Origin of the sequence: Pseudoalteromonas sp. G4 (genome assembly GCF_028875915.1) — a bacterium.
Taxonomy (GTDB): Bacteria; Pseudomonadota; Gammaproteobacteria; order Enterobacterales; family Alteromonadaceae; genus Pseudoalteromonas.
The window spans coordinates 1-57,671 of the sequence record NZ_JAPEHW010000002.1 but is presented as its reverse complement, the minus strand read 5'-3'; the positions used below and the strand labels follow the sequence as shown (position 1 = coordinate 57,671).

48 protein-coding genes (1 of these 48 running past the window's edge) are annotated in these 57,671 nt (G+C 38.4%); 10 read left to right on the top strand and 38 right to left on the bottom strand.

Annotated elements, in window-relative coordinates:
• A protein-coding gene (locus ON073_RS01365; protein WP_274760068.1) for a hypothetical protein crosses the window boundary here: on the bottom strand, positions 1-41 show its 5' end (the start). Its footprint begins 217 nt before the window's first position; the window shows 41 of its 258 coding nt (coding positions 1-41); it begins with the start codon at positions 39-41; the stop codon falls past the left edge of the window.
• A gap of 386 nt (positions 42-427) precedes the next feature.
• Between ON073_RS01365 and ON073_RS01360 the strand changes: the two genes are divergently transcribed.
• The 4 genes from ON073_RS01360 (at position 428) to ON073_RS01345 (ending at position 4,969) form a co-directional block, all read left to right on the top strand.
• On the top strand, positions 428-1,543 hold the full coding sequence (locus ON073_RS01360; protein ID WP_274760067.1) for an MltA domain-containing protein: 1,116 nt from the start codon (positions 428-430) through the stop codon (positions 1,541-1,543).
• Entirely contained in the window at positions 1,540-2,181 is a 642-nt protein-coding gene (locus ON073_RS01355; RefSeq protein ID WP_274760066.1) for an LOG family protein, read from the top strand. The genes ON073_RS01360 and ON073_RS01355 overlap by 4 nt, the downstream gene beginning before the upstream one ends.
• Positions 2,182-2,198: 17 nt before the next feature.
• Positions 2,199-3,962 (top strand): bifunctional isocitrate dehydrogenase kinase/phosphatase, encoded by a 1,764-nt coding sequence (aceK, locus tag ON073_RS01350; protein ID WP_274760065.1) that lies wholly within the window; start codon positions 2,199-2,201, stop codon positions 3,960-3,962.
• A 65-nt stretch (positions 3,963-4,027) separates the two neighbouring features.
• Complete coding sequence (locus ON073_RS01345) at positions 4,028-4,969, top strand: LysR family transcriptional regulator (RefSeq protein WP_274760064.1); 942 nt, start codon at positions 4,028-4,030, stop codon at positions 4,967-4,969.
• Positions 4,970-5,068: 99 nt separating this feature from the next.
• Here ON073_RS01345 and ON073_RS01340 read toward each other — a convergent pair whose 3' ends face one another.
• Positions 5,069-5,401: a hypothetical protein gene (locus ON073_RS01340; protein WP_274760063.1), complete on the bottom strand. Its 333-nt coding sequence runs from the start codon at positions 5,399-5,401 to the stop codon at positions 5,069-5,071.
• Between the two features lie 75 nt (positions 5,402-5,476).
• A complete protein-coding gene (locus tag ON073_RS01335; RefSeq protein ID WP_274760062.1) occupies positions 5,477-5,752 on the bottom strand; it encodes a hypothetical protein in 276 nt (91 codons plus the stop codon).
• Between the two features lie 119 nt (positions 5,753-5,871).
• Between ON073_RS01335 and ON073_RS01330 the strand changes: the two genes are divergently transcribed.
• Positions 5,872-7,182: an O-antigen ligase family protein gene (locus ON073_RS01330; protein WP_274760061.1), complete on the top strand. Its 1,311-nt coding sequence runs from the start codon at positions 5,872-5,874 to the stop codon at positions 7,180-7,182.
• A gap of 9 nt (positions 7,183-7,191) precedes the next feature.
• Here ON073_RS01330 and ON073_RS01325 read toward each other — a convergent pair whose 3' ends face one another.
• From ON073_RS01325 to glk, 24 genes are all read right to left on the bottom strand, one after another.
• A complete protein-coding gene (locus ON073_RS01325; protein ID WP_274760060.1) occupies positions 7,192-7,878 on the bottom strand; it encodes a VpsP family polysaccharide biosynthesis protein in 687 nt (228 codons plus the stop codon).
• Entirely contained in the window at positions 7,875-8,600 is a 726-nt protein-coding gene (locus ON073_RS01320) for a tyrosine-protein phosphatase (protein WP_274760059.1), read from the bottom strand. The genes ON073_RS01325 and ON073_RS01320 overlap by 4 nt, the downstream gene beginning before the upstream one ends.
• A complete protein-coding gene (locus ON073_RS01315) occupies positions 8,601-10,796 on the bottom strand; it encodes a GumC family protein (RefSeq protein WP_274760058.1) in 2,196 nt (731 codons plus the stop codon).
• Positions 10,797-10,805: 9 nt separating this feature from the next.
• Positions 10,806-11,330 (bottom strand): polysaccharide biosynthesis/export family protein, encoded by a 525-nt coding sequence (locus tag ON073_RS01310; protein ID WP_274760057.1) that lies wholly within the window; start codon positions 11,328-11,330, stop codon positions 10,806-10,808.
• 9 nt (positions 11,331-11,339) lie between these two features.
• Positions 11,340-12,527 (bottom strand): outer membrane beta-barrel protein, encoded by a 1,188-nt coding sequence (locus tag ON073_RS01305; protein ID WP_274760056.1) that lies wholly within the window; start codon positions 12,525-12,527, stop codon positions 11,340-11,342.
• 16 nt (positions 12,528-12,543) lie between these two features.
• The gene (locus tag ON073_RS01300; RefSeq protein WP_274760055.1) at positions 12,544-13,944 is read right to left on the bottom strand and encodes an undecaprenyl-phosphate glucose phosphotransferase; all 1,401 of its coding nucleotides are present in this window, start codon (positions 13,942-13,944) and stop codon (positions 12,544-12,546) included.
• A gap of 243 nt (positions 13,945-14,187) precedes the next feature.
• Complete coding sequence (locus ON073_RS01295) at positions 14,188-15,603, bottom strand: phosphomannomutase (RefSeq protein ID WP_274760176.1); 1,416 nt, start codon at positions 15,601-15,603, stop codon at positions 14,188-14,190.
• 5 nt (positions 15,604-15,608) lie between these two features.
• Entirely contained in the window at positions 15,609-17,024 is a 1,416-nt protein-coding gene (locus ON073_RS01290) for a mannose-1-phosphate guanylyltransferase/mannose-6-phosphate isomerase (RefSeq protein ID WP_274760054.1), read from the bottom strand.
• Positions 17,025-18,352: 1,328 nt separating this feature from the next.
• A complete protein-coding gene (locus ON073_RS01285; protein WP_274760053.1) occupies positions 18,353-19,222 on the bottom strand; it encodes a glycosyltransferase family 2 protein in 870 nt (289 codons plus the stop codon).
• Between the two features lie 6 nt (positions 19,223-19,228).
• Positions 19,229-19,963, bottom strand: a complete 735-nt coding sequence (locus ON073_RS01280; protein ID WP_274760052.1) for a WecB/TagA/CpsF family glycosyltransferase — start codon at positions 19,961-19,963, stop codon at positions 19,229-19,231.
• 5 nt (positions 19,964-19,968) lie between these two features.
• Positions 19,969-21,138 (bottom strand): glycosyltransferase family 2 protein, encoded by a 1,170-nt coding sequence (locus ON073_RS01275; RefSeq protein ID WP_274760051.1) that lies wholly within the window; start codon positions 21,136-21,138, stop codon positions 19,969-19,971.
• A complete protein-coding gene (locus tag ON073_RS01270; RefSeq protein ID WP_274760050.1) occupies positions 21,128-22,330 on the bottom strand; it encodes a glycosyltransferase family 4 protein in 1,203 nt (400 codons plus the stop codon). Before ON073_RS01270 ends, ON073_RS01275 begins: the two co-directional genes overlap by 11 nt.
• Positions 22,327-23,541 (bottom strand): O-antigen ligase family protein, encoded by a 1,215-nt coding sequence (locus ON073_RS01265; protein WP_274760049.1) that lies wholly within the window; start codon positions 23,539-23,541, stop codon positions 22,327-22,329. Before ON073_RS01265 ends, ON073_RS01270 begins: the two co-directional genes overlap by 4 nt.
• On the bottom strand, positions 23,531-24,796 hold the full coding sequence (locus ON073_RS01260) for an oligosaccharide flippase family protein (protein WP_274760048.1): 1,266 nt from the start codon (positions 24,794-24,796) through the stop codon (positions 23,531-23,533). Before ON073_RS01260 ends, ON073_RS01265 begins: the two co-directional genes overlap by 11 nt.
• A gap of 178 nt (positions 24,797-24,974) precedes the next feature.
• On the bottom strand, positions 24,975-26,105 hold the full coding sequence (gene wecB, locus ON073_RS01255) for a non-hydrolyzing UDP-N-acetylglucosamine 2-epimerase (protein WP_274760047.1): 1,131 nt from the start codon (positions 26,103-26,105) through the stop codon (positions 24,975-24,977).
• A 35-nt stretch (positions 26,106-26,140) separates the two neighbouring features.
• Positions 26,141-27,058 carry a UTP--glucose-1-phosphate uridylyltransferase GalU gene (galU, locus tag ON073_RS01250; protein ID WP_274760046.1) on the bottom strand — a complete coding sequence of 306 codons (918 nt, stop codon included), beginning with the start codon at positions 27,056-27,058 and terminating at the stop codon, positions 26,141-26,143.
• Positions 27,059-27,561: 503 nt separating this feature from the next.
• Entirely contained in the window at positions 27,562-28,059 is a 498-nt protein-coding gene (locus tag ON073_RS01245; protein ID WP_274760045.1) for a hypothetical protein, read from the bottom strand.
• 49 nt (positions 28,060-28,108) lie between these two features.
• Entirely contained in the window at positions 28,109-30,100 is a 1,992-nt protein-coding gene (locus ON073_RS01240; RefSeq protein ID WP_274760044.1) for a bifunctional diguanylate cyclase/phosphodiesterase, read from the bottom strand.
• Positions 30,084-30,692, bottom strand: a complete 609-nt coding sequence (locus ON073_RS01235) for a transglutaminase-like cysteine peptidase (RefSeq protein WP_446728499.1) — start codon at positions 30,690-30,692, stop codon at positions 30,084-30,086. The genes ON073_RS01240 and ON073_RS01235 overlap by 17 nt, the downstream gene beginning before the upstream one ends.
• A 354-nt stretch (positions 30,693-31,046) precedes the next feature.
• Entirely contained in the window at positions 31,047-32,051 is a 1,005-nt protein-coding gene (gap, locus tag ON073_RS01230; protein ID WP_274760042.1) for a type I glyceraldehyde-3-phosphate dehydrogenase, read from the bottom strand.
• A gap of 1 nt (position 32,052) precedes the next feature.
• Positions 32,053-32,682: a bifunctional 4-hydroxy-2-oxoglutarate aldolase/2-dehydro-3-deoxy-phosphogluconate aldolase gene (locus ON073_RS01225; RefSeq protein ID WP_274760041.1), complete on the bottom strand. Its 630-nt coding sequence runs from the start codon at positions 32,680-32,682 to the stop codon at positions 32,053-32,055.
• Between the two features lie 12 nt (positions 32,683-32,694).
• A complete protein-coding gene (gene edd / locus ON073_RS01220) occupies positions 32,695-34,557 on the bottom strand; it encodes a phosphogluconate dehydratase (RefSeq protein WP_274760040.1) in 1,863 nt (620 codons plus the stop codon).
• A 358-nt stretch (positions 34,558-34,915) separates the two neighbouring features.
• Positions 34,916-35,932 carry a LacI family DNA-binding transcriptional regulator gene (locus ON073_RS01215; RefSeq protein ID WP_274760039.1) on the bottom strand — a complete coding sequence of 339 codons (1,017 nt, stop codon included), beginning with the start codon at positions 35,930-35,932 and terminating at the stop codon, positions 34,916-34,918.
• Between the two features lie 15 nt (positions 35,933-35,947).
• Positions 35,948-36,913 carry a glucokinase gene (gene glk, locus ON073_RS01210; protein WP_274760038.1) on the bottom strand — a complete coding sequence of 322 codons (966 nt, stop codon included), beginning with the start codon at positions 36,911-36,913 and terminating at the stop codon, positions 35,948-35,950.
• Positions 36,914-37,163: 250 nt separating this feature from the next.
• Here glk and ON073_RS01205 point away from each other — a divergent pair, with 250 nt between their 5' ends.
• A complete protein-coding gene (locus ON073_RS01205) occupies positions 37,164-38,183 on the top strand; it encodes a LacI family DNA-binding transcriptional regulator (RefSeq protein ID WP_274760037.1) in 1,020 nt (339 codons plus the stop codon).
• Between the two features lie 23 nt (positions 38,184-38,206).
• Here the strand turns inward: ON073_RS01205 and ON073_RS01200 are convergent, their stop codons facing one another.
• From ON073_RS01200 to ON073_RS01180, 5 genes are read right to left on the bottom strand one after another with little or no spacing between them, the layout of a single operon-like run.
• Positions 38,207-40,636: a glycoside hydrolase family 15 protein gene (locus ON073_RS01200; protein ID WP_274760036.1), complete on the bottom strand. Its 2,430-nt coding sequence runs from the start codon at positions 40,634-40,636 to the stop codon at positions 38,207-38,209.
• Positions 40,637-42,130, bottom strand: coding sequence for an MFS transporter (locus tag ON073_RS01195; protein ID WP_274760035.1), 1,494 nt, complete (start codon positions 42,128-42,130; stop codon positions 40,637-40,639).
• Between the two features lie 4 nt (positions 42,131-42,134).
• Positions 42,135-43,937, bottom strand: a complete 1,803-nt coding sequence (locus ON073_RS01190; RefSeq protein WP_446728494.1) for an alpha-amylase family glycosyl hydrolase — start codon at positions 43,935-43,937, stop codon at positions 42,135-42,137.
• Entirely contained in the window at positions 43,938-45,434 is a 1,497-nt protein-coding gene (locus ON073_RS01185; protein WP_274760034.1) for a tryptophan halogenase family protein, read from the bottom strand.
• A gap of 57 nt (positions 45,435-45,491) precedes the next feature.
• Positions 45,492-48,287, bottom strand: a complete 2,796-nt coding sequence (locus tag ON073_RS01180) for a TonB-dependent receptor (RefSeq protein ID WP_274760033.1) — start codon at positions 48,285-48,287, stop codon at positions 45,492-45,494.
• Between the two features lie 645 nt (positions 48,288-48,932).
• Here ON073_RS01180 and ON073_RS01175 point away from each other — a divergent pair.
• Complete coding sequence (locus ON073_RS01175; RefSeq protein WP_274760032.1) at positions 48,933-50,534, top strand: alpha-glucosidase; 1,602 nt, start codon at positions 48,933-48,935, stop codon at positions 50,532-50,534.
• A gap of 112 nt (positions 50,535-50,646) precedes the next feature.
• Here ON073_RS01175 and ON073_RS01170 read toward each other — a convergent pair whose 3' ends face one another.
• The 5 genes from ON073_RS01170 to ON073_RS01150 all read right to left on the bottom strand — a co-directional run bounded on the left by ON073_RS01170 (position 50,647) and on the right by ON073_RS01150 (position 55,239).
• Complete coding sequence (locus tag ON073_RS01170; RefSeq protein WP_274760031.1) at positions 50,647-51,267, bottom strand: SDR family oxidoreductase; 621 nt, start codon at positions 51,265-51,267, stop codon at positions 50,647-50,649.
• Positions 51,245-51,688, bottom strand: a complete 444-nt coding sequence (locus ON073_RS01165; RefSeq protein ID WP_274760030.1) for an adenylyltransferase/cytidyltransferase family protein — start codon at positions 51,686-51,688, stop codon at positions 51,245-51,247. Before ON073_RS01165 ends, ON073_RS01170 begins: the two co-directional genes overlap by 23 nt.
• A 22-nt stretch (positions 51,689-51,710) precedes the next feature.
• Positions 51,711-52,781: a CDP-glycerol glycerophosphotransferase family protein gene (locus ON073_RS01160; protein WP_274760029.1), complete on the bottom strand. Its 1,071-nt coding sequence runs from the start codon at positions 52,779-52,781 to the stop codon at positions 51,711-51,713.
• Positions 52,782-52,850: 69 nt separating this feature from the next.
• On the bottom strand, positions 52,851-53,909 hold the full coding sequence (locus ON073_RS01155) for a CDP-glycerol glycerophosphotransferase family protein (RefSeq protein WP_274760028.1): 1,059 nt from the start codon (positions 53,907-53,909) through the stop codon (positions 52,851-52,853).
• Between the two features lie 40 nt (positions 53,910-53,949).
• Positions 53,950-55,239, bottom strand: a complete 1,290-nt coding sequence (locus tag ON073_RS01150; RefSeq protein WP_274760027.1) for an NCS2 family permease — start codon at positions 55,237-55,239, stop codon at positions 53,950-53,952.
• A 143-nt stretch (positions 55,240-55,382) separates the two neighbouring features.
• Here ON073_RS01150 and ON073_RS01145 point away from each other — a divergent pair, with 143 nt between their 5' ends.
• From ON073_RS01145 to ON073_RS01135, 3 genes are all read left to right on the top strand, one after another.
• Positions 55,383-55,853: a tetratricopeptide repeat protein gene (locus ON073_RS01145; RefSeq protein ID WP_274760026.1), complete on the top strand. Its 471-nt coding sequence runs from the start codon at positions 55,383-55,385 to the stop codon at positions 55,851-55,853.
• 83 nt (positions 55,854-55,936) lie between these two features.
• Entirely contained in the window at positions 55,937-56,374 is a 438-nt protein-coding gene (locus ON073_RS01140) for a SulA-like leucine-rich domain-containing protein (RefSeq protein WP_274760025.1), read from the top strand.
• Between the two features lie 63 nt (positions 56,375-56,437).
• Positions 56,438-56,860, top strand: a complete 423-nt coding sequence (locus ON073_RS01135; protein ID WP_274760024.1) for a YchJ family protein — start codon at positions 56,438-56,440, stop codon at positions 56,858-56,860.
• A 136-nt stretch (positions 56,861-56,996) separates the two neighbouring features.
• Here the strand turns inward: ON073_RS01135 and ON073_RS01130 are convergent, their stop codons facing one another.
• Positions 56,997-57,506, bottom strand: coding sequence for a VC2046/SO_2500 family protein (locus ON073_RS01130; RefSeq protein WP_274760023.1), 510 nt, complete (start codon positions 57,504-57,506; stop codon positions 56,997-56,999).
• Positions 57,507-57,671 lie beyond the last annotated feature (165 nt).

The following is a 57,671-nucleotide window of genomic DNA, read 5'->3' as shown; positions in this document are numbered from 1 at the left end:
TTTAGCGATGATAAACATATTCGATTAATTTTTTGAGGCATATTTTTGTCCATTAACTGTATATTGGAAAATAATACCTTTATTGATATGAGCACAAACTGAACAAAAAACACTCAAAATTTGCTATATGACGATCATCTAACCATTCATTACGGTTAAAGCATTTTTATTTAAGCAATTTTGTTAAGTAATGAGCTGATATAGCGCGAGATACATGAAAGATAACAATACGGATTTCTTATGTGGTTACGTTGCAACGATAAATACAAACGAAATTAGCATAACTCTTGGCCCACTAGATTGAGCGGCTATACATGTAAATTGGTATTCTATGTTACTAATGCATTGCTAACAGCTTCAAGCGCTAGCATTCCCCTTATAAATCAGTAAACTGATTTATATCTTCGGCTTAATTACTTAAATCTTAATGAAGTACTCTTTTACACTTTTTTTATTCTTACAGTTATTTATTTCGCATCAGCTTTTCGCTAACAACTTTTCAATCACTAAACAGACACCCAGCAACGATTTCAAAATCAATACAAATACCCATGATTTATGTAAAGTTGCCAATAGCACCTTAGACTATCTTTCGAAAGGCAAGCAATACGACCCTGCTGTTATCCATGCCAACAAATTATCAGAGTACGGTATTTCAGAAACGGATATATCACGCACTCTTAAATCGCTTTGTGAATTTGCCAAAACAGATGAAAAAAACGGCACAAACACGTTAACAAATATTCAATTTTTAAAAACACATTATGATTTTTACCGAATTACTTCGGATACATCACATGCAAAAAAACTCAGTGATAAAAAACCACTATTAAAAAACCTCACGAGCGATAAAGTACTTATGACAAAGTACTATGTGCATTTAGCTAGTGGCAGTGATGTAAAAACACAACATCATGAGTTCCCACTTTACGCTTTACCTTATGATGAAATTGATTTGTCACTTGAAGAGGCAGATTTAAAAAAACAACAGCTCACACGTTTTAAATACGGTAAACAGCAAATATTAACCGGAGCGTTAGATCATCAAAAACTTGCAAAGCCACTAATTTACCTTACCCGAGAAGACTTAGAATCAGCGTTATTACAAGGGACGATTGTTGTAGAAGTAAATGGCAAGCAACGCGTTTTTAACGTTCACCGCAATAACGGTATTGCCTATGATCGTACAATAAAGCCGTATGAGCAAAATCGTTATTGGTACTTTAAGCAAGTTAATGGCATTTTAGGCTATGGCAAAGATGCCAATCATAAAATTGAAGTATTGCCTGAAGTGACATTTGCTGGCGATATCTACCAACTTGGGCTTGGCTCTTTAGTATTTGCCAAGTTTGATTTTAAAAAGCACAGTGAATATCGTATGGCCGTTATGGCTGATACGGGTGGCGCATTTGAAAATAACTTGTATCAATTAGACTATTTAGCGGGAAGTTATCCCGGCATAAAAGCCTATTACGATGCAAATCGTCATATGCCAGACTACATTGATGCTTGGTTTATGGTTTTAAAAGGAGATACAAAATGATTGATGATCTTAAAGGCGATGAATCATGGCGTATGTTTCGTATTATCAGCGAGTTTGCCGATGGTTTTGATAAACTATCAGACACCGGCCCTGCTATTTCAATATTTGGATCGGCGCGCTTAGATGAAAATGACACGTACTATCAAGCAACCGTAGATATTGCAAAGCGCTTTGTTGAAGAAGGCTTTGCCGTTATTTCTGGCGGTGGCCCTGGCATTATGGAAGCTGCAAATCGCGGTGCAACCAAAGGGAAAAGCATTGGCCTTAATATAGAGTTGCCCCACGAGCAGATCCCCAATCCATATCAAAACGAACAACTGGACTTTAGGTACTTTTTTACCCGTAAGGTAATGTTTTTAAAATACTCTATGGGCTACATTTGTATGCCAGGTGGCTTTGGTACGCTTGATGAAACATTCGAATCACTCACCCTTTTACAAACTGGCCGAATTTCTAAAATGCCTGTTGTGCTATTTGGTAGCGAGTTTTGGCAAGGTCTTGTTGATTGGATGCAGCAACAACTTGTTAAAAAAGGATTGATTGACCAAAGTGATTTTTCGTTGTTCACTGTGACTGATGATATTGAAGAAGCGGTGTCAATTATCACCCATCATGCAAAAAAACATCAACCACAATAACTAAAAGGTGTAAATGTATGCAGTTGAGCCAAGTTATCGCCAACTTGATTTTAAAAGGGTTTAGCCATCACTATTCACTGTTTCAAGGCTTAACATCGCAAGCTCAAGTGCATTTCGCCAATGCCGATTGGCAATCCATGCAACGTATCAGTGCTGAACGTATTAGCTATTACGATAAACGCGTTAATGAGTGTATTGAAAAACTTAAACGTCGCATAGATGCATCGCACTTTGACGCTGAACTATGGCTAGCCATTAAAGCTGACTACACCGACTTATTGAGCTTTCACCCGCAGGCAGAACTTGCTGAAACCTTTTTTAACTCGGTATTTTGCCGCCTTTATCATCGAAAATATTTTAATAACGATTTTATCTTTGTTGAAAGTACCTTAACTGAACCACTTGTACCGGTAGAAGAAGAATACAAAAGCTTTTTCCCAGTGGTTGATGGCCTACTGCCGACCATTAAACAAATATTTGCTCAGTTTGATTTAAAAGCCCCTTTTATCGATCTGGAATCCGACATTAAAAATATTGTTAAAGCCTTTGTTAAACAAGCGCCTAATGTAAATTCACGCAATCATCAGATGCGCTTTGATATTTTAAAAGCGCCTTTTTATCGAAATAAAGCTGCTTATATTGTGGGGCGAATTGTCAGTAAAAACGGAGTACAGCCTTTTATTATTCCAATTTTGCATAATAAAAATAAAGGCCTATTTATTGATGCGGTACTGACAAACTCAGTGCAAATGCGTGTGGTATTTGGTTTTGCCCGTGCCTATTTTATGGTGAATACCCGTTCTCCCTCAGGTGTGGTGAGCTTTTTAAATCAGTTAATGCCCAATAGAACACCGGCTGAGCTTTACAATGCAATTGGCTTTCATAAACAAGGTAAAAGCGAATTTTACCGTGAATTTTTAAATCACTTAGCATCGTGTAAAGAAGACTTTGAAGTAGCAGCAGGCACACCAGGTATGGTGATGGAGGTGTTCACCCACCCTACTTTTCCGTATGTATTTAAAGTTATTCGCGATAAATTTGGCGACGGAAAACCGTTTGGCAGACGCACTGTTTTAGAGCGCTATCAGCTCGTAAAGCAACACGATAAAGTGGGACGTATGGCCGATACCATCGAGTTTTCTGATGTGGCCTTTCCTATTTCGCGTTTTCCTGAAGCTCTATTAAACCGCCTTAAAAAATCAATTGCCGGATCACTCGAATTTGATGGTGACTTACTGATCATTAAACACCTTTATATTGAAAGACGGATACTCGAATTTGATGGTGACTTACTGATCATTAAACACCTTTATATTGAAAGACGGATGACGCCACTTAATTTGTTTTTGCAAGATGCGCCAGAGCAAGATAAACGCCATGTAATGCGTGAATATGGCCAAGCGCTAAAAGAAATGATGTCAGCGAATATCTTCCCAGGTGACATGTTGCTCAAAAATTTTGGTGTTACAAAGCATAAACGGGTTATTTTTTACGATTATGATGAAGTTCAGTATTTAACCGACATGAACTTCAGAGAGTTACCAAAGTCAGATGGCTACTTTGATTACCCGGATGCGTACTCTGTTGCGCCACAAGATGTGTTTATAGAACAATTAACCACGTTTGTAACAACCGATCCGCATATTAAAGAACTTTTATTAGAGCAACACCCAGAGCTGAATAGCGCAGCTTATTGGCGCGAGCAACAACAAAAAATAAAACAAGGCATCAGTACCAATATTTACCCTTACCCCGAAAGTCTTAGGTTTAAGACGCGATAAGCACTTGTTATTTATGCCTTGGTTTATTAAAGTCTTTTATTAAATACGGTTACGGCATAATTAAAATGAATATTAGTAAAGTAGATTTAAACCTTTTAGTGTATTTAGATACCCTACTTAGGGAATGTAATGTTACCCGTGCAGCAAATCAGCTCAACATTACACAGCCAGCAATGAGCAACGGCTTAAAACGATTACGTACACTGTTAAACGACCCTATTTTAGTGCGTACCAGTGATGGCATGGTGCCAACGGAGCGCGCCAAAGAGCTACAACCGGTTGTGCGAGGTGTTTTATTAACACTTGAAGAAACGCTACAACCTAACCGTGATTTTGAACCAGCTACCAGTAATCGCGTTTTCCGTATTATGGCCAGTGACTATGCCGCAAGTACACTAGCCCCAATGCTATTAAGTCGCCTACAAACCTATGCACCCGATACAACACTGGATATCGTAACGCCCAGTGACGTAACCTTTCACGATGTTGAAAACGGCAAAGTAGATATGGCAATTAACCGCTTTGATAATTTGCCGCAATCATTTCACCAAAAACGCATTTGGAAAGACAGCTTTTCATGTGTAGTAAATGCCAATAACCCAGTGCTTGAGAATTATAGCTTGGATGCCTATTTAAAAGCGCGTCATATTTGGGTAAGTAAAACTGGTTTTGGTGTGGGTGTGGGTATGGATCCGGCTGATGTACAAAAGCTAGGCTGGGTAGACGAGGCGCTCGCGCACTTTGGTAAACACCGCAATATTGCATCCTTTACCCGTAATTATCACGTAGCTATTCACTTAGCAAAAGCCGAAAACCTAATTGCTACGTTACCAACTAAAGTAGCTCAAATTTATAAAAATGATAATGAGCTTAAAATTATCGAGCCACCGTTCCCTATTCCACCATTTGAGCTTGATATGATTTGGAGCCCACTACTTCACCGTGATGCCAGCCATATTTGGCTGCGCCAACAAATCGCTGATGTGGCTGAAGCGCTTTCAAGTTAATTTAGCCCAAGCGCTAGATAGTTGAATAGCAAATAAAAGCCGACGAGAATGCCGGCTTTTATCTTTAACCCTAACTAGAATAAACCATTACGTTTTAGGCTATTCTTCTCGCTTGGTAAGCTTTACACCATCAACGGTCATAACCCACTGGTCATTTTCAATATAAGGCGGTTCAGAGACATCAAATGTGCTCGTTAAAAAGCCAATACCAACAACAAAATCATCACCCTGAAACTCTTTTAGCGGGCCATTAACTTCGGTACTGCCACCACCTTTTAAGCGTTTATAAGACACAGTACCATCTGGCAAAATAAGTAAGTACATTTCCTTACTAACCCATTCACCCGCGTAGTTCATTCGCTCTTCAGGTAACGGTTCGCTACATGCAGTTAAAAATAAGAGTGTAAAAATAGTTAAGAGTCGTTTTTTCATATTCCCTCACAAATAAATAACACAACCAAAAGTGAGTTATCTTATTGAATAAATGATGTTTTAAGTTGTTTATTATCAGTCATCGTTAAGCTTATTAATCATTAGCAAACGGTATATAGCATAAAGATACAAGCAAGGATAAAAACCGCCGATAAATAAAATTAAACTGGATGATATTAGAAAGTCTTGAAATGTAATATTAGTTAACTGCTGTTTTAAGCTGATTTGATCAAACAACAACCAAAGCGCAAAAAACAAAACAGCAAAGTGCATTACAGCAAATAAAATTACACGAGATTTTGATTTAGCAATTGAACGAGACCATCCAATTGGCTCCGAAATTAAACTCATAAACAATCCTTTGTTTTAAGTAATGCTGCACAATAATATTGTTGTTTAATAACTTAATCAAACTTCTAGCTAAAAAATATGTGTGTTAATATTTATTAAAAAAATAAAGTGTTACTTTCTTGAATAAAACAATTTTTGCCCTGCTTTGTGCTCTTATCTTTTGGCTACCTCTTCCTTTAGGTAGTTACCGTATTTGGGCAATCATGTTTTTTGGCTTTATGATTGCTGTTACATTTTTTCTTCATCTCGTTAATTGTGCTTATTCCAAACAAGCAATTATCCCCGACAAGTCCAGTTGGCCACTTTTAGGCACACTACTTTCGGTTATTTTTGTATTAGCAATTCAACTATTGCCAACCTCATTTCAGAGTATTGATCCCAACCAAACATCCATCATGCTGTTAAAAACAATAACAATGCTTTTACTGGTCTGTTTGGTATTACTTTATGTCAATTCAAAAGACCGCATTAAAACCTTTCTTTATTGGCTAATTGCTGCAGGCGTATTTCAAGCGTTATATGCAACTTTTTTAAATCTTACCCCCGAATCAACCAGTTTAATTTTTGATTATAAATATACTCAGCGGGCGCGTGGTTCATTTACATATCAAAACTTTTTAGCGAACTATCTTGCCCTTTGTTTAGCCATGGGTATTGGATTATTAATCAGCGAGCTAAAAATTAAAAACTCATCTTCTAATTGGCGCGCAATCATCAGAGATTTAGCCAGCACACTGCTAAGCAGCAAGATGTTTTTACGATTATCTTTAATCATCATGATTATAGGCCTAATTTTAACGAGAAGCCGAATGGGCAATTCTGCTTTTTTTATTGCCTTAGCTGCTGTTAGCTTATTTGCTTTTTTCTTCTATTACCGCCGCCCGCAAAACCTTCGCTTGTTAATCATCAGCTTTTTCATTGTTGACTTAATTATTGTCGGCGCAATGTTTGGCGTTGAAAAAGTAAAAGAACGTCTTGTTGAAACCAGCTTGCAAAGTGAAACTCGCGATGAAGTTGTACGAGATTCAATTCCATTAATTCTCGATAAGCCACTATTAGGTTCTGGTGGCGGTAGCTTTTACACAGCCTTTCCTGCATACCAACCTGAAATATATTCGGGCTACTACGATAATGCCCATAATGACTACATTCAATTTGCTGTTGAATTAGGCATACCAGCAACAATTATGCTGGGTGGATTATTACTCTACGTACTATGGCTAGCTGTTCGTACTATGATGCGAAGGAAAACACCTTTATATCAAGGTGTTGCTTTTGGTGGCGCGATTGCAATAGTTCACATGTTGCTCCACTCTACCGTTGACTATTCACTGCAAGCTGGTGCAAATTCTATGACCTTCGCAGTGATTTTAGCGTTAGTTTTTCAAGTAAATAGCTTAAAACACGTGAAAAAGAAGCGTTATGATTAGTTGTTACTTTCAACTACAAAACTGTTTATCTAATCGTGAGTCTTTATATTTTTTATAAACCTTGTTGAACTTTATTTGTAAGCAAACCAAACCTTCTTTGTTATTTTGTTTGGCGTGGTTAAGCACCTTGCTAAAAAGCGTTACATTTTTTGAAGCTAACGCTAACGTTTGGTAAAACCTATTTTTTATACTTGGCTCTAATGAATTCCAATTTGATAAGAATATATTTAGCGAAATACGAATAACATCTTGATCAAAAGGCCCATATTTAAAGGCATTATCAATGTATTGCAGTGTTTTCTCGTCAACACCATTTGAATAACTATGCGTCGCAGCAAGCTCAACCCACGTAATTGGCCAGTGCGCTCTTAACATAATAGAGGAATGATAAAGCGCCTCTATTTCACTGTTTATCTCGGAGTGTTCAAAGCCTGAAGTAATTCCCCAATCTAAAATGGTTGCTTTTGAATTGTAATAATGGGGATTATTAGCGTCATATTGTATCGCTTTATTTATACTCTCAAGTGCTTGTAAGTATTCTTGCTTGTTCTCAACTTTACCCTCTTTTCGCCATTCTTTAAGCGAATAATCAGCTTGCATAAAAAAAGCATTTCCCATGCCTTTTTCAAAATACGTAAATACTAGTAAGCATGTGAATAAGGTCAAACCAAATATTAGCGAGTATCTAACAATCATATAAATAAGCTTTCAGTCAATTGTTTAGGCGTGATACAAAATAGTTCTTCTGCATATTCTGGTGCAAACTCACTTGCCACTTTGTTATATGCTTCGCGAAGTTTAGGTGGGCGCCTTTTAACATTGTGAGCATCGCTAGCTACAACATCTACCAGTTTATTAACTAATAAATATTCTGATAAATCCTGAGCTCTAGTTCCGAAGTCACCCACAATACTTGCAGAGGTTACTTGTAGCAAGCACCCTAGCCGCTTTAGCTTATTCGCTAGCTCTGGATGTTTTTGAATGTCGCGATTGCGCTCGGGGTGTGCAATCAAAGGAGTTATACTATGCCCGACCATCCATTTAATTAACTTATCAGCGCCTGGCGGAAAATGTGAATGAGGTAATTCTAATAAAACAATTTTATTATTATTGTAAGAACCAATAAACGGGATGCGTCCTTGTTCAAATAAATAAAGTAGTTCGGCATCAATTCTTACTTCTGCAGCTACGGCAAGCTCAATCGGTATGTTCTGCTTTGCTGCCGCTAGCTTTAATTCAAAAAAAGACTCAAAAATGGCTGTCTTAGAATTGTCAAAACGACCTATGTGAAAATGTGGTGTCAGCACCATACGGGTTACACCTTCATCTACTGCCATACGCAAAAGAGACAAAGCTTCCGCTTTGTCTCTTGCACCATCATCAATATTAGGAATTAAATGACTATGAATATCTACCATCTAAGATTTTGTTTCCTCACCATAGCCATAATAGTCATAGTACCCATGATAGCTCCCGTAGCTATCAGCTTTTTTCAAATCTACTTGGTTTAATACTACACCAGCAATATTGGCTTTAGCTTCAATTAATCGGCCTAAACCTGTTTTTACCATACCCATGCGTGTACTGTCAGCTTTCACTACATAAATAACTGAATCAGCATGTTGTGAAATAACTAAAGAGTCACTCACGGCTTGTGTAGGTGCAGTATCAATTACGATTTTATCAAACCTAGTACGAAGCTCTTCAAGCATTTTACCAAATCGTTTACTCGCTAAAAGCTCAAGTGGATTTGGTGGCACTTGTCCACAAGGCATAATCGTTAGACCAGATTTTTCATCGGTATAAAGGCAATCTTCAAACTTCTCTGTGCCAGCAATAAAATTCGCCAACCCAGGATGGTATGCTGGAATATTAAAACGACGGCATAAACTAGGTTTACGCATATCTGCATCAATTAAAAGCACTTTTTCCATTTGAGCAAGCGAAAATGCAAGGTTGCTAGAAGTTGTTGTTTTACCTTCACCTGGAACAGACGAGGTCACCTCAATAATTTTATTTGGCTTGTCCATTTGGCTTAAAATAAAGCCTGTTCTAAATGTTCGTACCGCTTCTGAAAATTGCTTCGCTTCTTCATTAAAGAAAATATGCGAATCCAATTTCTCTTTCTTCTTTAAAACTTGAAGTGGCAATAAACCAAGCATTCGCTGTGTTAGTTTATTTTCAATATCACTTGACGACTTAACCGTATCGTTAAGTGCTTCAAACACAAATGCCAGTACTACACCGAAACCTAAACTTGCTACAAATACAAGCGCAATAATTAAGCCTTTTTTAGGTTTAACTGGTAGTGACGGTGCATAAGCACGGTCTGTAAAGCGTGCCACAGCCGAATTAAAATCGCTGGTGACTTCAGTTTCTTTAGAACGAGATAAAAACGCATCATAAATATTGCGGTTTGTTTCAACTTCACGCTTAAGCTTGTGATATTCAGTTTCTTTACGAGTGATTTTTTGATACTGACTACGAATACGCTCTAAATCTTGCTCAAGGGCAATAACATTCGCATTAGCGGTGCGCATTTCTTTTTCAATACCTGTTACGAGTGCTTTTACCTGCTTAGTTAAATTGGCTTTAACTGTGGCAAGTTCCGCATTCGCTGCAATCATTTTTGGGTGTTTAGGGCCGTATACTTCAGCAAGCTCACTTACCTTTCGCTCTGCCAAAATAACTTCGCGTTTCACATCTTGAATCACTTTGTGCGAGGTGATTTCAGGGATGCTTTCAAGCCTTTCATAATCAGATTTACCATATTCGGCGATAACACGGGTGATACTTTCAAGTTTATTTTGGTCGTTACGTGAAACCACAAGCTGCTGTGATGTTTGCTCAAGCTCTCTTTTAATAAGCCCTACAACACCTTCAACATCAATCAAATTCTCTTGTTCACGGTATGCTTGTAAGTTTGCTTCTGATTTATCTAGCTTAATTCGTAAATCTGAAAGTCTATCAGTTAACCAGCCTGCTGCTTTTTGCGTAATGCCCATTTTAGCATTCATGTGGTTTTCGATATAAACTTCACCCACGGTATTAGCCACAAGTGCTGCTAACTTTGGATCTTCTGATTCAAATGAAATATTAACCATTTGCGTTTTACGAATAGGTGAAATAGAAAGGCGTGTTGAAAACGCTTGCACTAAAGCAAGCATTCGTTTTTCCGCGAGCTCTTCATCTGACAACAGCACTTTTTCTTTTTTAGGTAAAAAAGGAATGGCGGCTTTAATGTCTTTTTTAAGCTCACTTGTGAAAGACGGTGGCTTATTAAACTCAGGATGTTCGGCTAAATTTAGCTTTTCAATAACTTGCTTTGCAATTGTATTCGACTTAAGAATTTCGAACTGCGTTAAGTAATACTCTTTTTTTGATGAGTCGAGGCCATAAACCTCTTCAAAACTGACCGCTTTCGCTTCTTGCGCTTCGATTAGTAATGTTGCTGTAGCCTTATATGTTGGCGTTATCTTTAATACGACGATTACCGCAAAAATAGTCATAAAAAAAGCGAATGTGAGCAAACGCCACTTTGCCTTATTAATAACTGCAAAATACTGTTTTAAATCGATGATTTCTTCTTGCTGGTTTTGAATATTTTGTTCCATTAAACAACCCTAGAAAAACCGCTGTTCTATTTTAATTGTATCCCCTGCAGCTACTTTGGTATCTAAATTTACTTTAGACTGTTCGCTGTTATTTCCTTCTTTATAAAGAAATATTTTTTCTTCAGAAGCACGCTCAGTTAAACCACCTGCTAATGCAATTGCTTGGTTAATTGTCATGCCTGGGTTATAAGGGTACGCACCTGGCTTTTTAACTTCACCATGGATATAAAAAGGGCGGTGTTCAACCACTTGAGCAAACACATTTGGGTTAATTAAGTAATCACCTTTTAGGCCGTTACGTACTAAATCTTCAATTTGTTTAACTGTTAAACCTGAAACATTTAATTCACCTAAAAACGGGTAATTAATTTGACCACTATTACCAAGTAACGACTCTACAGTTAAGTCGTCTTCGCCATATACTTGAATTAAAATTTTATCACCTGGGCCTAAAATATAATCATCCTGCGCGACTAATTTAGCAGGCAGGATGAACATAGATAATAGGAACAGGCTAATTAAAAGCCTTGTCATTATAACCTCTTACATTGATAAGCGAGCATTAACACCAAAGGTGTTCTTATCATAATTTAGATTTTCAGTTGTAGAATCTTTTTGTGAAAGCTCAGCAAATACACCCACATTAAGCCAGCGTAATAATTGATAATCTGCTGATAAAACAAAACCAAGTGTTTCATCATTTCGGGTAACACCAACGTATTCTTCATCCATGTAATTTAAACTAACACGTGATGAGAATAATTCGCTCCAATTGTGGTTCCAACCTAGATCGAACACACGCTGTTCAATGTAGTTACCTTCAGTAAGTGGGTCTACTGCAGCTTGCGATGTTGTAAAATCAAAACTTGAATACGTAAGTGGTGCCCAAGCAACACTTGCTTCCCAGCTTAAACCATCAAAACTGCCACGAGTAGTATCATCAAATTCTTTTTTCTGATAACCCACTTTTGCCGAGCCAGTTGTAAGTGCTGTGGCTTCCCATTCAAAACCCACAAGTGCACGCATGTCTTTTGAGTCACGGGTAGAAACATTTACCTGTTCATTTTTATAGTTGATATCTTCGTGGGTTAACTCAATAAATGCATCACTTCCGGCTTTTGTGTTGTAAATAAATTTACCGCCTACTAAAAGCTGGTCAATATCCCTAAATTGCGTAACATTGGTAAAGTTTAAATATTCTTTATTGTAATATTTAACACGTGCAGCTACACGTCCAAATGCGCTTTTAGCACCATACTCATATTTTGCTTCAAGTGTTTGGTCTGCATAGCGAACCGGTTCATCAATTGAATCACCCTGACCTTCACTTAAACCTGTACCTCTTGGCTCCGTTGTCCAATTAGCACGTGCATTTAGATCAAATCGGCTGCGAGAGCTTTGCTCTAAATGAGAGTTTAATGCAATAAAACCATCAAAGTAATTATCTGTTGAATCTTCAGCATAAAAACCTGAGAACGCACCTACATCAACGGAATAGCGATTTACACCATCTTCTAGTAAAAAATTAATTGAAGGATCAACAGTGAAAATAGCGCTACTGGTTTCATTTGAAGGTTGATTGTAAATATTATCGTCTTGTTTTAAACCCATCTCTAATAATGGCGTTACCACAAAACCAGATTCTGTTTTAAAATTACCAGGCTCACTTTGAGCAAACACAGTACTTGAAGCTACTAATGCAAGCACGCTAGCTGTCATGCTTTTTTTCATTTTGCTATCCCTTTTATTAGTAAGCATTTTTGCCTACAAAACCTTTAAAAAACGTCAAAAATATAATTTTTATATCAAACCATAATGTCCAGTGTTTGATATAAAATAAATCGTACTCAACGCGCTTTTCCATTTTTTCAAGCGTGTCGGTTTCACCGCGCCAACCATTAATTTGGGCCCAACCGGTGATACCTGGTTTAACCTTATGGCGCAGCATATAAAACTCTACTTTTTGGCGATACTCTTCGTTGTGTGATACCGCATGTGGCCGTGGCCCTACAATTGACATTTGGCCAGTTATTACATTAAAAAATTGCGGTAATTCATCTAAACTGGTGCGGCGTAAAAAGGCACCAAACTTGGTAATACGTGCATCCCCTTTTGTTGCTTGAGTAACAACATCGCTGTTTTCCATCACAGTCATTGAACGGAATTTCCAAACCCGTATTTTTTCGCCGCCAAGGCCGTAGCGGTCTTGCTTAAATAATACCGGCCCTTTAGAGGTTAACTTAACGCCTAAAGCAACTAAAAGTAGTAGTGGTGAAATCAACATTAAAATAAGTAAACCTACAATGATGTCTTCTGTTCGTTTAATAAACTCACGTACACCAAGGTAAGGTGACTCAAACACACTTAAGGTATCTAGGTCTCCCACATGTTCTATACGTGCATGGATGAGGTTTGATAATAAAAAATCAGGAATAAAATGCACATCGACCGTACTATTGCCTAGTTTAACTAAAATATCTGCAATGCGTTTTTCAGCTTTAAAGGGTAAGGCAATAAATAGTACGTCTATTTCACCCTCTTTCGCCTTGGTGACAGCGCTGTCTATTTCACCTTCTACATGAAAATGCAAATCTTCAAAAAGGCGCTCTGGCTTTCTGTCTTCATAAAAGCCAACAAAGTCATAACCTAGTTCGTCGTGCTTAATGATTTGTTTAAATAAATTTGCACCCGCTTCGGTAGCGCCAATAATTGCCACCTTTTTAGTACTTAGCCCTAAACGGCGGCGGTTTTTCTTATAAGCGCGTACACAAAAGCGGCTTAAAAACAACCCAACAAAGCTAAATGCAAACCATAAAATTAGAGTTGCGCGAGAAAGTTGCTCTGAAAACTTAAATAAAAAAGCAACTAAAAAAAGTAATGCAAAAGCAATAATTAAGCATGACCACGTGCTAACAGCCATCTCTCTGAATTTACCTGCACGCCACGAACGATATAAATTAAAAAGCTCTGCAGTGTAAAGGAATGCCACCAGCACAATACCAAGTGTAACTAAATAGCCCTGGGATATTTTTACACCATAAACCATACCTGCAACGAATAACGTTGACACCAATACAATTAAATCAGTAGCACGGTAAATGTTTGCACCAGAATTACTCGATGACTTAAATGTGCGGGAAGGATTCACCCTACCTCCATGTAGATTAATTTATACCATTAGAATAAGCGCACTATTATATGCAAATTGATATTAAAAAAAAATGAAAACAACCTAAAAGGTAGTATTTTTTTATAACCAATAATTATGGTAACAGAATATTATATATTCGAAGATAAAAAGCCATTACAGCTTATTACACAAAAATAACGCTACAACGTACACTTAAGATTAAGCCACTCTTATGCTACAGTTAAAAGTGGCTTAATTTTTTTACAGTAAAGAAATTGACTTTAAAACAGTAGAAACAACTTGTTCAGATGTTACTTCTGAGTCGGTTTCAACATAACATCTAAGTTCAGGTGCATTGCCTGATGGGCGCAAATGCACAATATGACTATTTGCGAACGTCATTCTGTAGCCATCTGTTTCATCAATTAAACCTAGCTCACTAGATAATTGCAGTTTTTCTAACCACGTTGCTGGCTCTTTACTAATTGAGCTGATTAACGCTAGGCTCTTTTCCCTTGCAAAGTTTTTAATGCGATCACTTGCGGTGAAACGTTTAGGCAATGCTTTAACTAGTGCTTGAACAGTGTTGGATTTTATTTGGCTAAGAACAGCAATTACAGGCAAAACGGCATCTCTAGTAGGCAATGGTTTAATGATTTTGTCATTAAAACTCACCTCACTTGCAAGTATATAACCCCCATTTGCTTCAAAGCCAGCAACGCTTTTGTATTTTGCACTCATCCAGTCAAATTCAGCGATAACATAAGGCGAGCCAATTTTAGTACGCGCTACATGTTTAAAAAGACCGCTCTTTTCAATTGCAGTATTGCAACTTACAGGTGTAGCAAGTGACTCAATACCAAGTATTTTTGAGCATAACAACCCTAAAACATCACCACGAAGCCATTCACCATTTTCATCTGATAACAGTGGACGGTCACCATCGCCATCGGTTGAAAAAAGCGCATTAAGTTGATGTAACTTTACCCATTCACGTGCTTTTTGTTTATCATCTTCAGATACTGCTTCTGTATCAATTGGTACAAACTCGTCACTACGCCCTAGTGAAATAACGGTAGCACCGAGCGCCTCAAAAATAGACTTATATATATCACGCCCTGCACTTGAATGTTCGTAAATACCAATACGTTTACCTGTTAAAGTATCTGGGCTAAATGCTTCTGTATTTCGCTGAATATAGGTACTTTTAGCATCGGATAATTCGGTAAGCTCTGGTAAAGATTCTATAGGTTCTAAATTTACAGAAGCGGATAAAATTGCGGTTTCATCCGTTTTTGTGATTTCACCTTTGGGACGATAAAATTTAAGGCCATTTCGGTCAAATGGAATATGACTGCCTGTGACCATAATGCATGGCATAGTGTGCTGCATTGCATAAAATGCCAATGCAGGTGTTGGTATAACGCCATAAAACTCTGCTGTAATACACAGCTGTGCTAAACCAGCACAAATGGCTTGTGCCATTTGATAACTGCTGGGGCGATTATCGATTGCAACAGCAATTGTTATAACTGGGGCTTCTTTTTGTAATACAGATGCAAATGATATTGCAAATGCCGCACAGACTTCGGGTGTAAAGTCTGACACGAGACCACGTGCACCACTGGTTCCAAATGCAACGCCAGAGTTTTCAATAATATGTTTTGTAGAAAGAATAACTTTTAACCTTCTAATCGACCATAACGGTCTTCAAAACGAACAATATCGTCTTCGCCTAAATAAGAGCCCGATTGTACTTCGATTAGCTCTAAATCAACCTTGCCTGGATTTTCTAAGGCATGCACTGCGTTAATTGGAATGTAAAAGGACTCATTTTCAGTAACATACTGCTCTGTATCATCTATTTGCACCTTTGCCGTACCCGATACTACAATCCAATGCTCAGCCCTGTGGTGGTGCATTTGTACCGATAACCTTGCACCTGGTTTAACAGTTACCCGTTTAACTTTAAAGCGTGATGCTTGATCAACTACATCATATTTACCCCACGGGCGATATACTTCACGGTGGAAAGTTACTTCACTGCGTTCTTCAGCTTTAAGTTGGTTCACAATTTGTTTAACTTCTTGCGATTTATCTTTGTGTGCAACAAGCACCGCATCTTTTGTATTTATAATGACTAGGTCTTCAACACCAACAGTTGCAATTAATTTTTTATCGCCAAATACTAAGGTGTTTTTTGTATCAACGGCTTTTACATCACCAAACAGTGCATTGCCGTTTTTATCTTTATTTGACACTTCCCAAAGGGCTGAGAAACCACCTACATCATTCCAGCCTGCATCCATTGGAATTACGACAGCATCCTTTGTTTTTTCCATTACAGCGTAATCGATAGAATCTTCAGGGCATGCTTCAAAAGCAGCTTTATCTACACGAATAAAATCCATATCGTTACTTTGAACCGAAATGGCTTTTTTACACGCATCATAAATATCGGGGCGATGTGCTTTTAACTCGTCAAGGTAACGGCTTGCTTTAAACATAAACATACCGCTATTCCAATAATATTCCCCTGACCCCATATATTCTTTAGCAGTCTCAATATTCGGCTTTTCGACGAAGCAGTCTACAACATAGGCAGTGCTATTATCAATTTGAACACCGCGTTTGATGTAGCCATAACCCGTTTCTGGTTTATCGCCTACTATACCAAAAGTAACTAATTTTCCTTGCTCAGCAAGCGATGTAGCATTATTAATACTTTGCTGAAATGCTGCTTGATCTTCAATAACATGATCAGCTGCAAGTACTAGTAGTAATGGGTCTTCACCTTGTTCAACAGCTTTAAATGCAGCAAGCGCAATTGCAGGCGCCGTATTGCGACCAACTGGCTCTAAAAAAATACCGCTGTGTTCAACATTCAATTGGCGAATTTGTTCTGCAGCAATAAAACGATGTTCTTCATTACAAATTAGCATCGCTGGCTTATGTACAAAACCATCTAATCTACTAATTGTTTGCTGTAGCATGGTTAAATCACCATGCAACGCTAAAAACTGTTTTGGGTAGTTACCACGTGATAGCGGCCACAAACGAGTTCCTGTTCCGCCAGCTAATATTACAGGTAAGATCATAATATTTTCTCAATAAACGATAAAAATTTAATGCCCTTTTTTGTTTAATATTCTCTTTTGTTCTGCACAGCTAATTTAGGGCACATTTTTTGAAAGAGCTATGCACATATTCTACTGGCAACAGTTCACCATTAGCTGTATGAAGTCGTTTTAAGTTGTACTATCCCACAGACGCTGCTATGTCATTTCTCATATGTTCACGTGTTGGCTGCAGTATTATCAGAAAGCAATCATGTTTTAGGCTGCAAAAGAACTTTCTACAACCGCATTTTCCCAACATGCTCCAATATCACCCAAACTCGCCCTAATGCCATAGTTGGCTAAAAATTTACGATAGTGCTTACTGGTATATTTTGAACTTCAATCGCTCTGGTTCACCAAGGCTTTTGGTGGTTGCCGTTAGTTATGAGCTATAATTACCGTTTCGCTTACAAAGTCATTAGTTTTTCAATATACTAACAAACAATTCGACGAGAATATAAATCCATAACGGATGTTACAAACTTCCAGCCTTCCCCAGTTATAAGGTATGCCACATCACTAGCACAACCTAATTTGTGGCGACAGAAAAGGTACTGTTTAAACTGATTATCAGCAACACTGTGTTTGCGTTAAATTGCCTCTTGGTATGCAACTCGCAGAGTTAAGATTAAACCAAGTGGTGTCATTATCTTTTGAACACCATAATCACAAATGTTAAAGACCTCCTTGCGTAACTTCTTTCTAATTTTACGATAACCTAAGCTATTCGAACTCTGTTTAAGGAGTAGTTTGGCTCTAAGGAACTTTTGAAACTGCTCAGCGGTGATTACCTTTGCTGGGCAGTTAAGCCAAACGAAATAAGAGCTGAAACTGACTTACATTGTCTTTCAGAGCTTAACCACGGGGAATAGAAAAGATAACTGCTTAATCGTTTTGAACGTTATTTTGTTTGCTTTAGCAGGAGGATGCAGGCCTTTTTTCGTATCTCTTTTTCCACCCATAGCTTACATGTTATGAAGCAACTTATCAGTAATACCTATAGACGCTGCTATCTTTGATACGCTAGAACATTGCTTAGTTACCGATGCCACAACTTCTTGTTTAAATTCTGCTTGTTACTTTTGTCATTTAACAACTCAACAATTGGATTTTATTCCATTATTAAAGTCTACAGTTTAATTTAAAGCTGAACATAATTTACAATTGAGCCGACTGTACAGCCATTTTGTGTATTTGTCCCCTGAAAATTTTAAAAAAATATAAATCGGAAAGCCAGTTATCTAGAATTACAGGGAAGTTTACGTGACGGATAGCAAATCCTAAACTCGCTTTAAATACAAACTAACTCACTTGAAACGTTCAATAATTGAAATTGGAAGAAAAAACTTCAATGAAAACTTTATCACATACAACTTTCTCACTCTTAATAATGCTCGCAATAGCTCAACACGAGTGCCATATTTATACACTGACCTCACGTAATCCTCATGAAAATGCTTTTTAAAACCAGCCGTTATTTCTGTATCCAGCGTATGGAGAGGGCTTTGCGCTTTTAAAACCTCAGGGTAAGGCTTACTTTGGCCAGAATTCATAGCACCAATTGTATCATCATGGTATATCGCACCAACATAGCTACAAACAGGCACTTTACCATTTGCAAGTGAGCATAACTTTACCCAAGCATACACATCTTCTCCCATTTTTACTCCCTCAGGGAAGATGGTTAAATTGTCCAACTTTGATTTATCAATTAGAGCAGTACTAGAATGAATCAATCCACCATTACGTGGATACTCAGATACATAATTCCTAACAGAATAATCAATTTGCTGGCTTTCTATTAAGTGCTCACTTAATTGCAAATAACTATTACCAAAGAGTGCATAATTTGGGAACTTGCAATAAAGGTTATTTAGATGATGCAAATGTTGAGTACAAAATTCGTCATCAGCATCTAAAAAAGCAACCAAACTTGATGTAGCAATTGATAGGCCTTTATTTCTAGCAGCTGATACGCCGGCATTTTTTTGTTTAAACAATTTTACACTTGGGTACTCACTCTCAATAATCATAGCTGAGCTATCTGTTGAGCCATCATCAACAACTATAATTTCTGTAGCTGGGTAAGTTTGACAAATCACTGACTCAATCGCACGTCGAATATAAGCTTCTTTATTATATAACGGGATTACAACCGAAATTGGATTATTCATCATCTACATTTACTTAAAAAGATTTTTAATAATAAGTACCAAAAATTTAGAATTAGAAACTAAATATCGCTTCCACATCCTTCTAGGCTCTTGATAAACACGGTAGAGCCATTCAAATCCAATGTTTTGTATCCAATCAGGAGCTCGCTGAACCTCCCCTGCGACAACATCAATCGCACCACCAACCCCAAATATCCATGAAACTTTAAGTTGATCACGATATTTTTTTATAAACAACTCTTTTTCAGGTGACTTTATTCCAATAAACAGAAAGTCAGCATTAGCACAATTGATTTGTTCAATAATTTGGCGACATTCATTCTCACAATTAAAGTTTAAGTAACCATGGTGATAGCCGGATATTACCTCACCATACTTATTTTCTATATTTCGGCATGCTTCTTCTAAAACTGCGGGCTTTGAGCCAAAAAGGAATACTTTATTTCCTTCACTATTCGATTTTTCTAAAATATCTTGAAACAAATCTACACCTGTGTAGCGTTCCAACGTCACTCCTTTCATTTTTAGATAAAATAGAATTCCCATCCCATCAATATTTACCAAATCCGATTCAGCAATATACTCAGAAATGATCGGATCATCCTGTGCGGAAACTACAGTTCCAACGTTTAGATCTGAACGCACGAAAGCATTCTGTTTACCCAAGTTATTGAATATATGCTGGACTGTTTCTAACCGGTCAAGTACATGGTATTTCAATCCAAGAACAGTTTTTTCAACCATTAAAGCTACCTTTTAGTTTTGTTCCACTTTTTTGCTTTTTTATCACAATAACTTGCAATAACCCTAAATTTAATCTCTACGAAGTTATATATGGCACTGAATTTGACATAAATATTTTGTAATTTAGAAAAACGCCGCCAGTGTAAATAAATAATAAAAGAAATAGAACTTAGATAAGCCAAGATAATAAGAGAGTTTTTATAACCAAAAAAAAGATTAACCAACCCAAATAAAGCTACACACAATAAATAAGTTATTAGTGGTGGTATAGATAAATCACATACGAGCAAAAAGTACCGGAGGTTTATATTTTTTATTGCTCGATACATTCTGGGAAAAGTCTCTGAAAGGACCACATTTAAATGCCCAACTTCCCACCTAGATTTTTGCGTTTTCAGGACTTCAATGTTAGATGGCATTTCCGATATTAAAGTGACATTTGGTATATATTTACAAAATATGTTTTGTTCGGCTAAATTTAACCCTAGTTCCAAGTCTTCAACAATACTGCCAGATGCAAAGTTAATTTCTTCACTGAGACTGGAATCAATGAAAAAGCCAGAACCCTGAATATGGCACGCACCAAAAAGCCTATCCATACCTATCGAACGACAAGCTGTTTTAACATACCAAGCAAATGCCGAAAGTGCCGATTTGTTGTCGGTTGCCTTCATTAAATAGCCTACTTGAAACAACTTTTCTCTCTCGGCAACGGTTTTAATAATTTTGATTGCATTCTTACTAGTAAATTCACAATCAGAATCAACTACCCCTAGTAAGTCAAAACTCAATTTATTTTCTTTTAAATATTTAAATCCATAATCAAGAGCAAAGCCTTTGCCAATATCTTTAGCGTTCTTTCTTTCTAGTACAATAACATTCTTTAAATTGAGCGTTCTCACAATGTTAGCTGTCGCATCCTGACAATTATCTGCAACAACAATTAATCTATCTTTTGCTGACATTAACTTATGAATCGAAGAAACTGTTTTCGAAATTATAAGCTCTTCATTGTGAGCTGGCATTATAATAGATAACACGCAGTCTCTTTCAGTAAGGGCACAATTATCAACGTCTTTAGTGCTTAAATTAACAAATAAACCTTGGATTAATTCAACTAAAAGAAATATCCCTGGTATAAGTACCAGTACAAGTAATACTGTTTCAATATCCACTTCTAAACCCTTTCCGTTTTTCCTTAACAACCAAACTGAGGTCATGGTGCATAAGAACAGAATTCCTTGCTAAACGCGTTAGCTCGTCACGTTCAACATCTGACAATAATGCAAAATCGCAAATTGCTTTAGCCAAAGGAATATGTTCGTTTGCTGGTACAAGCATCCCATTTTTGCCATTTTCGATAAGTTCAGGGATACCTGCAACATAAGTCGATAAGACTGGTGTTTCAACCAGCATTGCTTCCATAATCGAAATAGGTAAACCTTCCATGTAACTTGGCAATACAAATAAATCAGATTGACCAACTAGGTCAAATACTTCTTGTGAAGTTTTCCAACCCAAAAAAGATATATTTTCAAGTAACCCAAACTCTTTGGCTTTAGTTTTAACTTGCTGAAGATCGTCACCCCCCCCAACTACTGATAAATGAAAGTTACATTGAGACTGGGATTTGATATAATTTAAAGCTTCAAGCAAAGTAAAATAACCTTTTTCAGGACAAGCTCGAGCTACTATAACAAGTTCAACAATATCCTGATTACGCTTTCTAGAAGTTTTTTTATTTAGATTGTCAACATCTTCTACACCACACTTATTGACTACTAGCTTATTATGAACGAATAAGTCAGTTTTTCGTTTGACTTGTGCAGCAAGATACGAACAAATACAAAAAGTTTTTTCGGCTTGATTTACTTTTTGTCGAATTGAGTATTCTTCAAAATTGTCTAATTCATCTGCACCGTGAATTGTGAAAGAAAAACCAACGTTCAACAGTTTAGACGAAAACATTGCAACGTCAGCTGAGTTGGTACCAAAATGGGCATGAATGTGTTTCAGCTTTTCTGCTTTAAACCTACCAGCTAAGCAAATAGCTTCAATAAAATATAGTATTGGCTTTACTTTACGTCTTGACTGGTTCAAATAACTAACAAAAAATCTAAACGTGCTGAAAAAGTTTTTTGTAGCTAAACCTTTAAGAAAATAAATTAGTAAATCAAATCGCTTATTTAGAATATAATGTGTCTTACTCTGCTCAATTATATCTGTTTGATCTATCAATTTTTCTGGTGGTCGCCTAATTGAAGAACGTAAAATTGATTCGCCTTGTTTTTCCATTTCTAAAATTTCTCTACGAATAAACGTATGGGAAATTTTAGGGTATTGATTTACAACATATAAAATTGTCATTTAGCGACAACTCCTTTAAATACTAAAGCTAAATAAGCACCTATTAATAACCAAAAATACCAATTAAATGAAAGATAAAAAGATATGTTGTCTGACAAACCGCACATAGAATAAGTAAAAAAACTCGTTACTATTAATGACCCACAACAATGTATTTTCCTTCCCGAAACCAGACTCAAAGATACGATAATTACGAGAATTAGATAACTGGCTAACCCAATAAAACCTAAATCAAAAATGTATTGGACATACATATTATGTGCGTCAAAAGAATTCTCTTCTTCTAATTGGATAAAATCAAGAAAGTAATAACCAAAAGAATTAAAACCATGACCAAGCCAGAAACTCTCAAGAATCCACGGAATAGCGGATTTCCATACTACCAAGCGCCATTCAAAAGAATTTAAGGTGGCATAAGGGTCATAATAAGTTTCTGAAGAAGTCAGTGCGTCAACAATTCTTTCTGTAACAGGAGGAAAGGCAGCAATACATAGAAGTGAAATTAGTGCTGGAACTATTAACCTTCTTTCATTAAATGAACAATGTACAGCCAAAAGAATAAGAGTTATTGCCCATGCACTCCGTGTTTGCGTCAAAATAATAAGTAAAAAAAGCACACCAATTAGTAACAGGCCAATATTACTACCAAATATATTTTCCTTTTCCCTCAGACTTAAAGTTCTCAAGGCAAGAACCGAAAGTAATACCTGCGTAAGATAGAATGCGAAAATGTTTGGATGTGAGAATGTCGAGCTAATTCGATACTCTCCACTAACAATGCCTCCTGTATTCGTTACTAATTCAAGGCAAACACTAAGAAATGGGACTATAAAGGACGCTGCGATTAGATATAACACAGATACAAAGAATTTTTTTGGGTCATTGAAAAAAAATGGAATAAAGAAAACGGACATGTAGGTAATAACCCAAAAAGATGACCGTAAACTTTGAATGAAATTTGGCGACCAAAAGGATGAAATAATAGTTAAGAAACTAAAAATTACCCAAGGAAAAAATAAAATTTTTGGTATCGAGTTTTTTTTCAATAAGAGTAAAAGAAACAAGCAAGCTAACAATAAGTTTAGTAGTGCGCCTAAACCTATCCCACCAACTTTTGTATAATTCAAAACGGGATCTAAACTTGCTCTCGCTACTAAAAGCACATAAAAAATTGGGAAAACAGCAAAGATGTAGCCTTTTCTAATTTGCAATTTGACACCCCTTTTTTATATTTTTCAATGCTATCAATTTTGTACAATAAAACGCAGAAAAAGCTAAGATAATTATATTAACAGCACTGTAAACAGCCACAGACACGATTAGTGACCCACCGAACGAATGAACTATATACATTGAGATAATAGGAATAAATAAGGTTAACACTGAAAAAAACAGCTGAATATGTTGCTTGTTCCAGCGAATGTAAGAAATGAAAATGGGCGCTAATATAGAACCAAATGTGAAAGAGCAAAATAGCAATACGCACAAATAACCTGATACAGCCCACTCTGCACCAAAAAGAACTTTAAAAATAGGCCCAGCGAAAAAATAAGCGATAACTGAGAATAAAAATAAAGCAGGGACAAGTTTTGCTAAAACTGACCAATACTGCTGACTTTTAAGAATATAGTTATCTGCATCAAGTTTAGTCGTCGTCGAATAAAAAATGTCAAACAAAGCCTTTCCCAAGATATTGCCAACAGCTGAAGCCATAAGCCAAGCTAACGAAAAAATTCCAGCAGATTCTGTTCCATACAATGTCAATACTATTGTCGATATAGAAACTGTTGTTATAAACCAAATGAAAGCTTGAGATGTTCGGAAGAATGTAAACTGGGTGTTAGAAACAAAGCCAATTAATCTTTCCATTGATTGAATACGAAGAGTGTTTTTAAATTCCCCCATACTCATGCAAGCCTTGAGGCATACTAAAAGCTGAACAACCAATCCCACAACAAATGCCAAAATAAGTCCCCAATACCCATATCCTAAAAATGCAAAAATCAGTTTACATAAAGCACCTACAATTGATGCTAGTATTAGGCTAAATGAGACTACATTAAACTTTTCGTAATATTGAAGGAATCTTTCTAAAATCAAAATTAGAGAAGATCCTAAAAAGGTTGCTGCAACTAATAAAACTAGTATTAGCATATCTGTTGAATACTCTTCCACCCATCTAAAATAGCAAGCAGAGAAAACTAAAATTAGTGGTGTAAGAAAGCAAGAAACCTGAAGTGAAGCCGAAAATGCACTATCTCGTTCAAACTTCGAGTTCAAGGTCATTGCTAAATAAGGTAAGTTTAATGTTGAGAATGACATAAACATTGCCAAACCCATAAGGATTGGGCTTGACAAACCGATTTCTGACGAGCTATAAACCCTTGTTATTAATGGGTATGAAAGCAATGTTATTATTTGAGCAATTAAATTTGCTGAAAGATATAATGCAAGTTTTTTATACACTTTTCATTTCATAGACCAAGCTTTAGACTTGTTCATCCTTAAAAATTAGTAATAACATATTTTATTTTGAGTACCGCAATAACGTTTTACGCTAGTCCAGATAACCGTTTAGTTGTTTCTAAATATGCAAACACTCGAAAAAAAGATTCTTCTAGTATTTAAAGGTTGCAAGATGAACTTAAAGGAAATGAGATTTAATCTTTTTGACAATGCGCTCGCTTGCTTTGCCATCTCCATATGGGTTATGGGCTCTACTCATCGCAATATATGCTTCATTATTTGTAAGCAGTTCATTGACCTCTTTAATAATTACATTTTTATCTGTACCGACTAGTTTTACTGTACCTGCTTCTAGAGCTTCAGGTCGCTCTGTTGTATCACGCATAACAAGCACAGGTTTACCTAAGCTAGGTGCTTCTTCCTGTACACCACCAGAATCAGTTACAATCAAGTACGAACGATTCATTAAATATACAAAAGGCAGATATTCTAATGGTTCAATTAGATGAACATTATTTACACCTTTAAGAATACGATTAACAGGCTCACGAACGTTAGGATTCAAATGAACTGGGTAGACAATTTCACAATCGCTATTATCGTTGGCAATTTCAGCCAATGCTTCACAAATACGTTCAAAACCACCGCCAAAGCTTTCTCGGCGGTGACCTGTCACTAAAACGAGTTTTTTATTCTCATCTAAAAATGGAAATTGAGATGCAAGTGTTTGATTTAAATCTTCGTCACTTTTAACTTTATTAACAATATCAAGTAGTGCATCAATAACTGTATTACCTGTTACTTCGATATTTTCAGGGTTTAAGTTTTCTTTTAATAAGTTAGCTTGTGATGTTTGTGTTGGTGCAAAATGCAGTGTCGCAATGCTGCCCGTTACTTTTCGGTTTGCTTCTTCAGGCCAAGGCGAATAGATATTACCAGTACGTAAACCTGCTTCTACATGCCCCACTGCAATTTGTTGATAAAACGCAGCTAGGCTTGCCGAAAGCGTCGTGCTCGTATCACCATGCACTAATACAATGTCTGGTTTAAATTCGGCCAACACAGGCTTAAGCCCGAGCAAAATATTCGTAGTTACATCATACAAATCTTGCCCAGGTTTCATTATGTCTAAGTCATAATCGGGCTTTATTGCAAACAGCGCTAAAACCTGGTCTAGCATTTCCCTGTGCTGTGCTGTTACACATACTTTTGCCTCAATACCATCTGCTTCCGCTAGCGCATGAACAAGTGGCGCCATTTTAATTGCTTCAGGGCGCGTACCAAATACGGTTAAAACTTTAATAGTCATTTTTTCCAAACTCTATTCAAAACTAAGGGTGTTGATTAAGCAATTTTCAAGCTTTTATTTTCTTCCACAAGAAAATTAGTGAGCTCACGCTTAAAGTCTACGCCTAACTTGCCACAGCGTAATGTGTATTCTACATTCGCCATTAAATAGCCAAGTTTAGAGCCACAGTCGTGTGATTTACCTTTTAAATGATAAGCCTCAAGGCTTTCTAATTTACGAAGGCTATGCAGTGCATCGGTTAATTGAATTTCACCACCTGCGCCAGGAGGCGTAAACTCAAGTAAATCCCATGTTTTTTCGCTTAATACATAGCGGCCAGTAATCGCTAAATTACTCGGTGCTTCGTCAACAGGTGGTTTTTCTACCATATCAGTAATGACAGCGCTGTCGCCCTGTTGCAATGTTACACCTGCAATATCCACTACACCGTATTGGTTAACTTGCTCATTCGGAACAGGTTCTACCATTATTTGACTTGCACCCGTCTCTTCATAGCGCGCTATCATTTGTGCAAGGTTATCTTTTTTAAGATCGCTTTCGTATTCATCCACAATCACGTCAGGCAATAAAACAGCAAAAGGCTCAGTACCTACAATTGGCTTTGCACAAAGTACTGCATGGCCTAAACCAAGTGGTTGAGGTTGGCGAACTGAAATAATGGTTACATCTTTAGGTACAATTGCACGTACCTCTTCAAGCAAGCTGCGCTTAACACGCGCTTCAAGTGTTGCTTCTAACTCAAAGCTGGTATCAAAGTGATTTTCAATTGAATTTTTAGAAGAATGTGTAACAAGCACAATTTCTTTAATACCCGCCTCTACAGCCTCACGCACTACGTATTGAATAAGTGGCTTGTCAACAAGAGGGAGCATTTCTTTAGGAATTGCTTTAGTTGCAGGCAACATGCGCGTGCCTAAACCAGCTACTGGTAATACTGCTTTTTGTACTTTCACATTCGTTCCTTTTAATCAAAATAGCAGTAAAGAATTTGATCGCTTCCCTGCTAACAAAATTGAGGCGTAATTATACGTTTTTAGAGTAACTTATCAATAAATATTAGTCATTCGGGCTATTTTTTTATAGCAAAATAATATAAGTAGACATTTTACATAACTATTATTGAAAATATATTACACCCTATTACTTAGGTTTATTTAGTTAAGCTGGTGTTTTAAGGAAGGGGTTAACACGGAAGGCGTTCTAAATTGAATAAACAAGCGGCTTGGTTATAATACCAATTCACTTAAGTAGCTGATCATCCTAGCGGACTAAATATCATGCTAACTGCGTTGGAATTTATCAATATAGAACACATAAAAAAAATTCCGCCTTGTTACCATTTCATTTATCCAGCGCTATCCCAGATCACATACTTAATAGAATTGGTATAAGAAGCAAAATACAATCACACAAAAAAATGGTATTAAAAAACCCTCCGTAGAGGGTTTCTTTTTAATTATGTATTACAAGTCTCTGAAACACCGCAGTCACCACCGCCGCCACCAGAGCCATTACCATTACCACGATTGTTGTTACGTCCATTTCCTTGGCCTTGGCCAACACCGTTATTTTGGTTATTACCAACATTACCATTGTTAATACCTTGGCCTGGTCCAGCTGCTGTAAATTGATCTGTAGCTTCAGTAACTTTTGTTGCATCTATACCTAGTGCAATTGCTAAACCTTGGAAAACATCTACATCCATGCTTTTACTTTCAGCATACTGAGCAACGGCAAGGAGCAATTCAGGATTTGTTGTTAAAACTTCTGTGATTGCGTCTTCTAAAGAAATACCGCTATCTAACTTTGCTTGGATTAATTCTTCAGCTTTTTGAGCTTGTTCAGTGGTCACTGTTGTTGAAATTGTGTCAGTCGCCTCATTGGCATATGAATTAACGCTTCCAAATGCAGCTATGCTTAACGCAATAATCATTGCTATCGTTAATTTTTTCATAAACATTTCCTTTAAATAATATCCAATAAGGCTAAAAAAGAGTAAACAGTTACAATTCTAATCCTTTGGTATGGAAAGTAAACACATTTTCTTCTGTTTTTTGTGAAATATTTAATGGTTCTTGAATATAGTTACCCTGTGCACCATCACACCCTAACTCTTCTACTAAGCTAAGGGTTTCTTTGTTTTCAATTAAACACGCTATTACCTTAATACCTAGGCTGTGGCAAATGTTATTAATTGTTTGAATAAAGAAATTATTTTGCCTGTTAATGAGTAAGTCCTGGGTGTAACTCCCATCAATTTTTATAAACTCAACATCTAAACCTTGCAGATATTTAAATGACGTTAAGCTTGTACCAAAATGTTCAATACAAGTATCAATGCCAATCAGTTTAAATTCGGCAATAACATTCGCCGCTGCTTTTACATCATCTAACAGCACTGACTCTTTTATTTCGAATATAATATTATGCTTAAGTGAAGCCTTTACTTGGCTGTACATTTTTAACCAATTTAAAAACTCAGCTGAATAAAACGCTTCACGACTTAGGTTAAGTGCAAACGTTTTATCGTAATGAGTTTCTTTTAACTCGATAAAGCTTCTGATCAGCTTTTTATCAAGTTCCATTGTTAAGTTTAAACGCTCGGCCATAGCAAATAACTGGCCATTATTTACTTGTTCGTCATTATGAATAAAGCGTGCAAACACTTCGTAGTAAAGGCCTAAGTCATTTTTGCCATTAAGCTTTACAGGTTGAAAACTAAAATTAATCTCACCTGATGAAATAATATTATTAATTAAGGTGCGCCATTCATTCAAACCAAAGCTTGTATCAACACTATCTGCCCCTTTTACACCTTGCTGTATAAGCGTTGATGATGTGTCTAAATTACTTAAAACTACTTTGAGCTCATCTTTATGACTAAATTCAGTAATGCTTACAATTGCGTATCCGGCTTCATAACGATTTGAGTTTTTGTGATTAAATATATGGTTTAATTCACTTATAAAGCCATTTAAAAAAGCTTTATCGTAATCAAACACAATAGCAAGCGATCCACCTGCAATTCTAAACGTTTTGCTGTTTTCAAATTGCTTTGTTTTTTCAATCAGAATTTCCGCTACTTCGCTTACATATTCATCACCAGCTTGATAACCTAATTCAGTATTAAGTTTTTGCAAAGAAGGCAATGTAATCATGCACATACTATGCACTTCATTTAATGCCATTTGGGTTGTATTTGCTGCGAAATAACTACTAAATGCACGGCGATTGCCTAAACCTGTTAATTCATCGAGTAACACTTCTTTTGTTAGCTTTTCATTTTGCTTAGTCATGGCATCGAAGTTTTTACGCAGGTTTGCCACCATTTTATTCATTGCAGTTGTTACAACACGAAGCTCCGTTGTAAATGGCACTTTTTCATTTTGTTCAAAACGTTTTTGTGAAACTGCGTTTGCTTGCTTTTCTAAGCTGTTTAATGGTTTGAAAATCGCTTTTAAAATTAAATATGCAATAAATAAACAAAACAAAATAATTAACAACGATCCATACGCTGCTCGTTTTGAATACTGCCAAATTTTTAAATACGAAATACCTGGGTGACTGGTAACATAAAGTGTACCTGCAATTTGCCAACCACTGCTTACTTCGCTCATTTGCGTCGGCGCTTTTAAATCTATCCAATCGATAAACCAGTAAGGTACACCTTCAATTGCCGATGGATTATTTCGCTCTAATAGCACCTCACCTTCTGGTGATAGCAAACGCATGCTTTTGTAATAACCTGAGTCAAATATTGCCGCCATCATAGTTTCGGCTATTACAATATTTTCTTCGTCCATATAAGGTGAAATTGATAGGCCTAAACTGGTCGCTGCATCTTGCGCATGGCTGCTCATTTGCTCTTGAAAATATTCTTTGGTGTTTTCAACACTAAGATATAATCGGCCAAAAAAAGACACGGCCGCTAAAAAGAGAAGTAGTCCATAAATCTGAACTTTAAGGCTCATTCCTTTGTTAATTAAGCTTTGCATAATTTGCCTCTGATAAATTTGTTTCTAATGTATTTAATTCGCCTTGTTCAATGCGCTCCAGCATTTTATTCCAAGCCGATACTCCCTTGCTATTTTCTACTTTTTTACCAAGTCCTTTTGCTTTTGCCAGCCACAAACCTTGACCATTAAAGCTATATATTGGTTTTAAATCGCGTCTTTGTGTGGCAGCTAACAATTTATGATTAAAGTTATCGAGAACAAACGGCACATCGCCTGGGTTTTCAAAATAGATTAACACCATATGTGGCTCGTTCACTGTTAATTGACGCACATACATCAAGCGAATTTTATCTTCTGGTACGCCAAGTGATATCAGGCTAAAATATTTTGCAATTGCATAATCCTCGCAATCACCCATGCCCCTACCAAGAGTTTCAATTGGGTTAGCCCAATAATCTTTTTTCCCCCACAGTTTGTCGTCGGTTTTATACTCAATTTGAGTATTGAAAAAGTGATTAACTTTATTAATTTTTTGCCATTCAGAGCTGTCATCATGCTCTTTCAAAAAGCTTAACCAATCTTGCGTGCGCACCACTGCCCGCTTACCATAAACTTCTTCTACACGTGTCATCAAGTCGCCATAATTAAGCTGATCAATATATTTAACAGCTAAAACAGCAAACGAAATGAATATTAGAAGTGAAATGGCAAAACGCACTCACAACTCCTTGTTAATGTTAACCTGCGAATAGTAACTAATTTTGGCATTTCAGTCACCTTCATCTTGTTACAACAATATTAAATTAATTTTAGGGTCTGTTGACCTAAACTAAGTAAAACTACAGTTTTTAAATTACGTTATCTTATCGGCAAAAACACCCAACAACTATAGCTTGGAACACTATTAAATTGTTTTAGCTAAATCCATCGGCACAAACAAAAACGGCTGCAAAAGCAGCCGTTTTATCTTAGTCGGTTTGGTAAATTATAAAAACTTACCTAATGCAGCTACTTGGTCTAGCATGCGGTTTGAAAAACCCCATTCGTTGTCATACCAAGCCATTACTTTAACTAGCTTACCATCAACCTTTGTTTGTGTTGCATCAAATACTGATGATGCAGGGTTGTGGTTAAAATCAATTGATACAAGCGGCGCTTCGTTGTACTCAAGTACTTCTGCCATTGCACCTTCTGCTGCTGCTTTAACAGCTGCGTTTACTTCTTCCGCTGTAGTGTCGCGCTTAGCAATAAACGTTAAATCAACGAGTGATACGTTAATTGTTGGTACGCGCACCGCCATACCGTCTAATTTACCTGCTAATTCTGGTAATACTAAACCTACTGCTTTAGCTGCGCCCGTTTTTGTTGGGATCATGCTTTGTGTTGCACTACGTGCACGGTATAAGTCGCTGTGGTAAACATCTGATAGATTTTGGTCGTTAGTGTATGCATGGATAGTTGTCATGCTACCTTGCTCAATACCAATTGTATCGTTAAGCGCTTTAGCAACTGGCGCTAAACAGTTTGTTGTACATGATGCATTTGAAATAATAATGCTGTCAGCATTTAGTACATCAGAGTTAACACCGTGAACAACCGTTGCATCCATATCTGTACCAGGTGCAGAAACGATTACACGTTTTGCGCCTGCTTCAATGTGTTTCGCCGCTGCATCACGAGATGTGAATAGACCTGTACACTCTAAAACGATATCAACCGCTAAGTCAGCCCACGGTAGGTTTGCTGGGTCACGCTCTTGCACAAGTGCAATTTCATCGTTATCAATGATAAGTGTGTTTTCAGCAAGTGTTACTTTTTTGCCAAAAATGCCGTGTACTGAATCGTACTGAGTTAAATGTGCATTTACGTTTGCTGGTGCTAAATCGTTAATTGCTACAATTTTAATTTCTTGCTCGCGATTTGATTCATAAAGCGCACGTAAAACGTTGCGTCCAATACGGCCATAACCGTTAATTGCTACTCTGATCATCTTATTCACCCTTGTTCACTTTACTTGCTTGGCGCGCTAACTCTTCAATTGCTTGCCAGTCTTTATTTGCGATTAATTCTTTATCTAACATCCAAGTACCACCTACACATACCACATTTGGTAGTGCTAAATAGTTTGGCGCACTGGCAAGGCTTACACCGCCAGTTGGGCAAAACTTAACTTGTGGTAATGGACCAAAAATTGATTTAAGCATTGGTACGCCGCCAGCAGCTTCAGCTGGGAAAAACTTTAAGAACTTAAAGCCTTTTGCTGCAAGTTGCATTACTTCGCTAGGCGTAGCTGCACCAGGTAAAAATGGTACATCTGTCTCACTTGCAAGTGCTAACAGTTCATCGTTAACACCTGGGCTCACCATAAAATCAGCGCCCGCTTCGATTGATGCGTTAAATGTTGCTTTATCAATTACAGTGCCAGTACCTACGTATGCATCTGGCAGTGCTTGTTTAATTTGTTTAATTGCTTCAACTGCAACAGGTGTACGCAGTGTGATTTCAAGTGCACGTAAACCACCGTTATAAAGAGCAGTTGCTAAAGGTACTGCGTCTTCTAGGTCATTAATTACAACAACAGGGACAACCGGTGCTGCTTGAAGAATTTTTTCAATACTCATTTTTACTTCCTGTTAGTGGTTTGTATTTGGATAAATAAGACCAAATGCACTTGCACCTAAATCAGCGCTTGATACTGTTTGACGAATGCCTTCAAATAATTCGCGGCCAGTACCATAGGTTTGCACCTGCTCGCTAATTTCAAGTTCACGCTTTGCCAGCTCTTCGTCCGAAACATGCACTTTTAATACACCTTTTGGAGCATCAAGTGTCACCACATCGCCTTCACGGATTTTGGCAATAAAGCCACCTTCTACCGCTTCTGGTGCAAGGTGAATTGCAGCTGGTACTTTTCCTGAAGCACCCGACATACGACCATCAGTTACAATTGCGACTTTAAAGCCTTTGTCTTGCAGCGTTGCCATAATTGGCGTTAGCTTGTGTAGCTCTGGCATGCCTTTCGCTTTCGGGCCTTGCTCTTTAATCACCGCAATAAAATCGGTTTCCAACTCGCCGCGAGCAAACGCATCTTGTAATCCAGCTTGCGAGTTAAATACTTTTGCAGGCGCAGTTACAACTTGGTGTTGCTCTTGTACCGCAGACACTTTAATAACTGCATGACCTAAGTTACCCGTTAGCAACTGTAAGCCGCCTTGTGGGTTAAATGGATTCTCAATTGGACGAAGTACATCTTCATCGTGCGAATTTTCAGGGCAATCTTGCCATTTTACTTTCGCTGCAATTTGGTTGTTAGTTGCAATAACAGAGGTATCAATCACAGGCTCTTTGGTGTAATCGTTTAGGCTGTTACCAACAATAGTTTTCACGTCTTCGTGTAAGAAGCCACCTTTTAGCAGTTCTTTCACTAAGAACGGTAAACCACCTGCTGCATGGAAGTGGTTAACATCGGCAGAACCGTTCGGGTAAACACGCGCAAGTAGTGGCACTACTTCTGAAATATCAGACATGTCTTTCCACGTAATTTCTACGCCAGCTGCTTTTGCCATTGCCACTAAGTGAATCGCATGGTTCGTTGAACCACCTGTTGCAAGTAAGCCCACTAAACCATTTACAATGGTTTTTTCACTTACAATCTCGCCAATTGGGTTTGCATCTTTCGTGCTAATTAATTGGTTAAGCATAAGTTCAACCGCATTAACCGTTAAACCATCACGTAATTCAGTATATGGATTTACAAATGAGCTACCAGGTAAGTGTAAGCCCATAATTTCCATCAACATTTGGTTTGAGTTTGCCGTACCATAGAAAGTACAGGTACCCGCACTGTGGTAAGACGCGCTTTCCGCTGCAAGTAACTCTTCGCGGCCAACTAAGCCTTGTGCGAACTTTTGGCGAATACGTGCTTTTTCTTTATTTGGAATACCTGATGGCATTGGGCCTGCAGGTAAGAAGAAAATCGGTAAATGACCGAAAGATAATGAACCGATTACAAGCCCTGGGACAATTTTGTCACACAGGCCAAGGCAGAAAACGCCGTCAAAAACATCGTGCGACAGTGAAACAGCCGTAGACATTGCAATCACATCACGGGAAAAAAGTGAAAGCTCCATGCCGTCACGGCCTTGCGTTACACCATCACACATAGCTGGTACACCACCGGCAACTTGTGCAGTGGCATTAAATTTGGTTGCAACCTTTTTAATTAAATCTGGGTATTCTTTGTAAGGCACATGCGCTGAAAGCATGTCGTTGTATGAATTGATAATACCGAGGTTAGGTTGTTCGTCTTTAGTTAGTAGTGCTTTTTCTGAACTTGAACATGCAGCCATTACGTGAGCAAGGTTGCCACAACCTAAACCAGCGCGTACACGCTCTTTAGATTTAGCTGCGTCCATACGGGCAATATAGGCTTGGCGTGTTGATTTGCTGCGTTCAATAATTCGATTGGTAACTTCTTGGATTCTTGGGTGTAGCATTTTCGCACTCATTCATAAAGATTTAGGGAAAAAGGCTCAGTACTTAAATTAGAGACTCCTACTAGTCTAAGTACCGAGCGTCTTTGTCTACCCGTTCAAAGGTCCGATATCGAGTGTCTCTCACAACCACTCTATGACACCGGTGTCACATTATTAAAACCGATACATGACACCGGTGTCAACATTAATTTTAGCGCTTTTCCTGAAATTTGCTCATTTTTGATCATTGATCTTGAATTTTTATTAGCAAAACGCCTTGAAGTGACAATTGAATGACAAAAACGAAATAATTTATAAGAAATGGAAATAAAAAACGCAGCCAACTTAGCTGCGTTTTATAATAAATGAGTGAGGTAGATTAATGACTAAATTGGGCTGTTGATTGCCTTTCAATTAATTTACCCGCAAAAATCTCTACCATGTTCTCAATTTCTGTGGCATTAATGCTGTCAATAAGCAATGTCACAGCTCTAAACGTCATGTCTTCTACCGGTTGTGCAATGGTTGTTAGCCCAGGCCAAATATGACGTGCAATAGGTGCATTATCAAAACCAACTATCGATAGCTCGTCTGGTACTTTTAAAGACATTTGTGATGCGACTTTTAATACCGCTGCAGCCATGTAATCATTTGATGCAAACACAGCACTTGGGCGAGCAGCCGATTCAAGAATTTTACGTGCACTGTCTTCACCTGAGTGATAACTGAAGTTACCTTCTGCAACAAATTCTGTTTTAAGTGCAATGCCCTCTTCACCCAACGCTTTTACATAGCCGTCAAAACGGGCTTCTGTGGCACTGTGATCTGGGTGACCTTTGATAAACGCAATTTCTTTGTGACCAAGCGATAATAACAACTTGGTAATATCGTAAGCCGCTTGCGTGTCGTTACTTTTAATAGAGATTGACTCATCATCAAGTGTTACTGGTGCAACACGTGCATAGGGGACATTACGAAATTTAAGATAGTCTACGAGCTCTTTGTTATCAGAAAATGGCGGAGTCAGTACAAGGCCATCTAAGCGCGAGGTGCTGATCAAGGTTTCAATATTATCAATCAGCGGCTCACCACGTAATTCACACGGGTGGATCAGTAAGTTGTAGTTGCGTTCTTGGCAAGCTTCTAGTGCGCCCGACTGTACGCGAGTTATATAACTTTTTGATGGATTGTCGTATAAACAGCCAATAATAAAACTTCGATTATGTGCAAGGCCACGTGCAATGGGGTTAGGACGATAATTTAGCTCTTTAAATGCCTGTTGTACTTTTTCACGCGTAGCATCAGACACATTGGGCTCATTATTTAGCACCCGTGATACCGTTTTTTTCGATACCCCGGCATGCTTAGCCACACTGTTTATCGTCACTTTTTCCATATAGTTCTCTAGTTATTAATTCGCTTCCAAACTGGCAGCAGCGCCAAGTAATGGGATGTTGTCTTGGGTAATTAAAATGACTGGAATATCTTCCACGATATGTTGCATTTTTCCTTTTGCAACAAATCGTTGGGCAAATTCACTGGCCAGTAGCTTATCTTGAAAACGCGGTAAAATACCACCACCTATATAAACACCACCTGTGGCATTAAAGGTCAGGCTTAAATCCCCTGCTACTGCACCAATCCAGTCACAAAATTGGGTTAATGTTTTTACACAAATGTCATCGTCATTTGCAAGTGCAAGTTGGGTAATGGTTGGGGCATCATACTCTTTGGCATTGGTATTATGCACTTTTGCCATTGCACGATATAGGTTTTCAATGCCTTGACCTGAAAACACATGCTCAATTGATACATGGTCAAAGTCTTCGCTCAGCGCCGCAATTAAGTCGCGTTCTAGCGCATTACAAGCCGCTAAACTGATGTGCCCTGCTTCACAGCTGAGAACAACATTACCCTTTTCACCTTTCACAAAGGCTGCAGCACCAAAACCTGTACCTGGACCAATTACCGCGATATTACCATCGCTATGTGCAGAACCTTGTTTTACAACTAAGTTGTCATCGTTATTAATGTATGGCGCGGCTTCTGCAAACGCAGCAAAGTCATTAATGACTTTAAACTCTTCAAAACCAAAGGCGTTTTTAATGTCGTTAACATTAAATTGCCAACCTAAATTAGTTAAAAAGACGGTATCTTCCTTTCGTGGCCCTGCCACCGCAAAACACGCTTTTTTTGGCACGGCATCTAACGTGGTAACATAAGCAGCTAATACATCAGCAAAACTATCAAATTCTAAACTCGACAGTTTTTTAATGTGGTCAAATGTAATCTGTTTGGTTTCTTTATCAAATGCGCTCACCAAAGCGAAACGGGCATTTGTACCACCAACATCTGCAACTAAAATAGGCTCAAACATATAAAATCTCTCAATTGAATTGGCTAAGTTTTTTAAGTGCAGAATGTGCAACTCGTTAGCGGTTTATTTGTGCCCTGCTACAGACATCAAAATAAATTGGCAACAAACCCAATTGACTCCGGTTAGTTTGCTAATTATGACACCGGTGTCAGATTAAATTCAATATCTGTATACATAAAGTTAGTTTTTTTATCAAATTTATGGCTAAAATACCTGCTAATTACGCATTTATATTTAAAAAGGTGTTGAGTTGAGCAAATCAAAAGCGACGTCGTTCGATATCGCACACTATGCAGGTGTATCACAATCGACCGTGTCTCGCGCATTACGCAACAGCCCACTGGTAAATGAAGAAACCAAAAAGAAAGTGTTCGAAATTGCCAAAAAGCTCAATTACAAAGTGGATAAAAACGCCAGTAATTTACGCACCCAGCAAAGTAATACCATTGCCCTTTTGCTCTTTGAAGACCCAACGAGTGACGAGTCACATATCAATCCTTTCTTTTTATCTATGCTTGGTTCAATTACGCGTGCATGCGCTAATCAAGGCTACGATCTACTGGTCTCATTCCAACAAATGGATCAAGATTGGCAAGCACAATACGAAGATAGTCATCGCGCAGACGGCCTCATTTTACTTGGTTACGGCGATTACATTGATTATCAAGCACGTTTAGCCACCTTACTGCAAAACAATACTAAGTTTGTTTGCTGGGGTGCAAATGTGGATTCGCGCCCAGAATTATCAATTTCATGCGACAATTATTACGGCGGTGAACAGGTAGCTGAGTTTTTAGTTGCTAAAAAACGCACGCAATGCGCATTTATTGGTGATGCTTCCGAGCACAGTCCTGAATTTTTTGCTCGCTTTAATGGTTTTAAAGACACCTTACAAAAACATGGATTAAATGTTGATGCGCGCCAAATTATCAATGCCATTTCAACCGATGAGTCTGGCTATAACGCAACCAAAACATTGCTTAGCTTAAAGCGTCCTATCAATGCGATATTCGCTGCGAGCGATTTAATTGCAATTGGTGCAATTCGTGCTATAAAAGAAGCAGGTTTAAACGTACCTGAAGATATCAGTGTAATTGGCTTTGATGATATTCCTATTGCAAGCTTTACAGAGCCTGCACTGACTACCGTAAACCAGAGTACCTCTGTTGCTGGTGAAATGTTAGTAGCAAACTTATTAGCACAATTAAAAGATGAGCCGCCAGTTCAAACGCAGCTCAAACCCACTTTAGTTATCAGGCATTCAGCATAAAAAAGGCGCTTAACGCGCCTTTTTTAATTTAGTTTTTCTTTCACTACTGGGTAGTAATCCCAAACTTGCTTATCTGACATTGAGCGTAGTAGCTTAATGTACTCCGCATGTGTCCATGCAAGAGGTGTTGCAGAGTTCGTGCCTTCACCAAATGTATAGTTGTGAGGGTTAACGCCTACACCATCCCATACTTGCTCTGGCAACATTAAGCCTTCGTTGGCAAATTGTTCCATGCCCTTCACATAGGTTTGCACTAAATTAGCCTGCTGTGCTTTATCAAAACCGCCAAACTGAGCGAGTTTTGCGATTTCGTAATGACCGCGCTCACCTGTAAAGAATGGCCAAACACGGCCTCGTTGACCAGGTGTGTTTTTGCCACCTTCTGCGTAATTTGTGCCTGTTACTTCATCTTCACCGTAGCCATCATTACCGTAACGGCGCCAACCTGGGAACTCGCCCTCTACACCTTCAAAGGTAAAATTATATTTAACTTTTAGATTTTCAGGTAAGTTATCTGCATCATATTCATCAAGCGTATCAATAATATGCTTATCATCAGCAGGCCTTACACCATAACGCACAAGTTCTAAAAACCCGCCATCCAAAATGCTTTGTTTAACCAAACCTTTACGACCATTGTTATCACCAAGAATAGTGGCTGAGTTTGCATCGTCATCTTGGCTGATACGTACATAATGCTGGCCATTCGATGCATCACTCGGTAGCGTACTTTTATTGGTATACATGCGTGATTCAACTTTGGCGTCGTAATCTTTTGCTACATTTAAGTACTTGGTGGCCAAGACATTATCGCCTGCCAGCTTTGCAATTTCACTTGCAGTAATAAGACCGGCAATCACCGCAGCTGTTGTTGATGGCGAATGCCCAGCTTGCTCTTCCCAACGTTCTTGCTGAGTAAATGGCGGTTTAATTTCAGTGTCATTCCAAAGGATTTTAGCAAGGCCACCTTCCACTAAAAAATCGGCCGCAGGTTTAAGCATTTTGTTAAACCAGTGAACAAGTTCTTCTTTGGTTAATACATCAGCAAGGTAAAGCTTCCAGCCAAGCATAATTGGCATAGCAGTTTGGTCTAACTGCACGCCTACCCACTCTAGTTCACCATCTACATGGGTCTTTTGTAAAAACCAACCTGTATCGCCTTGGTTACCCGGTGTTTTATCGGTTACTTGTACTTTTTCTAGGTATTCAAATGCGGTTTTAGCGGTTGCAGTATCACCCATAGCTAAGAATGCCATTGCTACTTGATAAAAGTCGCGTACCCAAACAGCTTTGTATCCGGTATGCCCTTCAATTGCAGGTACGGTATCACCCCAAGGGTTTGACAGTGATGCGATCAATCCGCCTGCATGCGTTTTATCTTCTTGCGCTTTTAACACTAAGGCACTGGCATACGCTAAGCGACCATTATCAGCAGATTGTGAGCTCAAAGTTTCAAGGTCAAGCGATGCTAAGTAACTCTGCCAGTCTCTACCAAATTCAGTTAGTAACGCTTGGTAGCCTTTTTGTTGGCTTGATGTTGCTGCTGCAATACTTTCATCCAAGGTTTTACCAAATGAAAGTGTTAAATCAAATTCTGCTTTGCTTGATGTACTGCCAAGTAATGCATCTAGCGACACATTTCCAGTTTTATCACCGGTTGTTGAATAACTGGTAAACGTTTCGCCCGATTTCATTTGTGATATCAGATCAGATGTACCAAAAAAACCCACACTTGCCTTTTCAAATGCGGTTTTACTTGAAAGCGTAAGATAGTTGTCGCCATCAACCGCAACGAGTTTACCATCTTTCACCATGGCTTTATCACCTACACCGTTATTATTTACATACGGATTAGCATGAACATAAAGTGACAGTGGTTCGCCTTTAAGTGACTCTAATGCCACTTTTACAAATAACGTTTGGTTGTTGCTATCTGTGAAAATATGCTTTTCAATTTTAAAGCGCCCTTGCTTGTCTGTATTTGTTAGCTTGTAAGCAAGTGATAACGGTCTGCCAAGTTCATCTTTTTGTAGATAATCAATTTGCCAGTTGGTGTCGTCTAGCTCTGTTGCAACAAAGTTATTACCTTTCACTACAAATTGCATTTCTTTCAACTGTGCTTGGTGAATCAAACCAAACATGGTTTCAGTTATAATGCCTTGCGCTAGTGAAAACCACACTTTTGACACGGCACCTGTTGCCGCTTTATCGCTGTAGCTGCCATCTAAGTATGCTTCGTAGCTGGTACCAATGCCTGTTTTACCTGAATAAGCCCAATATGGTTTGCTACCAGGCGCACCAGGCGCCATTGCATTATTTTGTACTGCACTTTCTGTGTTGCTTGTAGTTACGTCAGCGCCACAGCCTGAAATTGCCAGTGCCACAGCACTTGCTAGAAATGATTGTTTAACAAATTTAGTTTTAAACATGGTTAATTTTTCACTTGTTGTCATTTACTTGTTATAGGTCACACGCGTTACAGCAATTGCTGCAATCAAATACGAAATACCACCGAGAGTGAGGGCATAAATTGCCTCGCCATTAAACACATAACGTACAAGCGAACCTAAAATAGTGGCCGCAAGCATTTGTGGAATAACGATGAAAAAATTAAAAATCCCCATATACACGCCCATTTTATTGCTCGGCAAGGCATTACTTAGCATGGCATATGGCAGCGATAAAACAGATGCCCAAACAAAGCCGATAGCTATCATGGCATAAATTAGATGTTCGCTATTCGAGATAAAGGCAAAACTCAGCATGCCGCCTGCGCCAAGCAATAAGTTGATCATATGGCTCACTTTTAAGCCAAGTTTTTTCACCATTAGTGGAATAACAACTGCAGCAATAACCGAAAAGCCGTTATAAGCAGCAAATAAAACCCCTACCCAATCAGCGCCGTCGTTATACGCTTTCGTCGCAACATCGCTGCTACCAAAATGAAAACTAGTTACCGCAGGTGTGGTATAAATCCACATAGCAAAAAGCGCAAACCAGCTAAAAAACTGCACAACGGCCAATTGTTTCATGGTTTTTGGCATACACATCATGTCAGACATAACTGTGTAAAAGCCGTTATCTGTCTTGCCTTTAGATTGCATGTTGTTTGAAAGTAAAAATAGCCCACCAAATACGCTCAGTGCGCCGCCTAAGAAAACGATGTCTTTACCAAGTGATAACACATAAACAGCTGCTAAAACGACAAAACCTAAGCCTAATAACGCAGCACCAATGCGTGCAAACGGCACATGCCCTTGATTTGAGTAAGCCAGCGTTACTTCTGGATCTTCATACTTCGCCAGCTCTTCGGGGCTATATTCTTTGGTAGAAACAATGGTCCAAAGCACCGCAACTAGTAATACCACAGCGCCAAAATAGAATGAGAAAGTCACTGACTCAGGAATTACCCCAGCGTCTGCCGTGTTACTAATGCCAAACCAATTGGTCATCATCCAAGGCAATGCAGATGCAACAACAGCACCCACACCAATGAAAAAGCTTTGCATGGCATATCCCATACCGCGCTGTTTTTTTGGTAAATTATCGCCCACTAAGGCGCGAAACGGCTCCATAGTAACATTGATAGCAGCGTCCATAATCCACAGCATACCCGCAGCAATCCATAAGGTTGGGGAGTTTGGCATAATGCAAAGTGCTATCGAGGTTAGTAATGCACCATAGAGGAAAAACGGTCTGCGACGGCCTAACTTACCCCAAGTGCGATCGCTAAAATAACCTACAATCGGCTGTACGATTAAACCTGTCAGCGGCGCGGCAATCCACAAAATAGGGATATCATCAATGTTCGCACCTAAGGTTTGGAAAATGCGGCTCACATTGGCACTTTGTAAAGCAAAGCCAAATTGAATGCCCATAAAGCCAAAACACATATTCCATATTTGCCAAAACGACAGTGTTGGTTTGTCTTGCACGGTTGTTGTCATAAAGTTACTCCACAGCCACTACAACTGCACCTTGAGGTGCGAGCGTGAATTGCGTGTTTTTGTTATTAATTTGAATTTGGTTATCGCCTGCAAACTTCAATAAATTTTGCTGCTTTACTTGATATGGCAGCGAGAATGTTTGAGGCTTATCTGCAAAATTTGCAAGCACTAATAAGGTTTGGTTATTTGTATGGCGTTTAAAACCAATAACCTTGTCTTTTACAGCACCTAATTGTTGCGTGATATCTATAAGCTCACCCCATTTGATGGCATCTTGTTTTGCAAGGTTTAATAGTGAGACATAAAAACTGCGCAGTTCTTTTTGTGTTTTTGATAACAACGCGCCATCAAATTTGCCATTATTCATCCATTTTTGATGCTCAGGTACCCCAACATAATCAAAAATACTGGTGCGTGTTGCTCTGCCAAACCCTGCGTTTTCTGCACCAGGCTCACCCACTTCTTGACCAAAATAAATAAGCGTAGGTGACGTACTGATTAAATGTGACACCACCATAGCCGGTTTGCCTTTATTCATATCACCAACAAAATCAGGGCTGGCAATACGCTGCTCGTCATGGTTTTCTAAAAAGTTAAGCATATGCGGGGCAATGTCTTTCACTTCATTATGCACAGGTATTAATGTGGTAGCTGACTGTTTACCCTGCATAATCCATTTTAAGGTGTCATAAAAACCCACTTTGTCGTAAAGGTAATCCATTTTGCCTAACTCAATATAATCACGATAAAGCTTAGGGTTATATACTTCAGCAATTAATGTGGCCTCTGGGTTTTTAGTTTTAATATGCGCATTTAAATAGCTCCAAAACTCTACTGGTACCATTTCGGCCATATCATAGCGAAAGCCATCCACGCCTTTATCTAACCAATAAAAAGCGATATCGCGCATTTTTTGCCAACTGCTTGGCAATTCTTTGTCTTGCCAAAACGTCACAACATCCTGGTAGTTTTTAGCGGCATATTCACTTGGTAATTTTGCAAAATCGTGGCTGCCATCGGGTTTTACGCCATAATTTACTTTTACGGTTTCGTACCAATCATTAAAATCGGGTTCTGCTTCGCGCGAGCCATTACCTGTCCATTTCGCAGGGTTTTCGTCGAACTTGCCATCGACTAAAGGGTGCGCATCACCACCTAAAGGTGAATATTCTTCAGGGAACTTAGGCAGTGAAAACGCTTTTCCAGGAATATAGTAAAAATCATTAAACTTAGAATAGCTCACGCTGGTATCGTCTTTCTCTCCAAGACCTATAACACCTTTAGGTTTGGAAATAGACTGGTAGCGACGTGCAACATGATTTGGCACAATATCTATAATCACTTTAAGGCCAGCTGCATGGCTGCGCTCAATAAGTGCTTCAAATTCTTCGATTCGCTTCGCGGGGTTATTTGCCAAATCTGGGTTTACTGAATAGTAATCCTTAATGGCATAAGGAGAACCCGCGCGACCTTTAATCACATCGGGGTCGTCTAAGCTAATGCCAAATTCAGTGTAATCGTCAGCCATTGCATGATGCAGCACACCTGTGTACCAAATGTGGCTAACGCCCATGCCTTTAATTTCATTAAGTGCTTTTGGTGTAAAGTCATCAAATTTACCAACACCGTTCTCTGCTTTACTACCCCAGGGTTTATTGGTGGTATTTGTATTACCGAACAAACGTGTAAATACCTGATAGACCACAGGCTTTTGCTCTGCGTTTTTTTCTTCAACTAGTTTTGATTGGGCACTGCCATTATGCGACACCATTAAAAGTGCAAACAAGGCATACATCTTCTTTTTCATTTAATTACCAAATCGTTTTAAAAATTCGTTATGGGACGGTAGTTGTTCGCTGGTATGGCGCATCAATACTTTTAAATTAGCCAGCATTTCGGTTAATTGCTGATCGGTCAGATTATCTGCCAATGGGTGATATTGTTTTGGCGTAGCACCTTGTCCTAGCATCACTTGCTGCCACGCAATTTCACTAAAAAGCTCATCGTCTTGTCTAAAAAACAAGGCATTTTCAATAAACAACTGCATTTTATGAGCAAGGCTTGGGGGAATTTCCATATGTTTACATTGGCGCCAAAATGCACTGTCTTCGCGTTTCGTTAATTTGTAATGCAGAATAATAAAATCACGAATGCGCTCAAATTCAATTTGGCTTTGACGATTGTATTCGGTCACCACTTCATCAGTTATGCCCATCAGCGGGAAATGTTTCAGTAAACGAGTAGCTGCCGTCTGGATGAGGTGAATACTAGTAGATTCAAGTGGCTCTAAAAAGCCGCTTGAAAGCCCTATCGCTACCACATTTTTATGCCATTGCTTTAAACGGCGCCCTGTGCGAAAGCGAATAAGCTTTGGCTCTGCAAGTGCTTTACCCGGCAAATTATTAAGTAATAACGCTTTGGCATTGTCATCTGAAAGGTGTTTACTCGCATAGACTAAGCCATTACCAATGCGATTAGTAAGTGGAATTTGCCATTGCCACCCAGCAGAGTGGGCAACTGAGCGTGTATAGGGTTTTATTTCATTTTCACCATGTTCACATGGCACAGCCAGAGCACTGTCGCATGGCAACCAATGGCTCCAATCTTCAAAGCCAACATTCAAGGTTTTGTCTAGCAATAAACCATGTAAACCTGAGCAATCGATAAAAAAATCGCCATTAATATGTTGCTGATTATCTAGCAGTAGCTCAGTAACAAAACCGTTTGTGACATCCGTTTTAACCTCAATTACTGTTCCTTCAATGCGCTTAACGCCAAGCTTTTCTGCATGACCTCGTAAGAACTTCGCATACAGGTTGGCATCAAAGTGGTAAGCGTAAGTAATACCGGGTAATTGAGTATTGGGGATAGCCGCTAATTTATTAAAGCGATTACGTTTTGCGGCTTGGTAGTTTATTGAGTAATCCCAAAAACAGCTGTCATCACCTAGTTTTTTTGCTTTTAGCCAGTAATTTAAGAAATTACAAAATGGAAAGTCTTTACCAAAACCACCAAAAGCATGCATATAGCTTTCGTCTTGTTGCCCCCAGTTTTCAAACTGAATACCCAACTTAATGGTAGCGTTAGTGGCTTTGATAAAGTCTTTTTCGTCAACACCAATTGCGGCATTAAACGGAATAATTGGCGGAATAGTTGCTTCGCCCACACCAATGGTGGCGATTTGTTCAGATTCTACAAGTGAGATGTTTATTTGCTTGCCGAGAACCTTTGCTAACAGGCTCGCAGTAAGCCATCCTGCCGTTCCCCCACCAACAATGACCACATTTTTGATTTGTTTTGTCATAGCAACCTCACATAAAAACAAAGCCCTTTTCAGGGCTTTTTTATTTTTATCAAACCATTAGAACTGGTAGTTCACACCTAACAAGTATGTGCGACCGTAGTCTTGGTAATCACGTACTTGCAGTGCATTGTCACCTGATAATGACACAAATGGCTCTTCAGTGATGTTTTGCACTTGGAAAGTCACTGTCATGCCCTCTAAGCTCTTTAAGCCGCTTTCAGAGAAATCATAACCAATTTGCGCATCCCAAATTGTTTCACCAAGGATATCAACTTGTTGTGAGTCGAAACCACGGCCGTATACATCACCTTTAAAGTCATCACGCTTACGCATGCTAGCACGCGCTTGGAAACCAAAGTTTTCATAGTAGAACGTTAGGTTTTGAATACTCTTCGATAGACCTGGAATTTCATAATCGTTGCCATCTTGATCAACCATGTCAGAACTATTTACAGTGTGACTTGCAATAACACCAAAGCCATCAAGTACATCTGCAAAGTAATTAAATGGTAATGTTACTGAGAATTCAGCACCCTTAACTGTGCCGTCACCACCGTTTACTTTACCGTTACCTGTACCGTCTGGATTAGCTGGAATTGCACCTGTTGATGGGTCTGCAACACCTGTCATATCAATATAGTAGCTACCGTCGAAGATCCAATCTTTTAGGTCTTTGTGATATAGCGCAACTGAGAAGTAACCTTCAGGGCTAAAGTAGTTTTCGTAGCTTAAGTCAAAGTTAATTGCTTGGTACGGTTCAAGTGACGGGTTACCACCACTAACTACCCAGTTACTGCCGTTTACATCTGGCTGTTGATTGTACGTTGCATTTACAGACGCGTTCATTTCGTCCATACGTGCACGTGAAATCGTTTTAGCTGCACCAAAGCGAAGTGACTGTTGCTCATCAATCGCAAGTGATAAGTTCAGGCTTGGTAACACATGTGAGTAATCGTGCTCAATGTGCGTAGGCGACGTAATAACCTTGCCATCTTGCGTATTAAATGCGCTGCCTTGTGATTCTTGCTTAGTATTCACATAGCGCACACCTACATTACCAGTTAACGGCATGCCAGCAACTTCAGCATCTACATTAGCTTTAACAAATGCGCTAGTAAGCTGCTCTTTTACCGTCCACGATTTAGTTGCGTGACTCGGATCCGTAAGGCTTTCACCAAGTAAGTCAAAATAACCGTCTTCAACCATGGCACGTGAATTAAATGCAATCATGTCGCCCATACCGATGAAATCTAGGTTTGCTGTACCTAGGCGGTATTCTTCTGGCACCATCATCATGCCTGGGTTATCAAGCGAGAAACTTGAAACTGTTAAGAAGTAACCCTCAGAACGCTTCGTCTTTTCACGATCGCTGTAAGAAAGACCAAATTCAAATGAACTTACATAGTCATTCTCAACAACTTTAGTCGCAGCAAGTTTTAGTGCGTTTAACTCATCGTCAACTTCTGGTGTATTTAAGAAACCATCTTGTAGTTGGTTTTCATATTCTGTGCCTACAACACCGTATTTTTCGTTAAGCGCTGAGCTCCAACCCCAAGAAAGTGGACCACCGATTTGAATAAGGTTGTAATCGCTGTAATCCAGACCGTGCGTAAATGTTGCGCCCGCATTACCTGCATTTAATGTATAACCTAAGTTATCTGCAACACCGCGCGAATCACCACGACCGGTACCTGCATAACTTTCCATACTCCAAATACGGCGCTCAACGCTTGAATGGCTTGCATCAAATTCAAGTGACCATGAGTCATTTAAATCATATTCAACGTTAAAGCCAAATGACGTTAGCTCTGCGCTACGATCTTCGTAGTCGTTACGTACAACAACGCGTTGACCTTCAGTAATCGCTGACGTTACAAAACCTGTTTCAGCGTCAACAACAGCAGTATCAGGGCTGATTGAGCCTTGACCCCAAGCAAATGGAATTTCGATACCACGTAGAATTTTTTCATCAACAAAATCAACATATAGCGTATCGAATACCATGCGAATATTATCGCTTGGTACATATTCAATTACCGCCATTACTGAGTCACGCTCAAGTGTTGATGAACGTACAAATGGTTTTGCACCACCTAGTACAGAGTATGTTTGACCATCTTCACCAGTAAATTCTGGGTAACCCCATGAATTCCATCGCTTTTCTTGGTTTGGAGAAGACATTGTATTAAATGCAACTGCAACACCTAAGGTGTTATCTGCAAATTGGTCAATATATGAAAGCGTGCCACGGAAACCGTTGTCGTCTGCATCTGGGTTTAATTTATCAAAACCAGTTTGTTCGTACATCGCGTTAACTTTAACAACACGCTCATCCATTGAAAGTGGTTTGATTGTTTGTAAGTCAATAACACCCGCTAAACCAGACGCTTCTAAGTCTGCACTTGGTGTTTTATATACTTTTACCGCACTCATAATTTCAGACGGGTATAAGTCTAATTCTGCACCACGGTTATCAGTGATTGATACTTGCTCACGGCCATTGAATGTTGTACCAACATGATCTTCACCAAAACCACGAATAGTCACTCGGCTTGCGCGACCATCTAAGCGCTGTGCAGCAAGGCCTGGTAAACGTGCAATTGATTCAGCAATTGATGAATCTGGTAATTTACCAATGTCTTCTGCAGAAACTGATTCTACAACTTCTGGAGAAAAACGTTTGGTGTTAATCGCTTTCACTAAACTTGCACGAAAGCCCTTAACTTCAATAACTTCAACTTCTTTTTCTTGTTCTTTGTCGTTACTTGCGTTCTCTGCTGCATAAACAGTTGCTGATGAAACACCCGCGGCGATCATCGCAAGAGTAAGCATGCTTGGTTTAAAAATAGACATAAATTTCTGTTCCCGTTTGACTATTACTAGTGCAAATCATGGTGCGAAATACCATCACTATTAACATTACGTTTAGTCACAATATTTGTAGCAGTTGCACCAAATGAGTTCGCGTTTGTTGCCGACGGTGATAGTAACGCTATAAATTTAGCAACCACAACAAAATGCATACGTATTCAAATTTATGCAAAGACGCAAATAGTTACAATTTTTTTACATTTAATATTTGTTATTTATTGATATATATAGGATTTTATTTTTTGAAACCCATGAAAAATAAAACTTAAACAAAATGACATAAATTGATCACAAAGTTTAACCAAAACTGTGCAACCACCTTAAAATTTAACATTCTATGCACCTTTAAAGTGCAAATGACTTTAAATTATAAATTGGTAAGACCAATATCAACCCTAATTCTAAAGGAGCATCGTTAACTTTGCACCAATTGGTAATGTCGTGTGACCAATCAGCCTAATTAAAAATAACATTCAACATAAAACTATTTTCAATGCATACGTATGTAGGCTTTTTACTCGCAACTAAAAGATGACGTAAGCTGAACGCTATTCGCTTGAATAAACAGCTGCGAATACACGATTAAATAAATTAAAACGAATAGCATCAATTAGTAACGAGAACACGATGTCGAATTTAACAGCGCAATTACATTGGTGGAAAGGTGCGGTAATTTACCAAATCTATCCACGCAGTTTCCAAGACACTACCAATAATGGTGTGGGTGATTTAAAAGGAATTATAAAGCGACTTGATTATATTAAGGCTCTCGGTGTAGATGCTGTTTGGATATCGCCGTTTTTTAAATCACCGATGAAAGACTTTGGTTACGACATTAGTGACTACCGTGATATCGATCCCCTATTTGGCTCGCTTGCTGATTTTGATGAGCTAATTGAACAAGCGCATCAGCGAGACATTAAAATTGTGATTGATCAGGTATTAAGTCATACCTCTGATCAACATCCATGGTTTATTGAAAGCCGTGAAGATCAAACCAATGATAAAGCAGATTGGTATGTTTGGGCCGATGCAAATGAAGACGGTTCGCCACCAAACAATTGGCTATCGATTTTCGGTGGCTGTGCATGGCAATGGGAACCTCGTCGTTGCCAGTACTATTTACATAACTTTTTAACGCAACAACCGGATTTAAACTTCCATAACGAAGACGTGCGTAAAGCGGTTTTAGATAATGTTGAATTTTGGCTTGCGCGCGGTGTAGATGGCTTCCGTTTAGATGCGATTAACTTCTGTTACCACGACAAAGAACTACGTGATAATCCAGCAAAACCAAAGCATTTAAGGCAAGGCCGTGGTTTTAGTGAAGATAATCCGTATGCCTTCCAGTACCACTATTTTAATAATACGCAGCCTGAAAACTTAGCGTTTATGCAAGCTATTCGCAGCCTAATGGATAAATACCCTGGCGCTGTGACTTTGGGCGAAATTTCTTCTGAAGATTCGCTTGCAACCATGAGCGAATACACATCAGGTGGTGACAAATTGCATATGGGCTATAGCTTTGAGTTGCTAACCAAAGATTACAGTCCAAGTTATATCCGAAATACAGTCGAGACTCTTGAATCGCAAATGACCGAAGGCTGGCCATGCTGGGCATTTAGCAACCACGATGTTGAACGTGTTGCCTCTCGCTGGAGTAAGGACGGTGTTGTAAACACAGAGCAAGTTAAAATGCTACATGCGCTGCTTGCAACACTTCGTGGCAGTGTGTGTATGTATCAAGGTGAAGAGCTTGGTTTAGGTGAAGCTGAAATTAGTTTTGAGCAATTACAAGACCCTTACGGTATTACCTTCTGGCCAAACTTTAAAGGTCGTGATGGCTGTCGTACTCCACTGCCTTGGGAAAATGAAAGTGCGTTTGGCGGATTTTCACAGAGTGAAACATGGTTACCTGTTGTTGAAGCGCATAAAGCCATTGCAATAAATAAACAGTTGGCTGATAACAACTCTCCGCTTATTCATTGTCAGCAGTTTTTAGCTTGGCGTAAAGAGGTTGACGTATTGCTCTATGGTGATATTACCTTTACGCAAAGCGATGAATCTATTCTTGCTTTTGAGCGTAGTTATAACGGTAAGACACTTTGTTGCTACTTTAATTTAAGTGCTGAAAGTCAACCGCTTACACTGACAGGCAAGGTACTTAAGGCAAATCATTTCGATAACGCAACATTAAATAGCTTTGGTTATGTGATTGCAGAGCGCTAAGAAAAGTTACTAACGCAGGGTAAATGAAATTACCATTTTAATAAATTGAAAGATTTACGTATTGTTCTTCCCATGTGAACGTGAGGCTAACCCATCTGGGTTAGCCTTTTTTTTATGGGTTGAGTACAAACTCGTTTTTACGAATAAACAACACATCACCACTTTGATATTGGCCATCCAGCACATCAACAATATGTTTGCTAAACTCGCTGCATGTCATGATATTGTTGTTAGGAATATTAAATTTATCTCTAAATTTGGTTTCAATTGCACCAGGTGCCATGCAGATCACCTCAAAGCCATCATTTGCCATGCTTTTGCTCAAAGTAATAACACCTGCTTTTGAGCTACAATACGATGACCAATCTTTATAGGCATTGAACCCAGCTGTCGATGCAATATTAATAATCAGTGTGTTTTGATTATTTTTCAGCGCGTATTTACTTACTAAATACGTACCAATCAAATTCACTGAAATGTCTTGTATCCACTCAGCAGAGTCTGACTCAAGTAATCGATTGGGGTGAATGCAGCCAGCATTATTAATTACGACATCAAACTGTTTACCTTCGAAATAGTTTGCAACATCAGAGTCTTGCGTTACATCTAACTGTTTTCGCGAAACTAAGGTAATATCAAAAACATCCCTAAACTCATTGGCAAAGCTTTGCGCCCAATCGCCTCCACCACCAGTGATTAAAATTGATTTTTTAGACGATATCTGGGTTTTCATGTTTATCTGACTTATCTATTAAGTTTCTATACTGATCGTAAATACGTTCTTTTAAGTTTGAGCTACTTACACCTGCACCGTATGGGAAATAAAATACTTTTACACCGAGATCGCGAAGGTAATCATATTTACCACGCCAATCATCTCCCACAACAAAAATATCGATATTCAGATCTTTAATGCGCTGCGTATGCTCTAACGAGCGCTGTGGAATAACTACATCAGGATATTTTAGTGCTTCAACAATCGCAATACGCTCTTCAAACGGAACAGCAGGTGGATTTTTATAACTGCACACAAGCTCGTCAGTGCTCACCCCAACAATTAAGGTTTCGCCAAGTCCTCTACCATACTCAATCATTTTCAAATGATTGCGGTGAAACAAATCAAATGTGCCTGATACGTAAACAATTTTACTCATAATATATTCTTTCTAATTGGTTCTAATGTGAGATTAAATAATCACAAATACGCTCTGCCGATTTACCGTCAAGCTTACCTACATATTCATCACATATTTGTTTTCTTACTGATTGCTTTATTTGCGGTTTTTTGACCGCATGGGCCACTACCTCACTGAGTGCCTGATAATTAGCAGCTCTATCACATAATTCATGAAAAACCGCGATACTTTCATCAATACGTTTTTTAAAACGGAAGGAGAAAATCCCCCGATAACCCCATCGTAATTTATAGAAGTCACACCAGATAACAGGTTTATCAAGCGCTGCAAATTCAAAGATAGCAGACGATGCATCCGAAAGCATTACATCTGAAATGGCCATAAATTCTAGCAAGTTATATTCATCAACACCTGCCAAATAGACATTATCGTTAGCTGCCCAAGATTCTAGTATGGCTTTTTGTTTAGTGTAACGAGGCTTAGTGAGCGAAAAAAAATGTGGCTTTAAAATAATATTGTAATTGGCAAAATCATCAGGGAATGATTTGGCAAATAACTCAATTGAACTTGGATAAAACGTTGGTGCATAAAGGATAGTTGGTTTATTTTCATCTAATCCAAGAGCGCTTAACGAAATTTTAAGTGAAGTGCGATTAATCGCAGGATCTAGCTTGGCATAACCGCTGTCTACAAAATTTCCGCTTGGAAACATAGCTTGAAGATTACCGAGGCGCTTTTCACCTTCAACAAAACGTACTGTTGTTGGATTTTTGGAAACATCATAGTAACAACTTTTTGGGCCAACACCGTGCTGCATCAGTACTGTTTTGCTAACTTCGTGCAGTTGCTCTAAATCAGATACAGCATTCCCAAAGACAATCCAATCAGCTTTGTGAGCTAAGTAATGGGTTAACGCTTCTTGCCAATTTTGCACAATTTTAAGTGACAATTTGGTCTCTTGAAGAGCCTTTTCAACAATGCGGTTTAAATCTTCATCATCTGTTTTGTAACCGATTAACTCAATATCGGTATCGTGTTGTTTTAACACATCGATTACCGGTAAATATTGTGGTAAATAATAGAGATGCTGAATATCGAAAATAACCTTCATTGCGCTGCCTAAATCATGTATGTGACACTTTTATGATCTCACAAAAACTTAATATCAGGCAAAAGCTTTTTAGCTGAATTTCCAGTATTTAAGTTTTTTTCTTAATTTAAAATTGCGCAGTAAATTTAGCGGTTTGTTTTTTTCTGTAGTAAGTTTACCTTGTAGCACTTGTTCAACCGCTTCAAGTACACGTGCACTTGATTGGCCATCTCGGTAAGGGTGCAACTGCTCAATGTAATCGCTTACGCTGGTTTGTAAACTGATTGGATACTGAAGCGCAAATGCCAGTTTTTCTTCAAGTAATTCAGGCTCTGTAAAATTCACCATATAAGGTTGTGGCTCGATGTTATTGAAGGTCACTACTGGTTTATTTTGTACCAAAAACATTTGAATAACCGATGATGTATCGCACAGCATAACATCTGCCTGTGTTAATAAAGGCAATACATTGTCGGTTTCAACAAAGGTTAAGTGTTCACTTTCGAGGGATTTATATTGGTCAACAATCTGCTTAGGCATTTTGGGGTGAAACTGCACAAGCCAACGCCACCTACCCGTTGCACTCAGATTTTTAACTTGCTCAAACAAATGAGGCGCACAGGTTAAATTACGTGAAAAGGTTGAGCACATAAGTACCGTTTTCTTATCACTTTTAATATTTAAGCTTTGATTTTCGCTTTCTACTGATTTGAAAAGTGGATCCAGTGTCGGCCAGCCGGTTTCAACTACATTAAAATAACCATGCTGTTTCGCTAACTTTTCAAACGTTTCTGTGGTGTTAGGACCTTGTGTGCAATAAAGATCAAAACACTGGCGAATATTAAAATGGTCGTTCTGACCACGGCGATTAATTTTCCCGGCATTAAAACCATGAAATACAGCAACTTTAACCCCAGGAAAAAATCGAGGAACGGTATTACCCGGCACAAAAACCGCATCGGGTTGAAATGCTTTTACCTCATCAACTGTATGAAGTTGCAATTCATCTTCTTTTAGATAACTCGCATTTACTTCATTACCCCATAAAAACCACGCTGCAGTATCGCCACGGCGTAAAATTTCCTGTTGTAATGGTCTTAAAATAGCATAGCTATAGTTTTGAGAAATAAAAAAGAGGTACTTACGCATACACGTTCCATTGATTTAAAGGCGCATTAAGCGCCTTGAATTATAATACTGCGAATTTAACCACAAAAAGGATTGATAATATCCATACACTTATACTGACTTCATTACCGCGATTACACATTACTTTCACCGCAGTGTAAGCAATAAAACCCAATGCAATACCATGTGCGATTGAGAACGTTAATGGCGTCATTAATAATACAACTGCAACAGGTACAGCTTCTGTCATATCATCCCAATCTACTAGTTTTAAGTTTTGTAACATCAGTACGGCAACATACAAAATAGCACCCGCCGTTGCGTAAGCCGGAACCATAGCTGCAAGTGGTGCAAAAAACAGCATTAGTAAAAAGCAAATACCAACAACCACAGCGGTTAAACCTGTTTTACCACCAACAGAAACACCTGCCACCGACTCAATATACGATGTTGTTGTTGATGTACCTAACGTTGCACCAGCAATCGTTGCACAACTATCTGCACTAAGCGCTCTACCCATACGCGGAATGTTGCCCTTTTCGTCAGAAAATCCTGCTTTTTGTGAAACAGCAACTAAGGTGCCTGACGTATCAAATAAATCGACGAATAAAAACGCAAAAATAACGCTTAACATGGACAGCTCAAGCGCACTTGCAAAGTCGAGTTCCATCCAAGTTGGTGCAAGTGAAGGTGGCATAGATACAATGCCATTATATTCAACTAGACCAAGTGATAATGCGATTGCAGTTACACCTAAAATACTGAATAACACGCCGCTTTTAATATCACGGTACAAAAGCGCTGCAATAAAGAAGAAACTAATAATCGCAAGTAAAGGACCAGCTTGGGTAATATCACCTAATTGCACTAATGTCGCTGGACTTGCCACAATAATGCCTGAATTTTTAAGGGCAATTAACGCTAAAAATGCACCAATACCTGTGGCAATTGCACGTTTTAATACTAATGGGATCGCATTGATTATCCACTCTCTTACTTTAAATAAACTTAATAGTAAAAAGATAATTCCTGAGAAAAACACGGCTGCCAATGCACTTTGCCAACTATAACCCATACCAAGTACAACACCGTAGGTGAAAAAGGCATTTAAGCCCATACCAGGTGCAAGTGCGATTGGGTAATTTGCCCAAAAGCCCATAATAAAACAACCAATCGCAGCTGCTAAACAGGTAGCAACAAATGCCGCACCTTGATCGATTCCCGCTTCTGCAAGCATTGCAGGGTTAACGAATACTATGTAGACCATAGTGACAAATGTGGTGATACCAGCTATCACCTCACGCTTAACCGAACTGCCCTGTTGGTTTATTTTAAAAAGTTGTTCAAACATGATTACGTTACTGTGTCTTAAGGGGGTTGTGATCATACCAGTGACACACAAAAAATTAAATTTTTAAGTCATTGTGAATCGAAATTAAGTGAAAAAATCAAAAGCTTCTAAACTTACTTTAAGTTCACTTTATTTGGGGCATCATGGAAAACACGAATCAACACATAGAAATAGACGCGTTAACAATCGCTGAAGTTGAACAACTTATTCTCTCTACGTTACTTGCAATAAAAAAAGAGCTTAATGAAAAACACGCCAAGGCTGACGCAAAAGACAGCGAACGACTATTTGCCACTTCGGTATCGATGTCAAAAGCACGTAATGATGTCGGTGCAGCAAAATATATGCGATTTGCCGCTATGCAAGGCCATGTCAAAGCGCAATTTTATTTAGGCATGATGTTCGCAAAAGGTTCGGGGCTGCCACAAAGTGTTTACCATGCATATACCTGGTTATGTTTAGCTGAAAGCCAAGGCTCAATTGAAGCTGTCGAGGCGATAGGCAAACTTCAGCCTCTTTTACAGGCAAAACAAATTACAGATGCCAAAAAGCAAGCTGCTGATTTATATGAACTTATCCATGACAATATCTTTAACAATGAAAAAATTGTGTAAAAAATAGCAAAAAACGCTTGAAACAGATTACTGTATAAACTACTGTATGAATAATTCCACTGTATATTTAAACAGGTATCGTTATGTTACAAGCTCAGCACCTTTCAACACAGCAAACGTTAGAAATAAGTGAAATCGCGTCAGACAAACTGAAAGTAATAAATGTGCAAGATGATATTCAAGAGACACTTGCTCTCATTGAGATTTTGCAAAAACATACCTGTGAAAACAAATGGACTTTGCTGTTAGCACCAGATGCAGTACCAAGCAAATCATTATTAGAAAGCCTATCGATTGATCACAGTAAACTTTTAATTATTCGTAAGCGTCATTTAATTAACATTGAATATGTTGTTAACTCAGCACTTAAAAACGGAAATTTTGGTGCAGTTGTGTCGTGGACAAATATGTTAGATGAAGTGACATTAAGTTCGCTTGCGGCAAACCAATCTCACTTTAATGGCTATTTTTATCATTTTGCTGCAAGTAAAGGTATGACGACTAAACCTACACTTTGCTAAAATACCTTTTTAACTTAACGAAACGAAACTATGTGTTATTGCGGAAATTCTATTGCATTTGAGATGTGTTGCTTACCGATTATTAAAGGTGAAACAAAAGCTGAAAATGCTGAACAACTTATGCGTTCTCGCTACAGTGCATATTGCATAAATAACAGTGACTATATTCATAACACCTATGCAAGTTCTAAACAGGCAGAAAATACTGTGCGTGATATTGCTGCATTTGCCGAACTAGCAAACTTTATTGGTCTCACTGTTTATAATTTTGAAGAAGTTGATAACACTGCAACAGTGCATTTTAAAGCTGACTATTTGTGTGATGGTTATTATTGTCAATTAGAAGAAACTTCAAACTTTATAGTGGAAGACAATCAATGGCGTTACTTAGATGGCACTATTACAGAGCACGCTGAGGAAAAAGTTGGTAGAAATGACCCATGCCCATGCGGTAGTGAAAAAAAATACAAAAAGTGCCACGCTTAATAATTAATACACAACCGTTTTAATTAGTGGGTTCACACAAATAAAAAAGGCGATAACTATTATCGCCTTTTTTGTGTTTTAAATTGTGTGTTTTAGAGTGATTCAACCGTTATTAATGCTTTGCTTATTATTAAGCCTAAGCAACGGAAGCAAAATCGTAGTTTTGACTTTTTTCAATACTGCTATAAAAGCCGTCAATATCCATTTTTTTATTTGTTAAAGCCACATTCTTGGCTGCAATTAATTTTTTTTGTGTTGCAGGTGGGCAGTTGTCGATAACAACCGGAGAAATGTATTTTGTATCATTTTTGCAAGTGAATGGTTCTGGATTCAAGCATTCGTTAAGATGAATAGCATTTATGCCTTGCTCGATTAGTAACTGACAGTTTTGTTGACCTATCAACCCATTAAATGGCTCAACAGCCAATGGCTTTTTCGGGCCAGCTCCTTGCTTTGCAAACTCAAGTAATGGATCACTGAGTAATTCTTTTTCACTTTGCGGAAGATTAAACTGTGAAAATTCGGTTGCATCATGACTAAGCATGGCAAGTAAAAATGCAAAATCACTTTGACGATCCGTAGCAACACTTTTGCAGAGTTGTTCTCCAAGTTGCGCTTCATGTGTGATGATCTGTTCAATTTGCATTTTTAATAATCAATTTGTTCAATAACAAAGCTGTTATCGACAAAAATATAAAAAACTTTAGCTTTAACCTTTACTTAATTTTTTAGTTTGTTAATATTCGCCTCGTTCTCGTGGAGGGGTTCCCGAGCGGCCAAAGGGATCAGACTGTAAATCTGACGGCATTGC

Coding starts and splice junctions, on each gene's coding strand:
- ON073_RS01360 (WP_274760067.1), top strand. CDS start 428: ATGAAGTACTCTTTTACACTTTTTTTATTCTTACAGTTATTTATTTCG.
- ON073_RS01355 (WP_274760066.1), top strand. CDS start 1,540: ATGATTGATGATCTTAAAGGCGATGAATCATGGCGTATGTTTCGTATT.
- aceK (WP_274760065.1), top strand. CDS start 2,199: ATGCAGTTGAGCCAAGTTATCGCCAACTTGATTTTAAAAGGGTTTAGC.
- ON073_RS01345 (WP_274760064.1), top strand. CDS start 4,028: ATGAATATTAGTAAAGTAGATTTAAACCTTTTAGTGTATTTAGATACC.
- ON073_RS01340 (WP_274760063.1), bottom strand. CDS start 5,401: ATGAAAAAACGACTCTTAACTATTTTTACACTCTTATTTTTAACTGCA.
- ON073_RS01335 (WP_274760062.1), bottom strand. CDS start 5,752: ATGAGTTTAATTTCGGAGCCAATTGGATGGTCTCGTTCAATTGCTAAA.
- ON073_RS01325 (WP_274760060.1), bottom strand. CDS start 7,878: ATGATTGTTAGATACTCGCTAATATTTGGTTTGACCTTATTCACATGC.
- ON073_RS01320 (WP_274760059.1), bottom strand. CDS start 8,600: ATGGTAGATATTCATAGTCATTTAATTCCTAATATTGATGATGGTGCA.
- ON073_RS01315 (WP_274760058.1), bottom strand. CDS start 10,796: ATGGAACAAAATATTCAAAACCAGCAAGAAGAAATCATCGATTTAAAA.
- ON073_RS01310 (WP_274760057.1), bottom strand. CDS start 11,330: ATGACAAGGCTTTTAATTAGCCTGTTCCTATTATCTATGTTCATCCTG.
- ON073_RS01305 (WP_274760056.1), bottom strand. CDS start 12,527: ATGAAAAAAAGCATGACAGCTAGCGTGCTTGCATTAGTAGCTTCAAGT.
- ON073_RS01290 (WP_274760054.1), bottom strand. CDS start 17,024: ATGATCTTACCTGTAATATTAGCTGGCGGAACAGGAACTCGTTTGTGG.
- ON073_RS01285 (WP_274760053.1), bottom strand. CDS start 19,222: ATGATGAATAATCCAATTTCGGTTGTAATCCCGTTATATAATAAAGAA.
- ON073_RS01280 (WP_274760052.1), bottom strand. CDS start 19,963: ATGGTTGAAAAAACTGTTCTTGGATTGAAATACCATGTACTTGACCGG.
- ON073_RS01270 (WP_274760050.1), bottom strand. CDS start 22,330: ATGACAATTTTATATGTTGTAAATCAATACCCTAAAATTTCCCATACG.
- wecB (WP_274760047.1), bottom strand. CDS start 26,105: ATGACTATTAAAGTTTTAACCGTATTTGGTACGCGCCCTGAAGCAATT.
- ON073_RS01245 (WP_274760045.1), bottom strand. CDS start 28,059: ATGAAAAAATTAACGATAGCAATGATTATTGCGTTAAGCATAGCTGCA.
- ON073_RS01240 (WP_274760044.1), bottom strand. CDS start 30,100: ATGCAAAGCTTAATTAACAAAGGAATGAGCCTTAAAGTTCAGATTTAT.
- ON073_RS01235 (WP_446728499.1), bottom strand. CDS start 30,692: ATGACACGTGTAGAAGAAGTTTATGGTAAGCGGGCAGTGGTGCGCACG.
- gap (WP_274760042.1), bottom strand. CDS start 32,051: ATGATCAGAGTAGCAATTAACGGTTATGGCCGTATTGGACGCAACGTT.
- ON073_RS01225 (WP_274760041.1), bottom strand. CDS start 32,682: ATGAGTATTGAAAAAATTCTTCAAGCAGCACCGGTTGTCCCTGTTGTT.
- edd (WP_274760040.1), bottom strand. CDS start 34,557: ATGCTACACCCAAGAATCCAAGAAGTTACCAATCGAATTATTGAACGC.
- ON073_RS01215 (WP_274760039.1), bottom strand. CDS start 35,932: ATGGAAAAAGTGACGATAAACAGTGTGGCTAAGCATGCCGGGGTATCG.
- glk (WP_274760038.1), bottom strand. CDS start 36,913: ATGTTTGAGCCTATTTTAGTTGCAGATGTTGGTGGTACAAATGCCCGT.
- ON073_RS01200 (WP_274760036.1), bottom strand. CDS start 40,636: ATGACAACAAGTGAAAAATTAACCATGTTTAAAACTAAATTTGTTAAA.
- ON073_RS01195 (WP_274760035.1), bottom strand. CDS start 42,130: ATGACAACAACCGTGCAAGACAAACCAACACTGTCGTTTTGGCAAATA.
- ON073_RS01190 (WP_446728494.1), bottom strand. CDS start 43,937: ATGAAAAAGAAGATGTATGCCTTGTTTGCACTTTTAATGGTGTCGCAT.
- ON073_RS01185 (WP_274760034.1), bottom strand. CDS start 45,434: ATGACAAAACAAATCAAAAATGTGGTCATTGTTGGTGGGGGAACGGCA.
- ON073_RS01180 (WP_274760033.1), bottom strand. CDS start 48,287: ATGTCTATTTTTAAACCAAGCATGCTTACTCTTGCGATGATCGCCGCG.
- ON073_RS01175 (WP_274760032.1), top strand. CDS start 48,933: ATGTCGAATTTAACAGCGCAATTACATTGGTGGAAAGGTGCGGTAATT.
- ON073_RS01170 (WP_274760031.1), bottom strand. CDS start 51,267: ATGAAAACCCAGATATCGTCTAAAAAATCAATTTTAATCACTGGTGGT.
- ON073_RS01165 (WP_274760030.1), bottom strand. CDS start 51,688: ATGAGTAAAATTGTTTACGTATCAGGCACATTTGATTTGTTTCACCGC.
- ON073_RS01160 (WP_274760029.1), bottom strand. CDS start 52,781: ATGAAGGTTATTTTCGATATTCAGCATCTCTATTATTTACCACAATAT.
- ON073_RS01155 (WP_274760028.1), bottom strand. CDS start 53,909: ATGCGTAAGTACCTCTTTTTTATTTCTCAAAACTATAGCTATGCTATT.
- ON073_RS01150 (WP_274760027.1), bottom strand. CDS start 55,239: ATGTTTGAACAACTTTTTAAAATAAACCAACAGGGCAGTTCGGTTAAG.
- ON073_RS01145 (WP_274760026.1), top strand. CDS start 55,383: ATGGAAAACACGAATCAACACATAGAAATAGACGCGTTAACAATCGCT.
- ON073_RS01140 (WP_274760025.1), top strand. CDS start 55,937: ATGTTACAAGCTCAGCACCTTTCAACACAGCAAACGTTAGAAATAAGT.
- ON073_RS01135 (WP_274760024.1), top strand. CDS start 56,438: ATGTGTTGCTTACCGATTATTAAAGGTGAAACAAAAGCTGAAAATGCT.
- ON073_RS01130 (WP_274760023.1), bottom strand. CDS start 57,506: ATGCAAATTGAACAGATCATCACACATGAAGCGCAACTTGGAGAACAA.